Genomic DNA, 54,334 nt, shown 5'->3' on the forward strand with positions numbered 1-54,334 from the left:
CAGGGCGACGGCGAGCGGATCCTCAAGCGCGTCGAGCAGCGTGCCAAGGCCTCGGGCCTGGAGAGCATCTTCGTGTTGACCACCCGCACCATGCACTGGTTCCTCAAGCGCGGTTTCCAGCAGGTCAACCCCGACTGGCTGCCCGAGGCCCGCAAGCGCAAGTACAACTGGGATCGCAAGAGCCAGGTGCTGGTCAAAAGGCTTTGAGCTCACCCCGGTTGCGTCGTTTGCATGCCTTGTTGCCCGCGCTCCCTGATAATTCGGGCACATGAACCCCCTGCTCGCCAAACTGCAGCCTTATCCCTTCGAGCGGCTGCGACAACTGTTCGCCGGGATCACCCCGAACCCTGATTTCGCGCCGATCAGCCTCGGCATCGGCGAGCCCAAGCACCCGACGCCGTCCTTCATCAAGGACGCCCTCGCTGCCGGCATGGACGCACTGGCGGTCTATCCGGCCACCGCCGGCGATCTGACCCTGCGCCAGTCCTTCACGGGCTGGCTGCAGCGGCGCTACGGCCTGGCGCTCGACGCCGCCACCCAGGTGCTGCCGGTCAACGGCTCGCGCGAGGCCCTGTTCGCACTGGCCCAGACCGTGATCGACGCCAGCCGGACGCCGGCCCCGGTGGTGCTGTCGCCGAATCCGTTCTATCAAATCTACGAAGGCGCGGCCCTGCTGGCAGGCGCCGAGCCGTACTACGTGCCGAGCGTGCCCGAGCGCAACTTCGCGGTCGCCTGGGACAGCGTGCCCGAGGACGTCTGGAAACGTACCCAGCTCGTGTTCGTCTGCTCGCCGGGCAATCCGACCGGCGCCGTGATGCCGATCGGCGAATGGGAAAAGCTCTTCGCGCTGTCGGACAAGCACGGCTTCGTGATCGCCGCCGACGAGTGCTACAGCGAGATCTACTTCCGCGACGAACCGCCGCTCGGCGGGCTGGAGGCTGCGGCCAAGCTCGGCCGCAGCGATTTTCGCAACCTGATCGCCCTCACCTCGCTGTCCAAGCGAAGCAACGTGCCGGGCCTGCGCAGCGGCTTCGTGGCCGGCGACGCCGCGATCATCAAGTCCTTCCTGCTCTACCGCACCTACCATGGCAGCGCGATGAGCGGCACGGTGGCCGCGGCCAGCATCGCGGCCTGGGACGACGAACTCCACGTGGTCGACAACCGGGCCCGGTACCGCACCAAGTTCGCCGCCGTGACGCCGCTGCTCGAACCCGTGCTCGACGTCCGCCTGCCCGACGCCAGCTTCTACCTCTGGGCCGGCGTGCCGCCCTCGTGGCAGGGCGACGACCCCGGCTTCGCCCGGGCTCTCTACGCTCAATACAATGTGACGGTGCTGCCCGGCAGCTATCTCGCCCGCGACGTGGCCGGCGCCAATCCGGGCCGCGGGCGCATCCGCATGGCACTGGTCGCCGACACGGCCGAATGCACCGAGGCCGCGCACCGCATCGTGAACTTCATCCAGAACTGAGCTTTTCCATGACCCAACAACTCCAGCAGACCATCGACGCCGCGTGGGAAGACCGCGCCAATATCTCGGCCACCAGCGCGTCCAAGGAAGTCCGCGACGCCGTCGATCACGTGATCGCCGAGCTCAACAACGGCCGCCTTCGCGTCGCCACCCGCGAGAGCGTGGGCCAATGGACCGTGCACCAGTGGATCAAGAAGGCCGTGCTGCTGTCGTTCCGCCTCAAGGACAACGAGCAGATCCAGGCCGGCGCGCTGGGCTTCTACGACAAGGTGCCGACCAAGTTCTCGCACCTGTCGGCCGCCGAACTCAAGGAAGCCGGCGTGCGCATCGTGCCGCCGGCCGTGGCCCGCCGCGGCAGCTATATCGCCAAGGGCGCGATCCTGATGCCCTCCTACGTCAACATCGGCGCCTATGTCGGCGAAGGCACCATGGTCGACACCTGGGCCACCGTCGGCTCCTGCGCGCAGATCGGCGCCAACGTGCACCTGTCGGGCGGCGTCGGCATCGGCGGCGTGCTCGAACCGCTGCAGGCCGGCCCGACCATCATCGAGGACAACTGCTTCATCGGCGCCCGGTCCGAGGTGGTCGAGGGCGTGATCGTCGAAGAGAACTCGGTGCTGTCGATGGGGGTGTTCATCGGCCAGAGCACGCCGATCTACGACCGCGCCACCGACACCGTCAGCTTCGGCCGCGTGCCGGCCGGCTCGGTGGTCGTGGCGGGCACCTTGCCCAAGCCGGGCGGCAAGTACAACACCTACGCCGCGATCATCATGAAGAAGGTCGATGCCAAGACGCGCTCGACGACCTCCCTGAACGACCTGCTGCGCGATTGAGAGCCCCGGCCGCCTGAGGGGGCGGCCCTGGCAAGCCCGGAGTTCCAGAAACACAACGCTGAGGAGAAAGCCGAATGAACACGATGGAGCGAATTCTTCGTCTGATGGCCGAACGCAAGGCTTCGGACATCTATCTTTCGGCCAACTCTCCGGCGCTGATCCGGATCAACGGCAACTGCATGCCGATCAACGCCCAGGTGCTGCCGTCCGAGGCGCCGCTGAGCCTGCTCGGCGAAGTGGTGCACGAGAGCCGCATCGCCGAGCTCGAACGCACCGGCGAACTCAACATGGCGATCGCGCTCGAGGGCTCGGGCAACTTCCGCATCAGCGCCATGCGCCAGCGCGGCAGCTATGCGGTGGTGGTGCGGCACATCGCGTCCACCATCCCGTCCTTCGAGGAGCTCAACCTGCCCGAGATCCTCAAGACGCTGGTGATGGAGAAGCGCGGCCTGATCCTGATGGTCGGCTCCACCGGCGCCGGCAAGAGCACCACCCTGGCCTCGATGCTCGACTACCGCAACGAGAACGCCACCGGCCACATCCTCACGGTCGAGGAACCGATCGAGTTCACTTTCACCAACAAGAAGTCGATGGTGAACCAGCGCGACGTCGGCAGCGACACCCAGTCGCTGCAGGTCGCGCTCAAGAATGCCTTGCGCCAGGCGCCCGACGTGATCCAGATCGGCGAGATCCGCGACCGCGAGACCATGACCGCCGCGATCGCCTACGCGCAGTCCGGCCACCTCTGCGTCGCCACGCTGCACGCCAACAACAGCTACCGGGCGCTGAACCGCATCCTGAGCTTCTATCCGGTGGAAGTGCGCGCCACGCTGCTGGGCGACCTCAGCGGCGCCCTGCGCGCCATCGTGGCCCAGCGACTGCTGCGCACGCCCGGCGGCGCCCGCGTGCCGGCGCTCGAAGTGCTGCTGAACACCGCCCTGGTGGCCGAGCTGATCGGCAAGGGCGACTTCTCGGCCGTCAAGGAAGCCATGGAACAATCGATGGCCGAAGGTTCCCAGACCTTCGAGGAAGACATCGCGCGCCTGATCACCGAAAATCTGGTCACCCGCGAGGAAGGCCTGTCCCAGGCCGATTCGCCGACCAACCTGATGTGGCGCCTGCAGAACCGCAAGGCGCCGCCCATGCGCAGCGATGAACGCTCCCTCCTCGACCAGCTCGAGGAACCCACCTTCACGGACATCACGCTCGACGTGCGTCCCTGACCCACCTGCCCTGTCGATGTCCCGAACGCTCCAGCTTGCCGAACAACTGATCTCCCGCCCCTCGGTCACCCCCGACGACGGAGGTTGCCAGCAGATCCTCGGCGAGCGCCTGGCGCGGCTCGGCTTCCGGCTCGAAACCATCGAAAGCGGTCCGGCCGACTTTCGCGTCACGAACCTGTGGGCGGTGCGCGCCGGCGCCGCGGGCGGCCCGACGAAGACCATGGCCTTCGCAGGTCACACCGACGTCGTGCCGACCGGCCCGCTCGAGCAGTGGGCGAGCCATCCGTTCACGCCGTCGCACCGCGAAGGCCTGCTCTACGGCCGCGGCGCCTGCGACATGAAAACCTCGCTGGCGGCCTTCGTGGTCGCGATCGAGGAGTTTCTCGCCTCGACGCCGGATCCGCGCCTCACGCTGGCGCTGCTGCTCACCAGCGACGAGGAAGGCCCCGGCATCGACGGCACGGTGGTGGTCTGCAACACGCTGGCCGCGCGCGGCGAGGCGATCGACTACTGCATCGTCGGCGAGCCGACCTCGGTCGAACGCTGCGGCGACATGATCAAGAACGGCCGCCGCGGCACCATGAGCGGCAAGCTCACGGTCCGGGGCGTGCAGGGCCACATCGCCTACCCGCACCTGGCGAAGAACCCGGTGCACGCCTTCGCGCCGGCGCTGGCCGAACTGGTCGCGATCAACGCGGCGGGCGGCTGGGATGCCGGCAACGACCACTTCCAGCCGACCAGCTGGCAGATCAGCAACATCCACGCGGGCACCGGCGCCAGCAACGTGATCCCGGGCGCGGCGGTGATCGACTTCAATTTCCGCTTCTCGACCGAGTCCACGCCCGAGTCGCTGCAGCAGCGCGTGCAGGCGGTGCTCGACGCCCACGGCCTCGACCACACCCTCGCCTGGACCGTCGGCGGCCTGCCCTTCCTCACGGTGCCCGGCCAGCTGGTCGAGGCAGTGCAACTGGCGATCCGCGACGAGACCGGCATCGAGACCGAACTCTCGACCAGCGGCGGCACCAGCGACGCGCGCTTCATCGCCAAGATCTGCAAGCAGGTGGTCGAACTGGGCCCGGTCAACGCGAGCATCCACAAGATCGACGAACACATCGCGGTGGCCGACATCGAGCCGCTCAAGAACATCTATCGCCGCACGCTGAACAGGCTCGAAGCGCTGCTGTTGTCATGAGCACCGTGATGCAACTGATCGAGGCCGGCGCGAAGCAGCTGGCCGACGCGGGCGTGGCCTTCGGGCACGGCACCGACAACGCCTTCGACGAAGCGGTCTGGCTGGTGCTGTGGCGCCTGGGCCTGCCGCTCGACGAGCTCGACGCCGTGGCCGAGCACCCGGTGTCGCCGGCGGAGGCTGCCCGCGTGGGCGAGCTGTTTGCGCAACGCATCGCAACCCGCAAGCCGGCCGCTTACCTCACCAAGGAAGCCTGGCTGCAGGGCGTTCCCTTCTACATCGACGAACGCGCCATCGTGCCGCGCAGCTTCATCGCCGAGTTGCTGGCCGACGGCAGCATCGATCCCTGGCTCGGCGAGCACACGCGCCATGTGCTCGATCTTTGTACCGGCAACGGCAGCCTCGCGGTGCTGGCGGCGTTGACCTATCCGGACATCGACGTCGATGCCGCCGACCTCTCGGCCACTGCGCTCGAAGTGGCTGCGATCAACGTCACGCGGCACCAGCTCGACGATCGTGTCAGGCTCATCGAGTCGGACGGGCTCGCGGCCGTGCGCGGCCCCTACGACCTGATCCTCTGCAATCCGCCCTACGTCAACGCGACCAGCATGGGCGCGCTGCCGGCGGAGTACCGCGCCGAACCCGAACTGGCTCTGGCCGGCGGCGCGGATGGCATGGACTTCATTCGCCGACTGCTCGCCGATGCACCGGCCCGCATGAGCGACTCCGCTGTGCTGGTGCTTGAAATCGGCAACGAGCGCGCGCACTTCGAGGCTGCCTTCCCGCAGCTCGAGGTGGTGTGGCTCGCCACCAGCGCGGGCGAAGACCAGGTGCTCCTGGTCCCGCGCGAATCCCTTCTCTGACCTGCCCGCCGACCGGCGGGCACCGAAATGATCAATCTCAAGAATGTCATCCTGCGCCGCAGCGCCAAAGTGCTGCTCGACGGCGCCAGCGTCACCATCAACCCCGGCGAAAAGGTGGGCCTGGTCGGGCGCAACGGCGCCGGCAAGTCCACCCTGTTCGCGCTTTTCAACGGGACCCTGCATGAAGACGGCGGCGACTTCTCGCTACCCAAGCAATGGCGCATGGCCCAGGTCGCGCAGAACATGCCCGAGACCGACGAGCCGGCCACCGACTTCGTGGTCGGCGGCGACACCCGGCTGGTCGAATTGCGCGCGGTGCTGGCCCAGGCCGAGGCCGGCCACGAGGCCGACCCCGACGACCACGAGATGGGCATGGCGCTGGCCCATGCCTACACCGACCTGGCCGATGCCGGCGAGCACGACGCGGTGCCGCGCGCGCAGTCGCTCATCCTGGGCCTGGGCTTCAAGGCCCATGAGCTGGACCAGCCCGTCAACAGCTTCTCGGGCGGCTGGCGCATGCGGCTGCAGCTGGCCCGCGCACTGATGTGCCCGAGCGACCTGCTGCTGCTCGACGAACCCACCAATCACCTGGACCTCGATGCCCTGGTCTGGCTCGAAGCCTGGCTGCAGAAGTACGCCGGCACCATGATCGTCATCAGCCACGACCGGGAATTCCTGGACGCCGTGACCGACGTCACGCTGCACATCGAAAAGGCCAAGCTCACGCGTTATGGCGGCAACTACAGCGCCTTCGAGACCCTGCGTGCGCAGCAGATGGAGCTGCAGCAGTCGGCCTTCGCCAAGCAGCAGGACAAGATCGCCCATCTGCAGAAGTTCATCGACCGCTTCAAGGCCAAGGCCAGCAAGGCCAAGCAGGCGCAAAGCAGGGTCAAGGCGCTCGAGCGCATGGAAAAGGTCGCGCCGCTGCTGGCCGAGGCCGACTTCACCTTCGAATTCAAGGAGCCGGGCAACATCCCCAATCCGATGCTGTCGATCAGCGACGCGAGCTTCGGCTACCAGATCGAAGGCGAGGCACCGAAGACCATCCTGCGCGGCGTCAACCGCTCGGTGCTGGCCGGCCAGCGCATTGGCATCCTTGGCGCCAACGGCCAGGGCAAGTCGACGCTGGTCAAGACCATCGCACGCGAGATGGGCGCGCTCGCGGGCACCGTGACCGAGGGCAAGGGGCTCAACATCGGCTACTTTGCGCAACAGGAACTCGACGTGCTGCGGCCGCAGGACAACCCGCTCGAGCACATGGTGCGGATGGCGCGCGAACTCGGCTCGAACGTCAAGGAGCGCACCGGCGAGCAGGACCTGCGCGGTTTCCTCGGCAGCTTCAACTTCAGCGGCGACATGGTCAAGCAAGCCGTCGGCACCATGAGCGGCGGCGAGAAGGCGCGACTGGTGCTGGCCATGATGGTCTGGCAGCGGCCCAACCTGCTGCTGCTCGACGAGCCCACCAACCACCTGGACCTCGCCACCCGCGAGGCGCTGGCCGTGGCGCTCAACGAGTTCGAAGGCACGCTGATGCTGGTGAGCCACGACCGTGCGCTGCTGCGCTCGGTCTGCGACGAATTCTGGCTGGTCGGCCGCGGCGTCATCACCGACTTCGATGGCGACCTCGACGACTACCAGCGCTACCTCCTCGATGAAGCCAAACGCCTGCGCGAGGAAGCCAAGGTGGCCAATCGCGATGCGGCGGCACCGGCTGCACCCAAGGTCGAGGCGGTTGCACCGGCAGCGAAGGTCGAGAAGGCCGCCGCCGAGCTCGCATCCTCCGGCAAGAACCAGCGCAAGCAGGATGCGCAGGAGCGCCAGCAGCGCAGCGAGCAAGCCAAGCCGCTCAAGCGCGAACTGGCCCAGATCGACCAGCGTCTGGCCGCGGCGAGCAGCGAGAAGACGGCGCTGGAGCAGCGCCTCGCGCAACCCCTGCCGGCGCCGGAGATCGCCGAAGCCGGCAAGCGGCTGAAGACGCTCGGCGACGAGATCGCCCGGCTCGAAGAGCGCTGGCTGGCCCTGTCGGACCAGCTCGAGGCGCTCGCCGCCTGATAATGCAGGCGGCATGCCCTCCGCCATCGAACTTGCTCAAGGTGATCCACAGCTGATTGCGGCCATTCGGCGCAGTCGCCGCCTGCTCGGGCGCAAGGCCATGATGGCTGCCGTGGTGGGCGCCGTGCCGCTGCCCGGCATCGACTGGGCCGCCGACGCGGCCCTGCTGGCGCGCGTGGTGCCGCAGATCAGCGCCGAGTTCGGCCTGTCGGTGACCCAGGTCGAGCGCATGGCGCCGAACGAGCGCGAAACCATCCGGAAAGCGGCCGCGACGGTCGGCGCGCTGCTGGTGGGACGCCTGGTCACGCGTGACTTGCTGGTCGCGCTGGCGCGCCATGCGGGGGTCAAGCTGACCGCCAGCCAGGCCGCCAAATTCGTGCCCATCGCAGGCCAGGTGGTTTCCGCCACGCTGAGCTACGCGGCGCTGCGCTCCCTGGGCGAACTGCACATCAAGGATTGCGTGCAGGTGGCGCACAGCCTGCGACACCAACTGCCGCCACCCGGAAGTGCGCAGGCCGTGGCGCCACCGCCCGCACCCTCCCGACTGGCCAGTACCTGGAATCGCTTTCGGCTGCGCTAGGAAACTAGCACTAAAGAATTCAATACCTGCCCAACGCGTCAGGTTGTTGGCCGAGCACGATAATCGGCGCAGAGTATTCCGCCGAGCTGGAGACATAATGACCAAACTCAGGCAGTTGACTTCTGCAGGAGTTGTTCCGGAGGCAAGTCGGGTTCGGAGGAGCGGAAGATGAACGAAACAGACCTCGCAGCTTCAGTCGAACGGCTCATGGCCCGGGTCGACTACTACCTGCACTGCGAGTTGGACGAAGAGTACGACCACGACCGGCCGGACACGGCGCGCGGTCTGCTGGAAGCGGCCTTGCGACAGGAGTTGCTTCGGGCCAGCGCGGTGGGTGTCGTTTCAGCCATTGCCGGCGCTCGACTTCCAACGACGATGGACGGCGACACAGCCGGATAGTCAGCACAACAAAGGCCGTACCCAACGGCCTTTTTTCTGCTGGCAGCGCCCCGCATGGCGGCGGACCCACCTCTCCGAACAGCAGGACAAATGTCTCTCGCGCACGGGACCCCAGCCACGACCGTGAGATCGATATCAGTCCGGGCGCCCCTCCGTGAGTTGCCGGACGACCGCATCGCGACCGAAGCGCTCGGCCCCTGTCGCTGCGGGGTCGATCCAGTCCGGCACGTCCAGCAGCAGGTACGTGGCCAGACCTTCTAGTCGGGGCTCGTAGGTACGTCGCAACTGGCCGATGGCCGGCAGACTGGCCTCGTCGTCACGCCAGGTCGGCAGGATCCGACGAATCGTCGACGTGAGATGCCGCAGCGCCTCGGCGTCCATCCGGCGGACCGACACCTGCCGCGCCGGTGCCACGCGCAGCGACTCACTGGCTTCATCGAGGACGCGCCTCAAGGCCGAGAAGGTGGCGGTGGCCTGGTGACGCCGCGCGTCGTCAGCGCCCCCAATGAGCAACGTACAAACATCCAGAACCACCGCCAGCGAGCCCAGCCAGGAATGGCCCTCGTGTTGCGAGCGGTAGTACGCCAACATCGGATACACGGCCTGGCTCTCGATCAGATCGCTCGCCCAGATCTCCCAGTCCCTCAGCCAGCGTTCGAGCGCCTCTGGGCTGTCATGCACATGCCAACCCAGCAGGGCGGCAGCCGTCGGCGGCGAGCCGGCGCGCGCGGAGAATTCAATGAGTTGGAGATCGCGGCGAGTGAAGTGCTGATAGAGCACCGGCAAGTAGCCGATGGTCAGTGCGATGAAGCCGAAGCCGATACCGGCTTCGAGGATCACCAGCAGCCGCGCCAGCCAATGGTGCGGCACATTGTCGCCATACCCGAGTGTGAAGAAGGCGTCGCCGCTGATGATGATCAGGTCGACCAGCGCGTCGGAGCCGGCGTTGGGTACCAGGCGCTGCAGCGCCCAATGCACCAGTCCGAATCCCACGATCAGGCTCCCGCCCCACAGGGCGAAGAGCATGACCATCGACAGCGGTCCGTAGACGCCGATAAAGTCCTCGCGCCGGCTGCCGGTGGGCCAAAGGCCCGCGCATCGGGCCCAGACATGCCAGGTGCATTGAAAGAAATAGCGGTTCAGCCGTACCCGCCGGCGCACCGGGCGCGGCAGCAGCACCACTTCGAAGGCGTCGATCAGGGTCGCCAGAACCAGGAGGGCGCCGAGCAGTAAGGCGATCAAAGGCATCGAGCTCTGTCCGTGGATGAAAAAGCCCAGTATGTCTCGCCCGGTCTCAAGTTACCCCGCGCCCTTGCGGCGGGTTCGTGCATGAGGCCCTTGGCCGTCGTCATTCAGTCCCGCCAGCGGCCATGACGACGACGAAGGCCCAGCATCGCGCATCGACCAGTCCCACACCTTGATGCAGCGCAATGACGGACGATGTCGGCAACCGCCGCAGACCGCCGACGCCTGGCTTGCGCGCGATCAACCCTCGGCCGCGCCGTTCGCTTTAGCGTTCGCTCCATGAAGCATTTCATATCATTCCCGATGCGCAGGTTGTTGCTCGTCGCACTGATATCGTTCGCGTTTCAGGGCGGTACCGTGCTCTCCCGTCCGGCGCCCCAGCCCACGCTGGCGCCGGGCTCGTACGCCAGCGGCGGCATCGGCGAGCAAGGCCAGTCGGACATGCGGGTCACGCGCGATCTCTACAACTTGCGCCTGACGTTCGCCGAGGTCGGCACCGGCGCCTATGTCGCGGGGGTCAGCGTGATGATCGAGCCTGTGGGCCGGGGCATGCCATACGGCCCCTTTGCGGACTGCGGCCCCCTGTTCCATGTGGTCCTGAGTCCCGGCGTCTATCGCGTATATGCCACCTATGCGGGCGTCACCCAGGCCAAGACGTTTCGGGTCGGCAAGGGGGCGACGAACGGCACCTTCTACTGGCCCTTCCAACCCGAATGAGGCACAGATGAGAATCACCATTCATTCCGGCTCTGCTGCATCGGCCGAGCTTCAGGTGGGAACATCCCACCATCCTTACAACGGTCCGCTCCCCGAGATCGGCCAGACGATCTGGATCCCCGAGGACGCAAAGGTCGACGGTGCCGCCAAGGGAAAAGTCAAGGTGACGAACATCGTCTGGCACTACAACGCCGCAGCGAGCGCACTTTGGCCGGAGATCGTCTGCAGACGTTGATCGTCGATGCAGCCTCCAGGTGCCAGACTCCTTCGCCGCGCTCATGGTGGCGGACATCGCCGCCACAACGCGCGCCCACTCATTTCAAGACGCAACAAGCACAAGACAGTCGATGCCGCGTGCAACCGTTTCCCGTGACGATTGATGATTTTTCAGAGCCTGAGGACCTTGCGGCGCTACGGCCACGCATCGGGCGGGCCCACTTGCGGCACCGGTTGGCATGGCCGCGATCGTGACACGGGGCTTCTGCGGGTTGGCAGCAAGCCCCGCAAGATCGAACAAGGGCAACCGGTCGGCCGCCCCTCAATTCACGAAGTCGGTCGCGAAGGATGGCCATGGCATCTTTCCTGGGTCGTCGTCACGCCCTCGGGCCGGCAGATCGAAGCCTCCTCCCGATTCGATGACCGGGTCTTGCGCCAAATCAAGAAATCCGCATTGCGATCCGCGGTCTGAGTTGATCCCGCGCAAGCCGCGCCTGGCGCGGCTGCCTAAAGTGGGAAAACCCAGCGCTTCATTCGAATCAATGTAGTGCGTGGGTTGAAGGATGTGATTTCGTTCACCATGAAAGGAAGCACATGAAATCCGATGTTCAACTCAAAGAAGACGTCCTGGCCGAACTCAAGTGGGACCCGATCGTCAACGCCACGGATGTCGGCGTGATCGTCAAGGACGGCATCGTGACCCTGACCGGGCACCTCGCCAGCTTCGCCGAAAAATACGCTGCAGAACGAGCGGCCCAGCGCGTCACCGGCGTCAAGGCCCTGGCGGTCGAACTCACGGTGAAATTGCCTTCCGCCCACGAGAGAACCGACGCAGAAATCGCCTCGGCCGTGGAGAGTGCGATCGATTGGAATTCCCTGGTACCCAAGGGCAAAGTGCACCCCACCGTCGAAAAGGGATGGATCACGCTGAACGGCGAGGTCGAGTGGGACTACCAGCGGCGTGCCGCGGAAGGCTCCCTTCGCATTCTCCTCGGTGTGACCGGCGTCACGAATCTGGTGAAGATCAAGCCGAGGGTCAGCGCGACCGGCATCGAAGAAAAGATCCAGGACGCGCTGGTTCGCCAGGCCAACCGGGAAGCCAGGCGCATCGACGTCGTGGTCGACGGCGCGCAAGTGACGCTCGAGGGGACTGTCAACTCGTGGGCCGAGCGCAGGGCTGCGCAGGGCGCCGCATGGTCCGCCCCGGGCGTTTCGACCGTGATCAACCATCTCCGCATTGGCGCTTGAGTGCCCGCTCTTCGGGAGACCCCATGAAGAACCATTGGATCCTGGTGGCCAACGCATCGCTGGCCCGCATCTTCCGCCGTGACGCAGCCCGGACACCCCTGGTGCCGGTGGAAACCTTGAGTCATGAGCAAAGCCGCATGCACGGCAGCGAGTTGGCGACAGACCGCTCGGGTCAGGTAGCGGCAGACAACAGCCATGGAATCTTCGAGCCGCGGACCGACAAGCGTCGCAAGGAACACCTTCGATTCGCGCGGGAAATCGCCGATCGCCTCGACAAGGGCCTCGCGGCCCAGGAATTCGATTCGCTCACGGTGTTCGCATCGAGTCCTTTCCTCGGTGAACTCAAGGCGCAGCTGAGTGATGCCGTGGAAAAGAAGCTCAAAGTGGCGCTCAACAACGACTTCACCTCGCTCGGGTTGGCAAAGCTCGAAGAGCGCCTCCAGGCAATCCACCCAACCATCGGATAGCTCGCCAAGGAAAGGCGCCATGCCATCAAAAGATCTTTTCGTCGCATTGCTGGTCGCCGCGAGTGCGGCGGCATACGCCGCCGACTACACCGCACCCGGCCAGTTGAGCCCGGTATCGACGCCCACGCAGAAAGTGCGCGATGCCGCGAGCAAGGCGGCTCACGAGGCGCAGGTCGCCGCGCAGAAGGCAGCCGACGCGGCCAAGGCCGCCGCAGAGCAAAGCAAGGTGAACGCGGGAAAGATCTCCAAGGCGATCGCCGAAGGCATCCGTCGCGCGGCTCAGAAGGCGGCCGAGTCGGCGACTCGGTTCGAGGAGAAGGCAACGGAATCTGTCAACCGGGCGCTGGATGCCAGCAAGGAAGCTGCGATCAAGGCCGAGGAAGCAAGCCGGAAGGCATCTGCGGCCACCAAGGAAGCGCTCGCCAAGGCCGAAGAGGCAGTACAACGGGCGATTGCTTCAAGCAAGGAAGAAGCTGAGATGGCTGCAGGTGCCGCGCGTGAGGCCCTCCTGAAGGCCGAGGAGGCCACGCGGCAGGCGGCGAAGGCTGCGAAGGACGCCGCGGCGAAGACCGTCGAAGTCGCCAGGAGAACGAAGCCGGCGCCGGCACAACCGACCGTCAAGCCCTAGACCCGGCGCACGCACTTGTCGAAGAATTCGAGCGCGCGGCCACCCGGATCGTAGCGGGCCTTCAGTGCCGCGTACGAGGCACCGCCGTAGGCGTGGTCGAACTCGTCGCGCGCTCGAGGAATGATCAGGACACCCTGATGGCGAAACTCTTGCGCATGGCCATCGGTCCGAACGGGCTCGAGGGCGAACTGTGCCTGCAGGAGCCGCCGCGCGGCATCGTCGTCTTCGCGCACGGCAGCGGAAGCAGCCGCCGCAGCCGCCGAAACACCCAAGTGGCCCGCGCGTTGCAACGCAGGGGATTGAGCACCCTGCTGTTCGACCTGCTCACGTCGGACGAGGCCGACAACCGCGCCAACGTATTCGACATTCCCTTGCTTGCGCAACGGGTGATGGACGCCATCGACGCTCTGTCTTCCCACGCCGGCCGGCCTATCGGGCTGTTCGGTGCGAGCACGGGAGCGGGCGCCGCGTTGGTCGCTGCGGCCAAGCGCCCGGAGTCTGTGCAAGCCATCGTCTCGCGCGGCGGGCGCCCCGATCTCGCCGGCGACGCCCTGGCGGCCGTCCTGGCGCCGACCCTGCTCATCGTGGGCGGGGCGGACATCGAGGTTCTTGCGCTGAATCGTGCGGCCCTCGGCCGGCTGGGCTGCGAGAAGCGGCTGGAGATCGTGCCCCGGGCCACGCATCTTTTTGAGGAAGCCGGTGCCCTGGAGATCGTCGCTGGGCTCGCCGGCGCATGGTTTCTCGAATACCTTCATCCCGGCGCTTGAGGGAACGCCGATCATCACCTCAACGCCGCGACGGCAAAACGGACTTCGAAGCTTCGATCCTTCTTTCGCAGGATTGCTGCCAGGGCTTCGGATCGACCACTACGTGCGAACGCGCCTGCTGCCTGTCGACGCAAGCAACTCATTGGAAAGCTTCTCGCCGCGGCCGGTGCTTAGCAAAAAGGACAAAGGTCCGCAAGCATGTGTCGCGCACCGTGCCCACATGCAGATTTTCGACGGATTCAAGAGCGGCGCGAATATCGCGAAAGAGTTCGGAAAACCGTGCGCCCACCACGGGCAAATGCGTGGACGTTCATGCTCATGTGCGGTTGGATGGGCGCAATGCGCAACCATGCGCCGGCCGGTTGAATTCGTCAATGCCTCTTGAAATCTGTTGCGCCTTCTTTACCCGGGACCGAAAGAGTCACGACCTGGCGTACCCCACCGTTTGGGCAAGCGTGATGCGCTGGTTCGGTGGAAGATGAAGCGCCCGGGCCAGACGACGCCTGTCGATCATTGCACGGACCACGGTCGCCAGGCCTGCTGCCGCACAATAGAGATACACGTTCTGCGCGATGAACCCCGTGTCGGCACCCGCCAGGAATGGCCTGTCTTCGACCGAGGCCTCCACCATTCGGTCCAGATCAGCCACGTAAACGAGGTTGATCGGCGCGGTGGCCACGAAGTCCTGCGTGCCGGTGCACTCGCGCAGATCCTCGGCACTGATCAGAAGCAGGCGGTGGGTGTGTGGCTCATACCTATAAGCGCCCTCCGCCAGCACAGCATAGACATCGACTTCCTTCCAATCGCGTGCGGAAGGCGCTGTGCGGCCACCTTGCTGCTCGCGATTGACGCCGAAGGCTGCCCAGAGCAACGCGGAAAGCACTTCCATGGAGATGGAGTCGGGAACGAAGGAACGCGCGCTCCGGCGGCGCTTGAGCGCCTCATCCAGGGTGACTTTCTGCGGCAGCAGGGGCGCCGGCAACGGCACGGCGTCAGATTCGAGATTCAACGCAATGATCGGCATGGCACGGCTCCTTGAATGCTGTCGGCAAGGATCGCGCAGCGCGGGAGCCAGCACTTTGACCTGGCGCAATCGTTTCGATGCTTGCGCACGATCAAACCGCTTGCGGGTGGAGCGCCGTACCTTGTTCGGCATTCCCAACGCTCCACCGAGGCATTTCCATGACAGCCAAACAACTTCTCTTTCGCGAGGAAGCTCGCGGCAAGATCCGCGACGGCGTCAACACTCTGGCGGAAGCAGTCCGCGTGACGCTGGGCCCGCGGGGCCGCACCGTGATCATCGACAGCGACTACGGTCCGCCGCAGATCGTCAATTCCGGGGTCGTCGTCGCCCGATCGGTCGAGCTCGAAGATCGCTTCGAAAACATGGGTGCGCAGCTGCTTCGCGAGGTTGCATCGCGCACCAGTGAAATGGCGGGCGACGGCACGACCACCGCCACCGTCTTGGCGCACGCCATGATCCAGGAGGGCCTCAAGTACCTCGCCGCCGGCATGAACCCGATGGATCTCAAGCGCGGAATCGATCGCGCCGTGGAGGTAGTCGTCGCCGAACTGAAGGCCATCTCGCAGCCGTGTGCGTCATCGCAGGAGATCGCGCACGTCGCGGCGATCTCGGCCAACAATGACCGTTCCATCGGCGATCTCATCGGCGAGGCGATGGACAAGGTCGGCCGCGAAGGCGCGGTCTCGATCGAGGACGGTTCCGGCCTCGTGAGCGAACTGGAGGTCGTCGAGGGCATGCAGTTCGAACGTGGCTATCTGTCAGCGTACTTCGTGAACAACGCCGAGAAGCAGACAGTGGAGATGGAGAACGCACTGATCCTCCTGTGCGATCACAAGCTGTCGACCATCGCAGAACTGGTGCCTCTGCTCGAAGCGGCGGCAAAGTTGGGCGCGCCGCTGCTCGTGATCGCCGAGGATGTGGATGCCGATGCGCTGGCCACGCTCGTCGTCAACAGTGTGCGCGGGGTCGTGAAGACCTGCGCCGTGAAAGCACCCGGCTTCGGCGATCGTCGCAAGGCGATGCTGCGGGACATGGGCGTGTTGACCGGCGGCCAGGTGATTTCCAACGAGCTTGGACTGACGCTGGCCAAGGCCACGCCCGACCACCTCGGGCGCGCCCGCCGGATCGTGATCGACAAGGAGAGCACCACCCTCATTGGCGGCGCCGGAGACACGCAGGCCATTCGCGAACGCGCGGCGGCCATTCGCAAGGAGCGCGAGACGCTGACCAGCGAATACGACCGCAAGCAATTGGACGATCGCATCGCCAAGCTGTCCGGTGGCGTCGCGCTGGTCAAGGTCGGCGCCGCGACCGAGACCGAGTTGAAGGAACGCAAGCTCCGCGTGGAAGACGCCCTGCATGCGACCCGCGCAGCCGTCGAGGAAGGCATCGTGCCCGGAGGCGGCGTCGCCTTGCTGCGCGCGCGGCGTGCGCTGAAGGATTCCGACGCATCGAATCTCGACCAGCTCTCGGGCATCCGGATCGTGCAGCGCGCGCTCGAAGAACCCCTGCGCCAGATCGTGCTGAATGCCGCCGAAGAGCCCTCCATCGTGCTGCAGCGGGTCGACGAATCGACCCAGCGAAGTCATGGCTACAACGCCGCGACGCGCGCCTATGGCGACATGCTGGAGATGGGGGTCATCGATCCGGCCAAGGTGACCCGCCTTGCGCTGCAGAACGCGTCATCGATCGCGAGCCTGGTGCTTACGACCGACTGCATGGTTGCCAATGCACCGAAGAAGCCCGGCGGCGATGCGCGACCGGGAATGGATTCCGGCATGCCCGCCTTTTGATCCAGCGCAAGCCGCTGTGTCTGCCTGTGCATAGACTGGAATTGTCGATCGATGACTGCCCTTCACGACGACCGATCGATACCGTTCAACCCAACCTGGAGTACCTCAAATGAACGCACTGACCCGTTTCGATCGAATCGACAATCTGTTTCCCGAGCTCTTCCGCCGCCTCGCGCGTCCGATGCAGCTCCTCGACGAGAACACGCTGCCTGCCGACATCCGCGTCGACGTCAGCGAGAACGACAAGGAATACCTTGTGAGCGCAGAGATTCCCGGCGCCAAGAAGGAAGACATTCGCATCTCGATCGACGGCAACTACGTCTCGATCTCTGCCGAAGTCAAGAAGGAGCAGGAAGAGAAGCACGGCCGCTCGCTGGTCCGCGAGACCTACCGCGGCACCGTCTCGCGCGGCTTCACGCTCGCCAGCGACGTGGACGACAAGACCGCGGTTGCCAAGCTCGAGGACGGCGTGCTGCGCCTCACGTTGCCCAAGCGCGAAGGCTCCGGCAGCCGGACGCTGAAGATCCAGTAGATCCGGAACAGCGTTCGCGGCGCAGTCATCCGGCGTCCGCGAACTCTGCCTCGCCGATGACACAAGCCGCCACAACCGATCCGCCCGCGCAGCCGGGACTCGCGCTGAGTCCCGATGTGGTGGCGGTGATTCCGATGCGGAACCTCGTGATGTTTCCGCATCTTCTGACCGCCGTGACCCTGGGTCGCGAGAAGTCGGTTGCCGCGCTCAGGTATGCACTCGACGCCGGAACGGACGTGGGCATCGTGCTGCAGAAGGAAGCCGGCGATGAGAACCCGTCGTTCGACGCACTCTTCGCGATCGGGACGCTCGCCAAGGTCGTCCAGCATTTCGAGCCTGGGGAGGGCCAGCACCATGCGGTGTGCCAGGGCTTGCAGCGTTTCCGCATGATTGAACCCGTCGAGGGTTACCCATTCCATGCCGCGAGGATCGAGGTCATCGAAGAGGTCGCCGATGAATCGCCCCGAGGCCGAGGCGCTGGCGCTTCAACTTCGCGAGCGCGCCGTCGAGCTCATGTCCTTCCTGGCCAGTGTGCCGCCCGAACTGGTCCATGCGCTGCAGACGACACGCGGCCCGTCCGCCCTGGCCGACATCACGGCCAGCGTGATCGATGCCGATGTGCGTGAGAAGCAGGAGCTGCTCGAGACCATCGCGCCGGCGGAGCGGGTTGGCAAGCTGTTGAAGCTTCTGTCCCGCCGTCTCGAGGTCTTGCGACTTTCGAGGGAAATCGGCGAACGCACCAAGGAACAGCTGGATGAACACCAGCGCAAATTCCTGCTGCGAGAGCAGTTGAAGACCATCCAGCAGGCGCTCGGCGAGAACGGCGGAGCGGCCGAAGAGATTCACCGACTCGAAGAGGCGATCGCCAAGGCCGGCATGCCGCCCGAGACAGAGGCACACGTGCGCAAGGAGCTGAGCCGGCTGCGAAGCGTCTCGGATGCCTCGGGCGAGCATTCCGTGTTGCGAACCTACCTGGAATGGATGGTCGAGCTCCCATGGGCGATCCCGAACCCGGCCTCGATCGACCTCGCCGCCGCACGGCGGACGCTCGAGGCCGACCACTTCGGCCTCGAGCGGGTGAAGCAGCGCATCCTCGAGTTCCTCGCCGTGCGCAAGCTCAATCCCGAGGGCCGCGCGCCGATCCTGTGTTTCGTCGGGCCGCCGGGCGTTGGCAAGACCTCGCTCGGCCAGAGCATCGCGCGGGCGATCGAACGGCCTTTCGCGCGCGTCTCGCTCGGCGGTGTTCATGACGAAGCCGAAATTCGCGGCCATCGCCGCACCTACGTTGGCGCCCTGCCCGGCAACATCGTGCAGGGGTTGCGCCGGGCCCGTGCGCGCGACTGCGTGATGATGCTCGACGAGGTCGACAAGCTCAGCGCGAGCGCCCACGGCGATCCGTCCGCCGCGTTGCTGGAAGTCCTGGACCCGGAGCAGAACAACAGCTTCCGAGACAACTACCTCGGCGTGCCGTTCGACCTGAGTCGTGTCCTGTTCATCGCGACGGCGAACGTGATCGACAACGTGCCGGCGCCCGTGCGTGACCGCATGGAAGTGATCGACCTTCCCGGCTACACGCAGGAGGAGAAGTTGCAGATCGCGCAAACCTACCTTGTCCGCCGGCAGCGCGAAACCAACGGTCTGAAAGAGGGGCAGTGCGAACTCAGCGTCGCGGCCCTGGAGGCCATCATCGCAAACCACACACGGGAAGCCGGCGTTCGTCAGCTTGAGCGGGAGATCGGCCGCACCATGCGCCACGCCGCGATGAAGGTGGCCGACGGCTCAACCGAAAAGGTCAGCATCGACGCCGCCGACCTCGAGGCCATTCTGGGGCCTGCCAAGTACGAGCGCGAGGTCGCCTTGCGCAGCAACGTGACGGGTGTCGCCACCGGCCTCGCATGGACCCCCGTCGGCGGCGACATCCTCTTCATCGAAGCCACCCGAGTGCCTGGAAATGGCAAGCTCAACCTCACGAGGCAACTTGGCGATGTGATGAAAGAAAGTGCCCAGGCGGCGTTCACGCTGGTCAAGGCTCGCGCTGGCGATCTGCGCCTGCCTGCCGGCGCGTTCGAGGATGTCGACGTGCACTTGCACATTCCTGCGGGCGCAATTCCGAAAGACGGTCCCAGTGCAGGCGTCGCGATGTTCATCGCGCTGGCGTCACTGTTCACCGATTGTCCGGTGCGGCACGACGTCGCGATGACGGGCGAGATCAGTCTGCGGGGAATCGTTCTGCCGATCGGCGGCGTCAAGGAAAAGGTGCTCGCGGCGCAGCGCGCCGGCATTGCCGCCGTGCTGCTTCCGGCGCGAAATCTCAAGGATCTGCGCGACGTGCCCGACAGCGTGCGCGCGACGATGCAGTTCGTTGCGCTGGAAACAGTGGACGATGCAATGCGCGCGGCATTGGTCGAATCCGGTGCTAGAAGGACAGCGACCGAACTCAATCTGGCATGAGTTCAAAAACGGGCGCAGCACCTGAATGCGAGCTCGACAATGGCAGCCCTCGGCTCATCCCGCGGCCAGGGGTTCCCTACAGCCTTCGGCGATCCGCTCACGAGCCCGATCGCGCAGACGCACCGCATCCGACCAGGTGTTTGCCTCGACGGCGAGCGGCGCGTGCACCTGAACCGAGATCGGACTGCGGCGCGGCCACCAGGATCCATCGCGCAACACCGATCGCGTGCCACGCAGGCTGACCGGCACGACCTGTAGACCCGCTTGCGTCGCGGCGACGAATGCGCCCATGTGGAACGGCTGCACGCCTGGCGCTCGGGCGAGCCTGCCTTCAGGGAAGTACACCAGGCTTTCGCCCTCCCTGGCTGCCTGCACCAGGCGCTTGGCGTCCTCGACGCTGGCGTGCACGTCATCGCGCTCGACGAAACGCACACCCATGCGTTCGAGAATCCACTTCAAGGGAGCCGACTGCGCGAGCTCTCGTTTTGCCACGAAGCATGCTCGGGCCGGAAGTACTGCGGTGAGCAGCAGCCAGTCGAGGTAGCTCGCATGATTGGACACGATGATCCACGAGCCGCCTTCCAGAGTCGCGGAGCCCTCGACATGAATCGGTAATCCACACACTCGCAAGCCCAGGCGCGCGATCGCGCGCGCAGCCCGCTTGCGCACCGCCTGAGCGGGCAGCAGCGCAGCGGCGGCGGCGGCCAGGGTAGCCCCGACACCGAACACTGTCCACAGCCAAGCGGCAAAGAGCGCGGATGCGCTCCGTTGCACGGGTTCGCGCATGCGCCGCTGCAGGGCTTCCAGCCACAGGATCGTCAGCTGCCAAGCGACGCCGCGTCGCGACTGGCCAAGCTTGCCCTGCTCATACAGGCTGCGGCACGCCGCGCGCCGAATCTTGCCGCTGGAGGTCTTGAGAACCGCGTGCGGCGGGGCCAACACGATGTCGTCGGCGGGCAGGCCCAGCACCTCGATCGACAGTTGAGCGATCCGGTCGCGCAGGCCGGCCCGGGCCGCCGGCGCCTCCAGGCGGGTCTCCGCCAGCACGACCACCCGTTCGCTGCGGCTGTCTGGATCGGTGGCCCCAAACACCGCGACGCAGCCGCGCCGGATGCCCGGCAACGCGCCGACCACCTCCTCGAGGTCATAGGGATGGATGTTGTGGCCGCCCCGGATGATCAGGTCCTTCACCCGGCTGGTGAGGAAAACCTCGCCATCCACGACATAGCCGACATCGCCCGTGTCGAGCCAATCGCCGTCGAACAGCGCATTGTTCCCTTCGGGATTGCGAAAGTAGCCGGTCGTGGCCGAGGGCCCACGAAACTGGATCCGGCCCTCATGCCTGTCGGGCTGTTCCGCGCCGTGCTCGTCCACGATGCGCAACTCATGGCCGGGCAACGGCATGCCGCAGCCGACCACGCGCATCGCGTCTGGCCGCACGGTGTCGACAGGTTCAACGCGCCCGTCGTCATGCAGCGCCTGCCGATCGATGACGTCGATCTTCGGCCCACGGCACAGCGGCGGGAAGGCCAGGCCGACGCCACATTCGGCGAGGCCGTAGACGGGCATCATCGCGCGCCGGTCGAAGCCGAATCGTTCGAAGCGTTCGCAGAACAGTGCCAGCGTCGCAGCGTGCACCGGCTCGGCGCCGTTCATCGCGGCCCGCCAATGGCTCAGGTCCAAGCCCTGCAACTCGTCGTCCGGCACCTTGGTGGCGAGGATCTCGTAGGCGAAGTTCGGCGCCGCGGTCAGCGTGGCGCAGTGTTCGCTGATCGCACGCACCCAGCGCGATGGCCGGCCGAGGAAGGCCTGCGGCGGCATCAGCACCAGCGGCACGCCGTGGTAAAGGCTGCCCATCCAGGCGCCGATCAGGCCCATGTCGTGGTACAGCGGCAGCCAGCTCACAAAGACGTCGCCGGGTCCCACCTTCAGAGCTTGCCCGATGGCCCGGATGTTGGCCAGGAGGTTCGCATGCGTCAGCACAACGCCCTTGGGTTGGCCGGTGCTGCCCGACGTGTACTGGATCAGGGCCGTGTCCTGTGCGCCGCGGACCACCGGATGCCACGGTCCGGCCGGAGCGCGCAGTCTGTCCACGGTCACGACCGCGCGCAGGTCGGGAGCGCCCGCACGCAGAATCCGCGCCGCCGGCAGCGCCTGCTCATCGCTGATCAGCAGCACCGCCTGAGCGTTGGCCAGGATGTGTGTCTGGCGGCGCAGGTGATCCTCGATCTGCGAGGTGCGAAAGGGTGGGTAGAGCGGGATCGGGACGCCGCCCGCCAGCAAGATACCCATGAAGCACTCGAGGAACGCCAGGCTGGTGGGCAACATCAGCGCCACCGCCTCGCCAGGCGCAACGCCCAGGCACTGCAGCGCCACAGCCATCGCGCGAGCGTGCTCGAGCAATGTGGTGTGATCGAGTTCCTGCGGCTCCTGCTCGTCGCGCAGCAGGACGGCATGGCGCCGCGCGCCGGCTTTGTCGGCATGCCACTGCAGAACGTCCAAGAGCGTTTGCGCGTGGTGCGGAAAATCTGCCGCGGCAACTCCGAGCGGTGCTGAACCAGGCGCAATGGCGGTGGCCGGTCGGGCGCTGCTGCGTGGTAGCGCAGCAGCCAGTGCGCGCAAAAGGTCGCGCGGCGTCTGCGCGGCCTCCATTGCGGCTTCCGGCATGCGCACGTCGAACGCCTGCTCAAGCCGTAACATCAGTTCCATCCGCGCCAGGCTGTCGATGCCAAGCATGCGCTGCAAGTCATCGTCCAAGTTCGGCGGCACCCGCTCGCCGCTGCGCAGTTCATCCAGCAGCGTCTGGATCACCGACATCAAGCGCGCCGATGTCGCGTCTGGTCCGCCTGACGCGTCTGACGTGACGGCAGCGTGCGACACGGCGCCTTCGTGAGCAGCGGGCATGGGCAGTCCGCCGAACCCTACCGCCGACCGCCCTCGCGTCCTTGATCAGCCCACTCTCCACGAGCAGGCCTCATTGGGGGCGCGACGGCGTCCGCCTGCACTCGGTCGATCGCGAGGCGGGCCGCATGCATTGCCTCGCAGAGGGCGCCACCGTGGACATCATCAAAGGTCATGCCGATGCCCGATAGGACCGGCGGCCCCTCGACGGTGAAGCTCCACGAATAGCCACACTCTCGATGCTCGGCATGAACGAAGATTGTCCTGCCTCGATGGCTCTGAGAATGTTTCATGCTGCACCTGGGGCTGGTGGATTCTGAAGAAGGCCGACGGCTCAAAGGCATTCGCCTGATCCATCGAAGAACGCCTTCCTGATGTCTCAGCGCCGGGTTGCGAGGAAGCCAATGACGAGGGCCGCGGCCGCCGCAATGCCGATCGCGGTGTAGGGGTGATGGTGCACGACCTGGTCCGTGCTTCGCGCCGCATGGCGTGCCTTGTGCAGCGCGTTGCTCTGTAGGTCGTCGATCAGCGTACGAAGCTTGTGAAGGGTCTCGTTCGTCGTCGCTGAAGAGCAGGCTTTCTGCTCCTGCACCGCGGGGGTCTGCGTATTGTCGTTCATGGATCGGCCTTTCGAGAATAGGGTTGACGCACGACGTTTTCATCGTAGGCACGGCCACATCGGCGCCCTTGACCTGCATCAAGGGAGCGATGCAGAGGCGACGAATTGGCCCGGAGCGCGGTCGAGCTTTCTTGCGCGCCAGCCTCCCACGCTGGCACCCAGCTTGGGGTTCGGTCGCAGGCTGCACATTGCGGCATCAGCCGAGCGGCACCGGCTGGCGACGCCGAGCACGTTGAGGGGGGCGAGCCCGGTACCGGTCCTCCTGGTGCGTGCACCGCAGGTTTTGTGGAAGAGCCACCGCCGCCAGCGGCAAACGCCTGCGTCGCCTGCCCGGTGGCCAGCGTGCGCTGACGGTCGGCGTTTGGCTTGCGCTCGATCAAGCCTTGTTCGTGCCGCTGGATTTAGTGTTCGCACATTCCAATCACGACGTGAGGAAACCCATGAGCCAACTCATTGCTTCACTGATGCAGCGCACCATCTCCAGCGTGGCTATGGACGACACTGTGGCGCAGGTCGAAGCGTTGCTCGCCAGCAAGCGATTGACCTGGGTCCCGGTCCTCGAGCCCGCTCGAGGCGAGCCTGTGGGCGTCATCAGCGCCTGGGACATCGTCAGCTTCCATGCACAGAAGCAGAACCCCGCCACCACGCACGCATGGCAGATGTGTTCGTACAAGCCGATCGTCGTGGACGTCGAAACGCCGGCCGCCCTCGTGGCATCGCTCATGGTGGAACGAGGCATTCACCATGTGGTGGTGACCGATCGCAATGGACTCGCGGGCGTGGTGTCTTCGCTGGATTTTGTCCGGACCTTTGCCCCGGAAAGCAGCCATTCGAAGGGTCGCCCGTGAACACACCGCGACCCCGTAGGCCGCTCATCGCCGCGCTGATGCTGTTCGCGTTCCAGGGCGCATGGCATAGAGGTGACTTCGGCGTTTGACCGAGCGCAAGCACCACTGTTCACCCTCGACGAAGATTCGAAGCACTCGTCGCGACGGCCGGTGGCGAGCGCATCCGTGTAACGGCCGGCAAGGAAGAACCATGTATCAACACATCCTCGTTCCCATCGACGGCAGCGAGACTGCCGAACAAGGCCTCTACGAAGCGATTCGCCTGGCCGCGGACCAGAAAGCCCGGCTGCGCCTGTTGTATGTCATCGACGATTTTCCAATGCTCATGGAGATGTCCAGTGTCGCGAACTTCGACACATCGCTGCAGAGACTGCGTGACTATGGGCAGCAGCTTCTCTCGCAATCCCAGAAGCTGGCGAACGACTCCGGCGTGCAGGCCGATCCAGTCCTGCGCGAGGTCACGGAAGGCCGAGTCTCCAATACGGTGGTGGACGAGGCCAAGACTTCCGCGTGCGACCTGATCGTCATGGGTACGCACGGTCGGCGGGGCATCAGCCGCATGGCCCTTGGCAGCGACGCGGACCTCGTCGTGCGAACCAGTCCCGTACCTGTCCTGCTGGTCAGGCAGAACTCGCGTGACAGCAGGTCTGAGACCGCGGAGTAGATCTTGCAGCCGACCCACAGTTTCTTCAGGGCGGCTTCGAGTTGCTAGCCGTCCAACGGCACGCCGCCGCCAAAGCGGCACGCCCACTGATCCCAGAGCTCCTGGTTGACAGCCACCAACGCCTTCTCCCAGGCAGCGAGGACCTGATACTGGCTTCGCTGAGCCTGAACGCAGGCGTCGACGAGCGCCCTATGCCAGTGCAACGCCAAGGTCGCGTAGCCATCGCGAATCGGCGATGCCTCCGCGAGAGTAGAAGTCAGTGTCATATCGTTCATGGGTGGCCTTTCATGGGACGATGGATGCAACGGTTCATGTTAGACGCAGCGCTCTGCTCCAGACTTGCGCCACATCAAGATCTCCCGACTTGCGCCATCACCTGGCAAGCCCTTGGCAGGGGGACACCTATTACCGACGATTGACACAGTGTTTCTCACCGATGCGCAACGTTCGCGAAGGCGTAGCGAAGCGGGCCTAGATTGGAGTGATGGAATCGCCCCTTTCGTGTTCAGGAGACCATGATGACCACCTCGCATGCTTCCGACGCCTACGAACTTCGCTTCCACGCCCTCTTCGCAGACCGCCGCTCCTTCTCGTTTCCGTGCGATCCGACAGGGTACGTCGACATGGATTCGCTGAGCGAACGCGCCCTGAACAACTACCTTTACGCCCGAGCGGTGATGGGGATGGAAGTGTCATGGCCGGACGTGCGTCCGAGTGCAACGCACTGAACCCTACCACCGGCGAACGGCGAGTTCGGCGCAGAGTCGAACCCTCAAGATGTCCGCCTCCTTTCGCCGCATTGCCGCCTCGTTGATTGCGCTTGTCCTCGGTCTGGGCGGGGCCTGCGTCGGCCACGGCCAGCCGGGTCCCGCAGAGCTGCGCACCGCCTACCGCGACCAGGTCGACCGCCAGCTGGACGTCCCGGCCGACGAGAGCCAGCGATACGGCCTGCTTGCAGTCGCAGCGCTCGAACATGCCGGTGTCGATCCAGTGCCGGCGCAGTACGTGGCGTTGGTCGACCGCAGCCCGAACGTGCAGGCGATCTTCATCTATTGGCTGGCAGCCGGGACGTCTCTCGAATTGATCGGGGCTTCGCCCGTTTCGACCGGACGCGGCGGCGAATTCGATCACTTCCAGACCCCGTTGGGCGTCTACGAACACACGCCATCCAACCCTGATTTCCGCGCCGAAGGAACTCGCAACGAGAATGGCATCCGCGGCTACGGCCTCGCCGGCATGCGGGTGTTCGATTTCGGGTGGCAACAGGCCGAGCGGCTGTGGGGGCATGGCGGCATCAGCACGATGCGGCTGCAGATGCACGCCACCGATCCCGGCTATCTGGAGCCCCGCCTCGGCAGCGTGCAATCCAAGGGCTGCATCCGGATTCCGGCGAGCCTGAACCGCCTGCTCGACCACTTCGGTGTGCTGGACGCGGACTATCTCCGCGCCCGTGCCGAGGGTTCGCCGATCTGGGTGCTGCCGGCCACGCAAACGCCGGTCGACGACGGCGGCCGCTATCTGGTCATCGTCGACACGGAGCGAACGGTGCGACCTGCCTGGGCGCCCGCGCCCGGAGCCCCCGACCGGCGGAAACCCGTCCCGCCTGCGCCTTGATCCAGCGCAAGGCTGCCCCGGCAGTGCCTTCCTAAAGTGATGCTCCTTCGCCTCCTCACTCCACGAAAGGAATCCCATGAGATCCGACGCACAACTCCGAAGCGACGTCCAGGCGGAACTGGACTGGGACCCGGCGGTCAAGTCCTCCAGCGTGGGGGTGGTCGCCAATGACGGCGTGGTCACGCTGACCGGCCATGTCGGCAGCTACGCAATCAAGTACGCCGTCGAACGTGCGGCCCAGCGCGTCAAAGGCGTCAAGGCGCTCGCCATCGAGATCACGGTCAAGCTGCCCGCTTCCGATCAACGCACCGACGCCGACATCGCCGCGGCGGTCGAGCGCGGCCTCGAGTGGTCCGCGCTGGTGCCGGCGGGCAAGATCAAGCCCCTGGTCGAGGGCGGCTGGGTCACCCTCAACGGCGAGGTCGATTGGGAATACCAGCGAAAGGCCGCCGAAAAGGCAGTGCGCAATCTGATGGGCGTCACCGGCGTCTCCAACCTGCTCAATCTCACGCCAAAGGTCGTCCCGTCGGACGTCGAGAAGCGGCTGCACGATGCCCTCGCGCGGCAGGCCGATCGGGAAGCGGATCGGATCCAGATCACGGTGACCGGGTCGCAAGTCAACCTGCGGGGCCGGGTCCATTCGTGGGCCGAGTTCAATGCCGTGCAGGGCGCGGCCTGGTCCGCGCCGGGTGTCACCTCCGTCACGAACGACCTCGTCGTTCAAGACTGAGCCCGACCACGATCCAGAGGCCACACAACCGACTGGAGTCGCCGCTGGCCGCCTGAAGCATTCATCCGGGAGCAAGCACCATGTATGGGTTCACCGTCGCGCTGAGCCGCATCCCCTTCAACGACGTCGTCGCCATGGTCGTCGATGCCCTCAAGGGCGAAGGATTTGGCGTCCTCACCGACATCGACGTTCAACGCACGATCAAGGAAAAGCTCGGCGTCGAAATGGGCGCCTATCGGATCCTCGGCGCCTGCAATCCGCAATTGGCCCATCGGGCCTTGCAGGCCGAACCCAACATCGGGCTTCTGCTGCCCTGCAACGTGATCGTTCGCGCAGAGCCGCCCGATCGCGTGGTCGTCGGCTTCGTGAATCCGCAGAGCCTTGTCGGCCTTTCGGGCGCGCCCGAGATTTCGACGCTCGCCGACGAAGCTGAGCAGCGCCTGCGTCGTGCATGTGCACGCCTCAATGTCTAAGACTGGCATCACCCTTGCGCTCGGGCGCCGCCTTGCCGTGCTGGTTTGCGCGAGTCTTCTCGGCGCGTGTGCCCTCGGCCCGCAGGCATCGCCCGCCCCCTTCGTTGCGACCGAAACCAGCGGACCGGCCGATGCTCCTTTTTCATCGCTTGTCGCCGCCCGAAATGCCAGCGTGGTCGATATCAGCACCCTGCGGATCGGCCGCCACGAAACGGCGGAGGATCTCGAACTGGAGTTCGCGCCCGAGACCGATTTCGCCGACAGGCTGGCGTTGCCTTTTCCGGCGGGCGCGCGGGTCAGCGAGATCCGCGACCTGGCCTCCGGCATGGTTCTCACGAGCGACGGCCTGATCCTGACCAGCGCCCACGTGGTCGCCGACATCGACGAAGTCCAAGTCCGCCTGGGCGACGGCCGTCGGTTCCCGGCCAAGGTGCTGGGCCTCGACAGGCGCAGCGATATCGCACTGCTGAAGATCGACGCGACCGGGCTTCAGAGCGCCGTCATCGGCGATTCGTCGAAACTCGCGCCGGGCGACTGGGTCGCGGCCATTGGGGCGCCTTTCGGCTTTCACGGGACCGTCACCGCGGGCGTGGCGAGCGCCGTCGACCGCTACATCGGCGGTGCCGGGGGGATCCCCTTCATCCAGACCGATGTGGCCATCAATCCCGGCAGTTCGGGCAGCCCGCTGTTCAACCATCGCGGCGAGGTCGTCGCCATCAATTCGATGATCTACAGCGGCAGCGGCGGCTACATGGGCCTGTCGTTTGCGGTGCCGATCAACCTCGCGATGAAGGTCGCAGCGCAATTGAAGGCCTCAGGTCGGGTCCGGCGGGCCCGCATCGGCGCCGACTTCCAGGAGATGACGCCCGCGCTGGCCCAAGCCTTCGGCTCGAAGGAGATGGCGGGCGGCGCGCTGGTCGTTCTCGTGGACGCCGGCAGTCCGGCGCAGGCTGCGGGGCTGACCGGGGGCGACATCGTCATCGCGCTCGACGGCGCGCCGATCGCGCACTTCACCGAGCTGCTGCGGCAGATTGCCGAACGCCCGCCCGGCAGCCACGCCCGCCTGGAAGTCTGGCGGCAAGGCAAGAGGCAGACGATTGGGGTGACGCTCATGGAGGAAGCGTCGCCCAGGAGCACCCTGCGACCCGACCTCTCCTTCGAGTGGAACGACGGCCTCGGTCTGCGTCTCGGCGAGCTGACACCATCGCAACACCTCCAGTTGGGCAGCATTAGTGGCCTGATAGTCCGCGAAGCCGCCGGCGTCGCCCGCAGCGAAGGCGTTCGGGAGGGGGACCTGATCGTCGCGGTGAACGAATTGCGGCTGAACCGCGTCGAGGATTTTCGGCGCCGCCTGAAGAGCGTGCCGCCAGGGCGGACCGTGGCGCTGCTGATCATGCGGGACCACAGGATGGCCTACGTGCCGGTCCGGGTGCCGAAGACGCGGACCGCCCCGCCGGATTGAAGCTGGAGAACCGCCGTGGAAACACCCATCAAGTCATTGCTCGTCCACCTGGACGGCACGGCCGCCGTCGGAACCCGGTTGAACCTGGCACACCAATTCGCCGCCACTTGCCACGCGCGGGTGAGCGCGCTGTTTGCCGTGGCACCGCGCTATCTTTCTGTTCTTCCTTCGGTGCCCGGCATGCCCTCAATGCCCTTGGGCGCCCCGGTCGATCCGGATCATCGGCTGCTGGCCATGAACGCTTTCGAGAAGGCACGGCAGGCCAGCACGCAGCCGTGCGAATGGCTGGAGCTCAACGGCGAGCCCGTCGTCGAGTGCTTTTCCCGTCGAGCCCTCACCGCGGATCTGCTGTTTCTCGGTCAGCGCGATCCCGATGATGTGTCCGGCTATGACGTGCCGGCTGACTTCGTGGAGTCAGTGGTCATCGAAAGCGGCCGGCCGGCGTTCATCGTTCCCTACGCCAGCGCGGCGAGCGTCGCGCCCAAGGTCGTGCTCGTCGCATGGAAGCCCACGCGCGAATGCGCGCGCGCCGTGACTTCCGCCCTGCCCTTCCTGCAGGGTGCGAGCCGGGTTTGTCTGATCGAAGAGGGTTGCGACCCGACGCAGGCAGCGCCGGTCGAGGTCCGGGAGTATCTGCGTCTGCACGGCGTCTCGAAGGTGCATGAACAGGCCAGGCTTTCGGAGCACCACGCAGGAGAGGAACTGCTCTGCGTCGCTGCGGATTGCGGCGCCGAGATGATCGTGATGGGTTGCTACGGACACAGCCGCGCCCGCGAATTGGTGCTCGGCGGCGCCACCCGGACCGTGCTGGCGTCCACCAGGGTCCCCGTCCTGATGGCGCACTGAACCGCTCAGTGAAAGGCGGCGGCCAGACAAAAATGCCGACGTCGGACACAGCCGGTGGATACTCTGAGTCCGGTGGGCAGCGAGGATCTGCGGTTGTCGAACGAATGTTGGCAATGCCAGGGCAAGTCACGAGATGGTTTCGACACGGACGACCGGCCACTGGGACCGCACGAAGCTCAAGGCGTATTGCAGCGCGCCCTGGCTTCCCGCATGAAGCGTGAAGAGAGGTTGGCCGAGTTCGACGCGGTCTTGCAGCTTCACGTGCATCAGGGCACCGGCCGCCGGATCGCGCGGCGCACCAGCCAGCTTGGCCGCCCGCGCCACGAGACGTGTGTCGATGGCCGACACCTTGCCGCTCGCCGGTGCTGTCGCGCTGTGCCTGTGGGCCGCCCGGGGTGGAATGCGCAAGCCGCCCTGCGCTTCGCAGATCGCGATGAACTTGGCCAACGCGCGCCCATCGTCGAGCACCTGACGCGCCATGGCCTGGCCGGCGCCTGACCCGGCCTTGCCCGCCATCTCCAGGATCAGCCCGGCCAGCATCAGCGAGCGCTCTCTCAGATCGAGCGGTGCGTCGGCGGCACGCTCCAGGACTGCCATCACGTCCATGGCCTCCAGCGCAGGGCCGATCCCGCGCCCCACGGGTTGGTTGCCGTCAGTGAGCACCGTGCGTACCTGCAAACCCAGGGCAGCGCCGACCGCCGTCAGGCTTTGCGAAAGAAGATCCGCGGCCTCCACGCTCCGAACCTTGGTCTGCGGGCCCATCGGCAAGTCGATCAGCACTCGCTGGGAACCCACCGCGGATTTCTTGGAGAGGATGGATGCGACCAGCAGGCCCTCGCTGTCGATGCTGAGTGGCCGCTCCACACGGATCAGTAAATCGTCGGCCGGGCTGATCCGCGTGTTGCCGCCCCACACGATGCACCCGCCTTCGCGCTCCACGACGTGACGCATCCCCGGAACATCCAGCGCGACAGGCGCCAGCGTTTCCATGGCGTCGGCGGTACCGGCGGCCGAGGTGATGGCGCGCGAGGAGGTCTTGGGCATCATCACGCCGCAGGCGGTGACGATGGGAACGACCAGCAGCGTCGTCCGGTTGCCGGGCAGACCTCCAATGCAGTGCTTGTCCATGACAGGCGCGCCGCCCCAATCGATGCGCTCGCCCACGTCGACCATCGCTCGCGTCAGCGCTACGGTCTCGTCGAAATCGAGCCCCTTGCGGGCGCAAAGCGTGACGAACGATGCAAGGTGGATGTCCGCGAGCCGGCCGTGGCTCACATCCTCCATCAACGCGCGCAGCGCGCCATAGTCAAACCTGCCGCCGTGCACCTTGGCGCGCAGGTGCGCGAGCGAATCCAGCAGCGGTGGATGGCGTACTTCGACCATTTCGCCTTCAACCGCTCCCAGCATGGCCCAGGCGGCATCCGACAGCGCGATCTCCTCGCGCTGAAGCCAGTCGGCGCTGACGTGATTCAGGATGGCAAGCAGATGCCGTCCGTTGGCGATCACCTCGACCTGAGTCTGAGCCTCGAAGCCCTCGGCGCGGCAGACATGACAGTCGCCGCGCATGTAGACCACGGGCTGCTGGTAGGTGTCGATGCCGGCTCGGCGGGCGGGGATGCGATCGAAGGCCATTGGCGGATCCTTTCTTTCAGCGGTTCCTTCATCGAAGATTGGCATCCGGCGATCCGAACCGCTTGACCTTCATCAAACCGGCGACGTCTCGCGGCCCGCAAGATGGGTCCCCACAGAAAGCTCTCTCATGACCATTCGCCACTTGGACCGCCTGCTCTCGCCGACTTCGGTCGCCGTCTTCGGCGCCTCCCACCGGGCCGGCAGCGTCGGCTCGACCGTCTGGCGCAACCTGCGCGCGGGCAGCTTTGCCGGTCCCGCCTATGCCGTGAATCCCAAGCACACCTCCCTGGACGGAGTGCCCGTGTTCGCCAAGGCGGCGCACCTGCCGGCGGCGCCGGACCTGGCCCTTCTGTGTACGCCTGCGGACACGATCACGCAACTGGTGGCTGAACTCGGGGCGATCGGCACCCGCGCGGTCATCGTCATGACGGCGGGACTCAGCGCGGCGCAGAAGCAATCGGCCCTCGACGCAGGGCGCCCCTATCTGATGCGCATCCTGGGACCCAATTGCATCGGCCTGCTGAGCCCACACATCGGACTCAACGCCAGCTTTGCCCACACCGACGCGATACCCGGCGAAATCGCCTTCGTGTCGCAATCCGGCGCATTGGTCACTGCCATGCTCGACTGGGCCAAGAGCCGAGGGATCGGCCTCTCTCATCTCGTGTCGCTCGGCGATCATTGCGATGTCGACTTCGGCGACTTGCTCGACCACCTGGCCAACGATGCCCGCACCCGGTCGATCCTGCTCTACATCGAATCGGTGGAATCTCCGCGCAAATTCATGTCCGCCGCGCGCGCGGCGGCCCGCAACAAGCCGGTGATCGTGGTCAAGGCCGGGCGCGCGGGCCATGGCCTACGAGCCGCCGCCAGCCACACGGGCGCGCTGGCCGGCTCCGACGTCGTCTATGACGCCGCCATCCGGCGCGCGGGCATGTTGCGGGTCGACACGCTGCAGGATCTGTTCATCGCCGCCCAGACGCTGGCGCGCTTTCGCGGCAATCGCAGCGAAACGCTCACCATCATGACCAACGGCGGCGGTGCCGGCGTCATGGCGGCCGACGCAGCAGCGCGTGCCGGCGTGGCGCTCGCCGAGCCCGGCGAGGCGCTGATGGAACGGCTGAACGCCATGCTGCCGGACCATTGGTCACATGCGAATCCGGTCGACATCATTGGCGACGCGCCCGTCGAGCGCTACACCGCCACGCTCTCCTCCCTGCTGGCCGACGAATCGACCGGCGCCGTGCTCTTCGTGCACGCACCGACCGCCATCGTGCGCAGCGACGACATCGCCCGCGCTTGCCTTCCATTGCTGCGACGGACCGTTCCGCGCGTCATGAGCACCTGGCTCGGGGACGCCGCGGTCGCACAGGCGCGCCAGATCTTCGAAGAGGCCGGCGTACCCGACTATCCGACGCCGGAAGAAGCGGTCCGCGCGTTCGCGATGTTGCAGACCTACCGGCGCAACCAGGACACCCTGATGGAAGCGCCCAGCGCCAGCGAGAGGCCGACGCCCGATGTCGCCGGGGCGCAGCTGCAACTCGACACGGCGCTGGCGGAAAACCGCGAATGGCTGGGCGAGCAGGAAGCCAAGACCGTGCTCAAGGCCTACGGCATCCCTGTCGTTCCGACGCTGAAAGTCGCAGCCTCGGCCGAGGCCATTTTTTCCGGAGCGCGCGAGTTGGGCTATCCGTTGGTGATCAAGATCGACTCGCGGGACATCACGCACAAGTCCGATGTCGGCGGCGTCACGCTCGGCCTTCGCGATCAGGCATCGCTGGACCGCGCGGTCAGCGACATGCTGCGGGCTGTGCATGCCGCCCGACCCGAGGCGCGCATCGATGGCTTCACGCTGCAGCCCATGGTGCACCGCAAGCACGCGCAGGAGGTGATCGTCGGCGCCCGCATCGACCGTGTTTTCGGTCCCGTCATCCTGTGCGGCCAGGGCGGGACTGCGGTGGAAGTCATGGCCGACAGCGCCATTGGCCTGCCTCCGCTCAACCGGAGCCTGGCGCGCGAGCTCGTGTCGCGCACACGCGTGTCGCGGCTGCTGGCCGGCTATCGCGACCACCCGCCCGCGCAGATGGATGCGCTGTACGACGTGCTGATCGCGGTGTCCCAGCTGCTCGCTGACTTGCCGCAACTGGCCGAACTCGACATCAATCCGCTGTGGGTCGACGAAAACGGTGCGCTGGCGCTCGACGCCCGCATACGGGTCGCGGCGGCGCCTGGCGCCGGCGCGGACCGCTTCTCGATCCTTCCCTACCCCACGCAGTGGATTCGCACCTGCGTCTGGAACGATCGCTCGATCACCGTGCGCCCCATCCGTCCGGAAGACGAGGCCCAGCACCGGCGCTTCCTGGAAAAACTCGACCCGGAGGATGTCCGCCTGCGTATTTTCCAGATGCGACGCGAGCTTCCGCGCAGCGAACTGGCGCGGCTGACCCAGATCGACTATGACCGGGAAATGGCTTTCATCGCCGAGGCCGCCGATGCGCAGGGCGTGCCCGAGACGCTGGGCGTGGCGCGCACGGTCAGCGATCCTGACCGCGTGGAGGCCGAGTTCGCCATCATCGTGCGCTCCGACCTCAAAGGAGGCGGGTTGGGAAAGCTGATGTTCGAACAACTGATCGACCATGCCAGGAGCCAAGGCATCGGCCGACTCGTCGGCCTCGTGCTGCGCGAGAACACGCGCATGCTGAACCTGTCCCGCACAATGGGCTTCAAGGCGGATCCGATCGAACCGGACTCCTCCGGCCTGCGGCGGATGGTCAAGGTGCTGAACGACAGCAACGAACCTTGATCTATCACAACATTCACGATGCCAGGACGGCGCACGATGAAGGCATTCGTACAGGCAAGGAGTCGACGCCATGATTCGCAACGTTGGAACCCTCGATCGCCTGCTGCGCGTGGGCGCGGGTGTGGTGCTGCTCACACTGTCGATCATGGGAATGATCGGGCCATGGGGCTTTGTCGGCATCGTTCCCTTGGTCACGGGCCTGGTGGGCAATTGCCCTGCCTATGCATTGTTCGGTCTCAGGACCTGCGCAAACACCGATTCGCCGGCCCCGAAGGGTTCGCCATGAAAATCACCGTCCCGCACCAAGGCCGGGGCGCAGGCATCGCGTGGAAGACGGCCGTTGCCTTGGCACTTCTGGGGGCAGGCGTGCTCTGGCTCGCCTCGGCCCTGGTGGTGGCCTGGGTGACGCAGGACTGATCACCGCCCTGGTTCAACGTCCGCTGTCGCAGGCGATTCAAACGCCCGGTGGCTGCACGCGCGGTTTACGCCTCAATGTGTCCAGCGCCAGTCGAGTGCGGCTCGTAGCGCCCGCGACACGGTTCGCCCTTGCGCGGCGTCAAACCGCGTTGCGACGATCGTGCCTCGTCTGGCGCACCGTGATCGCCTTGCCTCCCGCAACCTGGTGGCTCGATGCCGCGCCCTGGCGTAGAACCTTGTGGCGTTGTGTGCATGATCCGGATACGCCAGCGTTGCAGGCAGATGTCCATCCGAATTGATTTGGATCAAGGCCGGGCGCTGTGACGTTGCCAGACTCCAGTGCGCGTCGGCATCGCATGGTTGCCGGCATGGCCCGATCAAGGACAACAAACAATATGGACGACCCGAAGGATTCGCTGGACCGCACCCTGCATGCGGACATGGCCCAGCTGACCCGGGGCTTGTCGCCCGCCTCCCTGATGTTGGCGTGGTCGGACTGGGCGATTCACTTTGCGGCGCAGCCATCGCGCAGCTCGCAGGTGCTGCTGGTGCGTCCGTGGATGCAGGCGATGGAGACGGCCATTGCAGATTTCCGGTCCTTGCCGGACGTCGGAACGCCGACACCCTCCGCCAGCGAAAGCGATCGCCGTCTCGCGGATCCGTCGTGGGGCGCTTGGCCGTTCAATCTGCTGAGGCAGGCCTATGGCGCGCAAGAGCAATGGCTTCATGAGTTGACCGAAGGTGTGCCCGGCGTCGACCGCCATCACGAACAGATCGTCGCCTTCGCAGCGCGGCAACTGCACGCCATGTTCTCGCCGGCGAACTGCCTCGCGGGCAATCCAGAGGCCCTGCGGCAGACCGCAGCGACGGGCGGCATGAACCTGCTCCATGGCGCCCAGCACTGGGCGGAGGACTTGCAGCGCACCCTCCGGCACCTGCCGCCAAAAGGCGCCGAGGCTTTCGAGCCGGGGCGCCACGTGGCGGTGACACCGGGCAAGGTCATCCTGCGCAACCACCTGATGGAACTCATCCAGTACGCACCCAGCACACCCACGGTCCATCCCGAGCCGGTGCTGATCATGAGCGCCTGGATCATGAAGTACTACATCCTGGACCTGTCCCCGCGCAACTCCCTGATCCGCTACCTGGTCGACAAGGGCCACACGGTGTTTGCGATCTCGTGGCGGAATCCGGACGCCGACGATCGCGACCTCGGAATCGAAGACTACCTGTCGCAGGGCCTGATGGCGAGCGTCGACGCCATCCGGGCGATCGTGCCCGATACGCGCATCCACGCCCTGGGCTACTGCCTCGGCGGCACGCTGCTCGCGATCGGGGCGGCCGCCATGGCGCGCGACGGCGACGACCGGCTGGCCACGATGACCTTGCTGGCCGCGCAGACCGACTTCACCGAGCCCGGAGAGCTCAGCCTTTTCATTGACGAGAGCCAGCTCACCTTCCTGGAGGACCTCATGGCGCGCCAGGGCTACCTCGACGGCAAGCAGATGGCCGGTGCCTTTGCGCTGCTGCGTTCGATCGACCTCATCTGGTCGCCGATGGTGCAGACCTACCTCCTCGGCAAGCGCGCGCCGATGACCGACTTGCTTGCCTGGAACGCCGATGCGACACGCATGCCGTACCGGATGCATGCGGATTACCTGCGCAGCCTGTTCCTCGAAAACGCCTTGGCGCAGGGGCGCTTCGAGGTGAAAGGCAAGCCCTTGTCGCTGGGGGACATCAAGGTGCCCATCTTCGCCGTCGGTACGCGTACTGATCACGTCGCGCCCTGGCGCTCTGTCTACAAGCTGAATCTGCAGTGCGATACCGAGATCCGATTCGTTCTCACCGACGGCGGGCACAACGCCGGCATCGTGAGCGAACCCGGACACCCGCATCGCCGTTACCAGATGCTGCATCGCGCCGAGAATGCACCCTACGTGCCGCCGGAGGCATTTGTGGACAGCGCCGAGCATGTCGAAGGCTCGTGGTGGCCCGCGTATCAGGCCTGGCTGGCTGATCGTTCCGGCCGGCCGCGCAAGCCGCCGCGCATGGGCAATGCGCGCCTCGGCCTTGCGCCGGTCTGTGACGCGCCGGGCACCTATGTGCTGATGCGATGAGTCGGGCACGCCGCTGCGCTGGGGCCTTGCGCCGAAAGCCGCAATTTGATCCAGCGCAAGCCATGCGGGTCTCGCCCCTCCTACAGTGGGCGCCATGAGCGGCGTTGTCCACTCGCTCGAAAGGGCCCCATGAAATCCGATGCAATGCTGAGAAGAGACATCGTCGCCGAACTGATCTTCGGTCCCGCAATCACCGCCACCGACGTCGGCGTCATCGCATGGTCGATCCCCGGTGTTGCGAACGTGATCGACAACCTTCTCCTCGAGGCTTGAACATGCGTGTCGCACTGGTTACCGGCGGGACCGCCGGCATCGGGGCCGCCACGGCGGAGGCCCTGCTCGGCGCCGGCTACCGCGTCGCCGTCAACTATGGCTCGCGCACCGACCTCGCACAGGCGTTTGCCGCCAGAACCGGCATACCGGCGTTCGCCTGGAATGTGGCCGATCCAGTCGCGTGCCGGGAAGGCGTGGCGCGCGTGGAATCCGAAGTCGGCCCGATCGAGGTGCTGGTCAACAACGCCGGCATCACGCGCGACGCGATGCTGCACAAGATGAGCTTCGAGCAATGGCGCGAAGTCATCGACGTGAACCTCGGCGGCTGTTTCAACATGTGCCGCTGCGTGATCGAAGGCATGAGAGAACGCCGCTTCGGCCGCATCGTCAACATGGGTTCGGTCAACGGACTTTCGGGACAGGCCGGGCAGTGCAACTACGCGGCCACCAAGGCCGGGTTGATCGGGTTCACGAAGTCGCTTGCGCTCGAAGGCGCGTCGCGGAACATCACGGCCAATGTGGTCGCGCCCGGCTACACGGACACGTCGATGGTCGGCGCCGTGCCGCCGGAAGTGTTGTCGCAGATCTTGAAGGCGGTTCCCGCGGGTCGACTCGCGACCCCGGCCGAGATCGCGCGCGCCGTCGTCTTCCTCGCGTCGGATGAATCCGCATTCATCACCGGCATCACGCTGTCGATCAATGGTGGCAAGTACATGTCCTGAGCGTCCAATGACGCAAGGCCCACTTGCTGCACCCGAACCACAACAAGCTCAAGCTCGAAACGCCCAGCGCGCCCGCCAGCAGCAGCGCCGGAGGCTGTACGAATGAGAACAGCCGGCTGAAGGCCGGGACGGCCAGCACGACACCCAGGAGCACGATCGTAGCCGCGGCGATCCAGCCGAATTGCTTGTTCGATTCGCGGTTGTCGCGCCACGACCCGCGGCCCCATGACCGGTTGGCATGGATGAGCGCCAGGTTGGACAGCACGAGAACCACGAAGGTCAATGTTCGTGCCATGTCGTCGCGGTCGATATCCGGTGGGGCCAACAGCCGACCACCTGCGTAGACCGCGACCAGCAGCACGAGCAAGCCGCTGCCTTGCCAAAGGCCGCGGATCAGCACGACCTTGTCGAAGAGGTGCTGGTCGGCACGGCGTGGAGGCGTTTTCATGGCATCGCTCTCCAGAGGCAGGGACTCGAACACCACCGAGCAGGCCGGATCGATGATCAGTTGCAAAAACAGGATGTGCACCGGCATCAGCAGCATCGGCCATCCCAGCAGAACCGGCACTACGGACAGGCCGACGATCGGCACATGCGCGGCCACCACGAAGACGATGGCCTTGCGAAGGTTCGCGAACACGCGGCGGCCGTAGCGCACCGCGGTCACGAGCGAGGCGAAGTCATCGTTCATCAGGACCAGTGCGGCCGCCTCGCGCGCCACCTCGGTGCCGCGCGCTCCCATCGCCACCCCGATGTCGGCCGCCTTCAGCGCGGGCGCGTCGTTGACCCCATCGCCGGTCATGGCCACCACATCGCCCCGCGCGCCAAAGGCGCGGACGAGGCGCAGCTTCTGATCGGGCTGCACGCGTGAAAAGATGTGCGCCTCGGCGAGCCGCGCCTGGAGTTCTTCATCGGACAGTGCGGCCAGCTCGACCCCGGTGATGGCTGGCGCGTCGGCATTCAGACCGGCCTGCCGCGCCACGGAGACGGCGGTCGCGGAATGGTCGCCCGTCATCATCACGACGCGGATGCCGGCCTCCCGGCATTCGGCGATGGCCTGGGGCACATCGGGGCGGACGGGGTCTTCCAGGCCGACGAGCCCAAGAAACCGGAACTCGAAGTCGTGCTGCAACTCGGGGAGCGAGCCCACGCCGAAGGTGGCCTGAGCCACGCCCAGCACGCGCAGGCCATCGCGCGCCATCGAACGCACTTGCGCCGCCACGAGCGCGGCCTGATGGGCATCCATGTGGCAGAGGTCGACGATGGCCTCGGGCGCGCCCTTGGCCGCGATGAGCCGGTCGCGCTGGTCCGGCGACTGCCAGACGCGCGACATGGCCAGCATCTCGGGCGACAGGGGATAGTCGTCGATCAGCGTCCATTCGGCATGCAGGTGCTCTGTGCCGGCAAGCAGTTGCTGCCCGGTGGCGGCGATGGCGGACTCCATCGGATCGAAGGCCCGGCGATGGCTGGCAAGCACGGCGTATTCGAGAACGCCGTGCAACTCTTCCTGCAGCGCTTGACCCGCCGTTGACAGCCGGTCATAGACCGCCTCCCCGGACCACAGTCGCCGCACGGTCATCCGGTTGGCAGTCAGCGTGCCGGTCTTGTCCACGCACAGCACGGTGGTGGCGCCGAGCCGCTCGATGGCGGGAATGCTGCGGGCCAGGACCTTTTCGCGCGCCAGCCTCCACGCCCCCAGGCCCAGAAAGAGCGTGAGGACCACCGGGAGTTCTTCCGGCAGGATGGCCATCGCGAAAGTGAGCCCCGCCAGAACGCCGTGCAGCCAGTCGCCTCGCGTGATCCCATAGGCGACTGCGAGCGCGCCGGCCAGCGCCAGGCCGACGGCAGCCACCTGCTGGACCACGCGGCGCGTCTCTTGCTGGATCGGCGTGGACTCGACCGCGATGCCCGCGAGCGACTGGCCGATTCGCCCCAACGCGCTGCGCTCGCCGGTGGCGATCACGCGGCCGCGTCCGACACCGCGCGTCACCAGGGTGCCGGAGAAAGCTCTGGCGGTGTCATTCACCTGCCGCGACAACGGCGCCTCCTTCGCCACCGGCATCGACTCGCCGGTCAGCAGCGATTCGTCGATGGCGAGGTTGGCCGCTTCGACAAGGTCCATGTCGGCAGGCACGCGCTCGCCTTCCGCCAGCAGCACCATATCGCCCACCACCAGCTCGCGCGCGGCGATTCGGCGCGCCCTCGATTCGCGAAGAACCAGGGCCTGGGGACTGGACAGGTCGCGCAAGGCATCGAGTGCCCGCTCGCTGCGCCGCTGCTGGAAGAAGCTGATGCCCATGACCACGAAGACGAAGCCAAGCAGCATCAGTGCCTCCTGGGAATCGCCGAGCACCATGTAGATGGCGCCGCATGCCACGAGCAGGAGGAACATCGGCTCGGACGCCACCTCGCGCGCCAGCCTCCATACGCCGCGCGGGCGCGAGACCGGCAGTTCGTTCGGACCGTCTCGTTGCAGTTGCCGCGCCGCCTCGTTCTCGCTCAGGCCGCTGGACATGGGCGGAAACCGCGTCGGCAGGTCACTTCACCAGCACAACCGGCTGCTTCGCGGTCGCGAGCACGCGTTGCGCCACGGAGCCCATCAACAGATCGGCCACTGCACTGCGGCCCTTCGAGCCCAGCACGATCATGTCGAACTTGCCATTGTTGGCGCAATCGACGATTTCCTGCGCTACGTGGCCCGTGCGGATCTCCATGTCGTAGCCGATGCCGTCGGCCTGCAGCAGCTTGCGGGCCGGCTTGAGCTCCTTTTCGCTGAGTTCGCGCAGATAGTCCGCGACCTCCGCCTTGCCGACGAAGGCCTTGGCATGGCGCAGGCCGGTATCGTCGTGGACGCTGATCAGCGTGATCTTGTTCGACGCAGTGCGCAGCAGATGCGCGAGCCGGGCCGCGTACTTGACCGCGCGCAGGGCATTCTTGGACCCATCGGTCGCAACAAGGATCTTCATGGCACGAACCTCCAGTAGTTGTTGATCTGCAAAGTGTAGGGCAGCGGCTCAGCCCTGCTGCACCAGGGGCACGCTGCGCGTCTTTACCCGGGCGCCATCGCGCAGCGTCGCGGGCGGATAGACGATCACTTCCGCGCCGACCGGGATGCCGCCGAGCACCCAGGCTTCGGCACCGTTGCGCCCGCCGATGTCCACGGGCACGAGCCGTGCCCGCCCTTGCATGACGACGAACACGGCCATGCCTTCGCCGGGCAGGGGGAACACTGCGCTCACCGGCACGCGCAGCACCGAGGGCTGTGCCACCGTCACGATCCGAACCCCCACGCGATAGCCATCGCCCAGCGCTTGCCACGATGACGGCGGGCTGATGATTTCGATCAGCACATTGACGCGCTGTTCCTCGATGCCGAGGGCCGAGATCTTGGTGAATGCTGCCGGCTCGATGCGCCGCACGCGGCCTTCGAGCGTGCCGGGCGAGCCCCAACGCTCGATGCGCACCAGCGCGCCCGCCCGTGTTTGCACGGCGTCGGCGGTCAGCAGCTCGGTGACGATCTCCAGCCGCGAGATGTCGCCGACCTCGAGCACGGGTGCGCCCAGCGTCACGGTGGTCTCGCTCGGCTGCACCACCTTGAGCACGCGCCCCGCCACCGGGGAGCGCAGTGGAAAGCTGGCGAGCTGGCCCGATGGGCCTCGCGAGACCAGCAGCGCCGCGCGCGCAGTCTCCAACTCGTGCTCCGCGGCGTGGCGACCTTGAAGCGTCGCATCGAGGTCTTTCTGCGCGGCCTGCGCCGAAAGCCGGTCGGTCTCCACCTTGGCCGGTGCGATGAAGTTCTCGCGCGCCAACTGCTCGGAGCGACGCAGCTCCGCGCGTGCCAACTCCAATCCGACGCGCGCACGCTGCACATTGGCATCCGCACGCTGGACGATGGCCTCGGCGACCTCCACGCGGGTGTCCTGCTCACGCCGGGTGCGCTCGTCCAGCATCGGAGAAAGAATGGGCGTCAGCATCGCTACCGTGTCGCCGGCGGCCACCACGTCGCCCTCCCGCAGACTGATGCGCGCTAGCCGTCCTGCCAGCGGCGCAGTGATGACGTATCGATCGCGCAGGCGCGTGCGGGCGTCTTCCACGATGGACTGCTCGTACGGCCCGACGGCGGCCGTCGCCACTTCGACGGCGACGGGACGCGGCGCAAACGCCCAGGCCAGCAGGCCTGCCAGCACTGCGCCCGCACCCACCATGATGACCAGCGTACTGCGCTTCATGTCACGCTCACTCCCGCGTCTTCAAGGCAGCAACCATGTCGAGCCGGTCGATGCGCCGCCTCACGACCAGCGCGCTCGCGACGGCTGCAGCCAGGACCGCCAGCGCCGCCAGCGCGTAGGTGCGCGGGAGGATCACGACCGGAAAGAAGAACTGGTCGGACTTCAGCAGGCCCGTGATGACGTGGACCAGCCCGTAGCCGCCGAGCATACCGAGCGGCAGTGCCACGGCAATGCCGAGCGCAAGCTCGCCCAGAAGCAGCGCCGACACCTCGGCCCTCGTGAAGCCGAGCACACGCAGGCTCGCCAGTTCCCAGGCGCGCTCCGCGAGCGCGATGCGCACGTTGTTGTAGACCACCCCGACGGCGATGACGACGGCGAACAGGGTCAGCACCGTGCTCATGATCAGGATGTTGCGCGCCGTCACCTCCCGCATGTTGCGCAACATCGTCGCCTTGCTGAATGCGCCCGCGGCGCGGGGCAGGCCCTGCGTGGCCTGGAGGAAGCGCGCCTCGCTGCCGCGTTCGAGCGCCAGCACGAAGCCCGTTGCGACGTCACCCTCGCCCAGGGCACGGTTCAGCGCGGCACGGTTCATGTAGGCGTTCAGGCCCATCATCTCGCGCACGGTCGCCTCCACCGGCAGCATAAGTTCGCTGCGGCGACCTTCTTGCACTTCGACCCGCACCGCGTCGCCCACCCGCAGGCCAAGCTTGTCGGCCAAGCGATCGGTCAGGACGATGCCGCCGCCATGCGGCAGGGTCTGCCGGCCGTCGACATCGATGATCCGCAGCAGTTCGCTGTGCACCGGGCCGCCTCGGATCATCACGCGCTGTCGCCGCGGCCCGTTGACAAGCGTGGCCTGCACGTCGCGCAGCGACTCCTGGGCCAGCACGCCGGGCAACCGCGCGAGTTGCAGCGCGATCGCACCGTCGCCCGGCTCGGTCATCCAGACCGACACGTCGCTGCGCATCGACAGCGAGAAGGTGCTGTCGACGATCATCTCGATGGCGTCGCGAAAGAAGTTGCCCATCACGACGATGGCCAGTGCCGCCGCGATACCGCCGATCGACAGGCCGGTACGCAGCGGCTTGCGCTCCATGTTGCGCAGGATCATCCGCAGCGCGGGGCTCAGGCCGGTGAAGCCGAGCCGCTCGGCGAGCGTGCGGCGGAAGCGGCCGGGCGCTGGCGGCCGCATGGCCTCGGCCGGCGTCAGTCGGACGGTGGCGAGGATCGCCGAGAGGGTGCCGAGCACGGCAGCGCCCAACGTGAGGCCGCCGGCCAGCAGGACCAGTGCCGGGTCCATGCGATGCTCGAAGTGCGCGAAATGGAACACTTCCGCATACAGACCGACGAAGCCGCCCCCCAGCCAGTCGCCCACCCCGATGCCGAGCGCCATGCCCAGCGCGACGATCAGCAGCACCAGCTTGAGGTAGTGCGCCGCGATGGCCCTGTTCGCATAACCCAGTGCTTTCAGTGCGGCGATCTGCTCGCGCTGCGTGGCGACGAGCCGCGAGATCACCACGTTCAGCAGAAAGGCGGCCACGCCGAGGAAGATCGACGGCAGCACCGTGCCGAGCACACGCTGCTCCTTGATCTCGTTGTCCAGCATGGCGTGCGAGGTCTGGTCGATGCGGCCGCGCGGCGTGGCGCCGCCGTAGCGCGCCAGCGGCTGCGCGAGCGCGTCGATCACCTCGGCCTCCGTGATGCGGCGCGCGCCTTCGGGCGCGAGGCGGACGGCGAGCGTGTTGAAGGCGCCGTCCATGTCGTATGCGGCGGCCAGTGCCTCCTGATCGACCCAGAAGATCCCGAAGCCGCGCTGGTCCGGCATACCCCAGAGCCCGGCGAAGACGAACTCCGGCGACACGGCGAGGCCGACGATGCGCAGGCGGCGCTTGCGGCCGTTGACCAAGGCGCCCACCGTGTCGCCCGGGCGCAGGCCGCGCGCCTGCGCGAAGCCCTGCGACACCAGCGCGTCGATGGTGTCGCGCACGGGCTCGTCGGCGGCGGCCTGGTCGAACAGGCGACGGCCCTGGACGATGGCGACTTGGTTCAGGCGCGGCGGCTGACGACGATCGACACCGATCAACTGGCCCAGCACGGGATCGCTGGTGCCGGCGATGTCGATGCGCACCACCTCTTCGATCGTCGGCTGCACGTCGGCCACGCCCGGCACGCCACGAAGCTGTTCGGCCAACGCCAGCGGCGCACGCTTGACCGTGGCAAACACGTCCGCGAAGCGCCCCTCGGCGTAGAAAGTGTCGCGCGCCACGGCCAGCGAATCGACGGCCGACAGACTCGTGAGAAAGCCGCCCACGCCGCTGGCCACCACCAGAGCGATGGTCAGCGCCTGGCTCCACATCGCGCGCAGGTCGCGCAGCAGCTTTCGGTCGAGAGCCTTCATGGCCGGCTCACCATGCGAGCTCCGCGGACGTCATGCGCTTCGCGTTGTTCTCGATGCGCTGGATCCTGCCGTCCGCGAGGTACACGACGCGATTGGCCATGCCGGCGATCGCCGCGTTGTGCGTGATCACCAGCGCGGTGGTGCCCAGCTCGAGGTTGATGCGCGAGATGACGTCGAGCACGAGCTTGCCGGTCGCGTAGTCCAGCGCGCCGGTGGGTTCGTCGCACAGCAGCACCTGCGGCCGCTTGACGATCGCACGCGCGATGGCCACGCGCTGTTGCTCGCCGCCAGACAGCTGCGACGGAAAGTGATCACGCCGGGCCGACAGCGCCACCCGCTCCAGCGCCTCGTCGATGGGCATGGGGTTGGCGGCGATGTCGGTGACCAGCGCCACGTTCTCATAGGCCGTGAGGCTGGGAATGAGGTTGTAGAACTGGAACACGAAGCCGACGTGGTCGCGCCGGTAGCGCGTGAGCGCGTCGTCGCTGGCGGCGGTCAGGTCGTGGTCCAGGTAGCTGAGGCTGCCCGTGGTGGCCACTTCCAGGCCGCCGAGGATGTTCAGCAGGGTCGACTTGCCGCTGCCCGAAGGCCCGAGCAGCACGACGAATTCGCCGGCTGCGATGTCCAGGTCGACGTCGCGCAGGGCAACGACTTCCACATCGCCGGCGTGGTAAGTCTTGCCCAGGCTCCGGGCACGAAAGACGGGTGGAGGCGGCGACGACGGTGGAGCGAGCATGGCCGATGTTCCGGCGCCAGGCGATGGCGACCCTTGACTTGGGTCAAGCGGCGACGACCGAGCGCGCATCCGCGTCGAAAACGGCCCGATTGCAGGCGCCGCGTTAAGGAAACGCTAATCCTGCGGCGACACGATCGCTCCATCCAAGGAGTTGAAATGAGCTTGTTGAAATTGCACCGGCCCGCCTATCGTCGGTCGGCCGCCGCGGCCTGGATGGCCGCCATCGTCGCCGCGCCCGCGGCCGGCGCTGCCACCCCCGACGCGCTGCTCGCCGGCTACGTCGGGGAAGCAGGAGCCGCCCCGAACCCCGAACGAGGGCAGGTGCTGTTCAACAGCCGCCACGGCCGCGATTGGAGCTGCGCTTCGTGCCACGGCGCGGTGCCGACGGTGCCGGGCCGGCACGCCGCCACCGGCAAGCCGATCACCGCGCTCGCCCCGGCCTTCAACCCCGAGCGGTTCACCGATGCAGCCAAGGCAGACAAGTGGTTCCGCCGCAACTGCAATGACGTCGTGGGCCGCGAATGCACCGCTGCGGAGAAGGCCGATGTGTTGAGTTGGTTGATCCATCTCAAGCCCTGAGGCAGTGGCGATGTCGACACTTCAATCTGGAATCCGCACCATGGCCGACCGACGCTCCCCCCGACAGGCAGGCGCGTGGGCCTGCGCACTGGCCGCGCTCGTCGGCACGCAGGCTTGGGCCGATGGGGACGACCCCGCGGCACGCACGCCCCTGCTGCCGAAGTACCGCGCGGAATGTGCGGCCTGCCACATCGCCTACCCGCCCGGCCTGCTGCCGGTGGCCTCCTGGCAGCGCGTGATGGCGACCCTTCCCCGCCACTACGGCACCGACGCCTCGCTGGACCCTGGCACGGTGACCGCGCTGGCGAACTGGCTGGCCGCGAATGCAGCCACCAGCGGGCGCCGCAGCGAGCCACCGCCGGAAGACCGCATCACGCGCTCGGCTTGGTTCGTGCGGAAACACCGAGAGGTGTCGCCCGCCACCTGGAAACTGCCCAATGTCAGGAACGCTGCCAATTGCGCGGCCTGCCACACCCAAGCCGATCAAGGAGATTTCAATGAACGCAACGTCCGCATCCCCCGCTGAACGCGACACGGCCGGGCCGGGGTCCCGCAAGATCCTCGTCTGGGATGTGCCAGTGCGCGTCTTCCACTGGCTCATCGTGCTGTGCTTTGCCGGCGCGTACCTCACCGCGGAGCACGAATCGTGGCGCCTGGTGCACGTGACGCTCGGGTACACGATGGCTGGGCTTGTCGTCTTTCGCCTCCTGTGGGGCATCGTTGGCACGCCCTATGCGCGCTTTTCGAACTTCGTGCGCGGGCCGCGCGCGGTCGCGGCCTACATCCGCGGCATGCTTGGCGGATCCGCGCCACACCATACGGGACACAACCCCGCAGGCGCGATCGCCATCGTCGCGCTGCTCGGGCTGGCGCTCGCGGTGACGGCGTCGGGCTGGGCCACCTACGAGGACATGGGAGGCAAGTGGCTGGAAGAGTTCCATGAAGCCGCAGCCAACATCATGCTCGGCCTGGTCGGCATTCACATCGCCGGTGTGCTGCTCGGGAGCTGGCTTCACCGCGACAACCTGATCGGCGCCATGGTGACAGGCCGCAAGACAGGCCGACCCGGGGACGGCGTGCGCAGCGCCTGGCGCAGCGTCGGCATCCTCATGATGGTGGCGGTGCTCGGCTTCTGGTGGACGCAGTGGCAGAGCGCACCGAAGGGCGTTGCCAACGGCCCGGCCGCCGTGTCCGAAAAAGGCGTGACGCAGGATCGGGACGACGACTGACAACGCGGCCCCATTGCCCCCACAATTCCCCATGCGCATCCTGCTGGCCGAAGACGATCCTCTGCTGGGCGACGGTCTTCGCGCGGGCCTGCGCCAGTTCGATTTCCAGGTCGACTGGGTGCGGGACGGCGAAGCCGCCGAACGCGAACTGCGCGCCGAGCCGTATGCGGCGGCTGTGCTCGACCTGGGCCTGCCGCTGAAGGACGGACTGCCTGTGCTCGCCGCCGTGCGCAAGGCGGGCATCACGATCCCCATCCTGGTACTGACCGCCCGCGACGGCGTGCCCGATCGCATTCGAGGGCTCAATCTCGGTGCCGACGACTACGTCATCAAGCCCGTCGACCTGCATGAACTCGCGGCGCGCCTGCGTGCCCTCATCCGCCGCGCTCATGGCCAGCCCCAGGAACGGCTTTGCGCCCAGGATGTCGAACTCGATCCCGCCGCGCACACGGTGCTTCTTGCGGGCGAGCCGGTCGCGCTGCCGGCTCGTGAATTTGCGCTGCTGCACACGCTGATGCTCAATGCCGGTCGCGTACTCTCGCGCGAACAGATCGAGCAGCATCTGTACGGCTGGAGGCAAGAAGTGGACAGCAATGCGATCGAGGTGCATGTGCATCACTTGCGCCGCAAGCTCGGCGCCTCGCTGATCCAGACCGTGCGCGGCGTGGGCTACGTGCTCGTGCGTGAGAAGCCGGGCCGTCGATGACGATGCCCCGCTCGCTCCAGGGCCGCCTTCTGTTGCTCGTACTCGGCTCGGTGGCGTGCGTGTGGCTGGCAACCGCAGTCATGACCTGGCTCGACGTGCGCCACGAACTGGACGAACTGCTCGACGGCCATCTGTCGCAAGGCGCCGCGCTGCTGGTTGCACAACAGATGCAAGCGCCGTCCGAGGAGGACCAGGACGTCGAGGCCCCGGTGCTGCATCGCTACGCACCCAAGGTGGCCTTCCAGGTCTTCCATGAAGGCCGGCTGACGCTGCGGTCCGCCAACGCCCCTCCCCTGCCGATGATCGATCCCGGACGGCACTTCAAGTCGGGCTTCAGCACGACCCGGATCGACGGGGCGACATGGCGCGTCTTCGCAGCCCACGGCAGCGAGCGCGATGTGCAGGTGTATGTGGGCGAGCGAGTGGATTCGAGATCCTCGATTCTCTGGGCCGTGCTGCGAAGCACGCTCTGGCCGGTATTCGTCGCGTTGCCCCTGCTGGCGCTCTCGGTGTGGTGGGCGGTCCGTCGCGGCACACTGCCGCTCAGAAGGCTCGGGCAGACGCTCGCGGGGCGCGAGCCGCAGGCCTTGAGCCCGGTCATTCTCGACGGCGCGCCGTCAGAGATGACTCCGATGCTCGATGCACTCAACGGTTTGTTCCGACGCATCGGCGAACTCCTGGAGTCGGAGCGCCGCTTTACGGCCGACGCTGCCCACGAGTTGCGCACGCCGATCGCCGCCATCCGCGTGCAAGCGCAGGTCGCGCTCGCCGAGGCCGACGAAGCCCGGCGGCGCCATGCGCTGGAAGCGACGCTCACCGGGTGCGACCGAGCCACGCACCTGGTCGAACAGTTGCTGACGCTGTCGCGCCTCGAGGCGGGCGCCGACCTTGAAAGCAAGCCGGTGGAACTGGGCGCCCTCGTGCGTGGCGTGGTGGCCGAAGCCGCCCCGGCAGCCATCCGCAAGCAGCAGAGCATTGAAGTCGACGCGACGGACGAATGCCTGGTTCGCGGCGATCCGACGCTATTTGTGGTGCTGACTCGCAATCTGGTCGACAACGCGATCCGCTACAGTCCGGCGCGGGCAGCGATCCACATCGACGTCGAGCGCTGGCAGGGCCATGTGAGGCTCAGGGTCGAGGACAGCGGCCCCGGCATGAAGGAGGAGGACATCGCGCGGTGCGGAGAGCGCTTCTTCCGCGTGCTCGGCAGCGGCGAGAGCGGCAGCGGCCTGGGCTGGTCCATCGTGCGGCGCGTCGCCTCCGCACAGCAGGCAGTGGTGCGCATCGGGCGGTCGATCCGCCTGGGCGGCCTCGCGGTGAGCGTCGAGTGGGTCGCCGTCTGAGTACCGTTCGGGGATTGCACGCATGATCTCCGCGTCGCTGCTCTTCGCCGCCATCTTCGTCGACGGCCATCGTCGGACCTCTTTGCTTCAAAGCTCTCGGGATTCGAGATAGTCGGGCACGGTTACCGACCAGCCGTGGCGCTCCTCGATCGCGAGGCGCAGTGCATCGGCCGCGACCGGCTCGCCGTGCGTGACAAAGATGCGCCGCGGCGCCGGCAGGGCGCCGAGCCATGCCAGCAATTGCTCGCGGTCCGCGTGAGCGGATAGCGTGTCGAGGTTTGCCACCTCCGCACGGACTGGTATGTAGGCACCGTGAATCTTCACCTCCTTGGCCCCGGCCACCAGCGCCGCGCCGCGCGTGCCGGCCGCCTGAAAGCCGACGAACAGAATGGCGTTTTTCGCGTCGGGCGCATAGGACTTGAGGTGATGCAGCACCCGGCCACCGGTCGCCATGCCGCTGGCAGAAACGATGATCGAGGGATAGGTCAGCATATTGAGCCGCTTCGACTCCTCCACCGTATTGACGATGGTCGCTTCCTTGCTCATTGCGGCGCACTGCTCGTGGCTCAGCCGATGCTCGTCCAGGTGGCTGCGGAAGATGCGCGTCACGTCGGCCGCCATCGGGCTGTTGAGATAGACCGGCATGTCCGGAATGCGGCGCTCCTTCTTGAGCAAATGAATGCAGTGCAGCATCGTCTGCGCACGCCCCACGGCAAAGGACGGAATGATCAGAATGCCGCCGCGCGCGGCCGTGCGGTTGATCACCACGGCCAGCGCCGACAAGGTGTCCAGGTCGCGATGCCGGCGGTCACCATAGGTGGACTCCACAACGACATAGTCCGCCGGCTCCGACGGCGCGGGCGGCCGCATCACCAAGTCGTCGCTGCGGCCGAGATCACCGGAGAAGAGGATGCTTCCGTTCCCCCAGGCAATCCGAACGCTGGCCGCGCCCAGGATGTGCCCGGCGCGGCACAGGCGCCACGACCACCCCGGCCATGGGGACTGCGCCTCGTCGAAGGGCAGGACCTCGAACCGCTTGAGGGCCTCGCGGGCGTCGTCCTCGGTGTAGAGCGGCAGCGCGGGCTTGTGCTTCGAGTGGCCGTGCCGGTTCGCGAAATCCGCCTCTTCTTCCTGCAGTCGCCCTGAGTCCGCCAGCAGCAGCTCGCAAAGGTCACGCGTGGCCTGGGTGCAGTAGACCGGCCCCTTGAAGCCGAGCTTGATCAGACGCGGCACGAAGCCGCTGTGGTCCAGGTGAGCGTGCGTGAGCAGCACGGCGTCGACTTCCGACGCCTTGACCGGCAGGCGCTCCCAGTTGCGCAGTCGAAGTTGCTTCAGCCCCTGAAACAGGCCGCAGTCCAGCAGCAGTCGTCGGCCCTCGTGCTCGAGAAGGTATTTCGATCCGGTGACGGTGCCCGTGCCGCCAAGAAATTCGATGCGCATCGTCTCTCCTTCGATTCGCCGCAGCTTGGCATGCAACGATCCGAACCCTTTGACCTTCGTCAAGCGAGCGAGGTGTCACGCCCTGCATGATGGCCTTTCCAGCGGAGGCTCCCGTGGCCATTCGCCATCTGGACCGCCTGCTCTCGCCGACTTCGGCTGCTGTCTTCGGTGCGTCCGACCGGCCGGGTAGCCGGGCACCTTCGGGATGCAGATTGCCGCACTGTCCCCGGCACGCCCTTTGAAGCGGCGGCCGCGGCCGATGACTATTGCGGCTGCCGTTTGCAAAAGCAATAGACAAACTGCTGTGGCGCCCCCCAGGGCGTCTTGTGCACTTCGATGCTGCTGTCGACCAACTGAAAAGGCTCCCCGAATCTGGCGTGCAGTGCGGTCGGCTCGTAGCGTGCCACCGGCAAGCCACTGCATTTCTCGGGACCTTCGGGTCCGAAGGTCCCGACGATGGCGTAGCCGCCAGGCTTGAGCGCCTTGAGCACCTGTTCGACGTAGCGTTGGCGCTGCTCGTCGCTCGTGAGAAAGTGGAACACCGCCCGGTCGTGCCAGACGTCGTATGCGGCAATGGGAAGGTCGACATCAAGCACATCGCCGGCCAACCATGTCACCTTGCTCGACAGGGCCCCCAGGCGATGCCTGGTGACATCGAGCGCGGTCGTGGAGATGTCGAGGACGGTGATGTTGCTGCGGCCATCGGCCAGGAGGTCATCCACGAGCGTCGACTCACCGCCGCCGACGTCGATGATGCGGGCGTCCTTTGCGGGGGCCGCCTTCCGCACGTATCGAAGCGAAAGCAGCAGATGCGCAGCGTACCAGCTGACCGCTTCCGGAGCCTGCGTCCCGTAGACGGATTCCCAGTGTGATTTCGTGTTCATGATGCCCCTTTTGAATTGCCAGGCCCCAGGCCGGGCTCAAGCTTCCTGATTGCCCTCGAGGTGCGGGTGCACAGGAAGGGCATTCAGCGGGATGCGAAGGTAGGCGACCCCGTTGTCGTCCGGGGGCGGAAGCTGCCCGCCCCGCACATTCACCTGAATCGACGGGAGAATGAGCGTCGGAACATCAAGGGTGGCGTCGCGCGCCGTGCGCATTGCGACGAAGGCATCCTCGCCGATACCGTCGCGCACATGGATGTTGTGGACTCGCTGCTCGGCGACGGTGGTCTGCCATCGGGCCTGGCGCGATGCAGGCGGGTAGTCGTGACAGACGTACATCGTGGTTTCAGGCGGCAGGTCCAGCAGTCTGCGCATCGAGGCGTAGAGCTGGCGTGCGTCGCCACCAGGAAAGTCCGCGCGCGCGCTGCCGACGTCGGGCATGAAGAGCGTGTCGCCGACGAAGACGCAGCCGTCCACCAGATAGGCCATGTCTGCCGGGGTGTGACCCGGCACCAGCAATGCGGTGGCCTCGACCGCGCCAATCTTGAAGACCTCGCCGTCCCTGAAGAGGTGGTCGAACTGGCTCCCGTCCGGCAGAAAGCCGCGCTCCAGGTTGTAGAGCTTCTTGAAGGTCGCCTGCACGGTACGGATGTTCTCGCCGATGGCGATGAGTCCACCGACCTGCGCCTGGACGTAGCGCGCGCCGGACAGGTGGTCGGCGTGCGCGTGGGTTTCCAGAATCCAATCGACCTGCAGGCCCTTTTCCCGGACATAGTTCAGCAGCCGGTCGGCCGAGGCCGTGCTGGTGTGCCCCGACTTGAAGTCGTAGTCCAGCACCGGGTCGATGACCGCGGCCCGCTCCGTCGCATGGTCCCAGACGACGTAGGAGACCGTCCACGTATGGGGGTCGAAGAAGCCTTGGGTCGTCGTGCGGGTCGTCATGGGAGTCCTCCGTGAGTGCGGCGTTCATTCAATTGACAGATATTATATTTCTCTACATAATATGTCAATCGATATTGAAATGCAGCCCCCCATGAAGCACCGTTCCCCCGTCATCGACCCCGAAGCCCTGCGCAGCGCCGCCGGCCAGGCGGTCGGCGCCCTCAAGGTGCTCGCCAATGAAGACCGTTTGCTCCTGCTGTGCCAGCTCTCGCAAGGCGAGATGTGTGTGAGCGACCTCGAGCAGACGCTGGGCATCCACCAGCCGACCCTTTCGCAGCAACTCGGCGTTCTTCGCAACGAAGGGGTGGTCCAAACGCGCCGCGAGGGCAAGAGCATCTTCTACAGCGTGGCCGACCCGTCGATGCTTGAAATCCTCGCACTTCTCTACCGTCTCTACTGTCCGAAGGAAGAATGATGTCCATTGACTGGAACCACTTCACGCCGCTCGCCGCGCTGGCCGGTGGCGTGCTCATCGGCATCGCTGCGGCAATGTTCGCGTTGCTCAACGGGCGCATCGCGGGCATCAGCGGGGTGCTCGGAGGTCTGCTCAGGCCTTCCTCGGGCGACACGGCCTGGCGCGTCGCCTTTGTCCTGGGACTGGTCGGCGCGCCGCTGGTCTACCTGCTGTTCGCGGCGCTGCCCAAGCCACAGATCGACGCCGGGTATGGCGAGTTGATTCTGGCTGGGCTGCTCGTGGGGGCGGGTACGCGTTACGGCTCTGGTTGCACCAGCGGCCACGGTGTCTGCGGCCTCTCTCGCCTTTCGCCCCGCTCGCTCGTCGCCACGGCCGCCTTCATGGGCGCAGGCTTCGTCACGGTGTTCGTGACGCGTCATCTGCTCGGTATCTGAGGAGTCCTTCATGATTGCATTCGCTTCGCTTCTCGCAGGCCTGGTCTTCGGCCTCGGCCTCATCGTGTCCGGCATGGCCAACCCGGCCAAGGTGCTCGGCTTCCTGGACCTCGCCGGCAGCTGGGATCCCTCTCTGGCCTTCGTGATGGCAGGAGCCATCGCAGTGGGCGCCGTCGCCTTCGCGGTGGCCAACCGTCGCGCGGTGTCCTTCCTCGGCGCCGAGATGCGACTGCCTTCAGCGCGCCACATCGACCGCCGCCTGGTCCTCGGCGGCGTGCTCTTCGGCATTGGCTGGGGCGTCGCAGGGTTCTGCCCCGGCCCGGCCCTCGTTTCCCTCGGAATGGGCGAAATCAAGGCGCTCGTCTTCGTGGCCGCGATGCTGGTGGGCATGGGCGCATTCGAGTTCTTCGAGCGCCGCAAGCGCGTGCCGGTGCCGCACGCTGCTTGAGTTCGGCAGATGACGACCATGGCGACCTGGCTCGCGGCGCTGACCACGGTGGCCATCCTCATGTCCTACGAGGTTGCCCTTGCTTTCGGGCATCGCCGAAGGCCCGAACGCCTCGCGCGCACCGCGCACGCGGTGCTGCGCGAGGAATGGTTCGCGGCCGTCTCGGCACAGAAGGGCTCGGAAATCCTGGCGGTACAGACGCTTCGCAACTCGCTGATGTCGGCCACGATGACCGCATCGACGGCTGCGCTGGCGTTGATGGGCACCGCGACCCTGGCCGCTCCCTCGCTGCATTCGGCCTTCGGTGACGCACCTGGGCTGCCGATGTTCACGGTGCGACTCGCGCTCGAGTTCGTTCTCATGTCGCTGCTATTCGCCTCGCTCCTGTCGTCGGTCATGGCGGTGCGCTACTACAACCACGCCGGATTCATCAGCGCGATGCCGGTAGGCTCCGAGGCACGCAATCGCTGGAGCGATGCGGGCAAGGCCTACGTGCGGCGAGCCGGCATCCTCTACAGCTGGGGACTCAGGCACCTGGTTCTGGTTGCACCCATCCTGGCTTCCATCGTTCATCCGGCCGCAGGCCCTGTTGCAGCCCTCGGTGTCGTCGCGGTGCTGGTCAGCTTCGACCGCTTCGGGAGCACGGACGAACCCACTCGTGCCGTGGGCCGGCCGGCGATTCCTTGACCGTCGTCAGGGCCCCACGCGAGTCGATGCATGCCATCCTCTCGCCATTGT

The 54,334-nt window shown here is 66.4% G+C and carries 56 protein-coding genes and 1 pseudogene (1 of these 57 running past the window's edge); 43 read left to right on the forward strand and 14 right to left on the reverse strand.

Features of this window, described 5'->3' with window-relative positions:
* From argA to AC1DYK_RS05645, 9 genes are all read left to right on the forward strand, one after another.
* Positions 1–207, forward strand: partial view of an amino-acid N-acetyltransferase gene (gene argA, locus AC1DYK_RS05605; protein WP_478155924.1) — the 3' end only. The gene continues 1,140 nt to the left of window position 1, outside the view; only the last 207 of its 1,347 coding nucleotides appear in the window; the start codon falls outside the window, past its left edge; its stop codon occupies positions 205–207.
* 61 nt (positions 208–268) lie between these two features.
* Complete coding sequence (gene dapC, locus AC1DYK_RS05610; RefSeq protein WP_478165358.1) at positions 269–1,468, forward strand: succinyldiaminopimelate transaminase; 1,200 nt, start codon at positions 269–271, stop codon at positions 1,466–1,468.
* 8 nt (positions 1,469–1,476) lie between these two features.
* Positions 1,477–2,301, forward strand: a complete 825-nt coding sequence (gene dapD, locus AC1DYK_RS05615; protein ID WP_478165359.1) for a 2,3,4,5-tetrahydropyridine-2,6-dicarboxylate N-succinyltransferase — start codon at positions 1,477–1,479, stop codon at positions 2,299–2,301.
* A 74-nt stretch (positions 2,302–2,375) separates the two neighbouring features.
* On the forward strand, positions 2,376–3,524 hold the full coding sequence (locus AC1DYK_RS05620; RefSeq protein WP_478165360.1) for a PilT/PilU family type 4a pilus ATPase: 1,149 nt from the start codon (positions 2,376–2,378) through the stop codon (positions 3,522–3,524).
* A 16-nt stretch (positions 3,525–3,540) separates the two neighbouring features.
* A complete protein-coding gene (gene dapE / locus AC1DYK_RS05625; protein ID WP_478165361.1) occupies positions 3,541–4,716 on the forward strand; it encodes a succinyl-diaminopimelate desuccinylase in 1,176 nt (391 codons plus the stop codon).
* Positions 4,713–5,576 (forward strand): 50S ribosomal protein L3 N(5)-glutamine methyltransferase, encoded by an 864-nt coding sequence (gene prmB / locus AC1DYK_RS05630; protein WP_478165362.1) that lies wholly within the window; start codon positions 4,713–4,715, stop codon positions 5,574–5,576. Before dapE ends, prmB begins: the two co-directional genes overlap by 4 nt.
* Positions 5,577–5,603: 27 nt before the next feature.
* A complete protein-coding gene (locus AC1DYK_RS05635; RefSeq protein WP_478165363.1) occupies positions 5,604–7,628 on the forward strand; it encodes an ABC-F family ATP-binding cassette domain-containing protein in 2,025 nt (674 codons plus the stop codon).
* A gap of 13 nt (positions 7,629–7,641) precedes the next feature.
* Positions 7,642–8,208, forward strand: a complete 567-nt coding sequence (locus tag AC1DYK_RS05640; protein ID WP_478165364.1) for a hypothetical protein — start codon at positions 7,642–7,644, stop codon at positions 8,206–8,208.
* 168 nt (positions 8,209–8,376) lie between these two features.
* Positions 8,377–8,607, forward strand: a complete 231-nt coding sequence (locus tag AC1DYK_RS05645) for a hypothetical protein (protein WP_478165365.1) — start codon at positions 8,377–8,379, stop codon at positions 8,605–8,607.
* Between the two features lie 135 nt (positions 8,608–8,742).
* Here the strand turns inward: AC1DYK_RS05645 and AC1DYK_RS05650 are convergent, their stop codons facing one another.
* Positions 8,743–9,855, reverse strand: a complete 1,113-nt coding sequence (locus tag AC1DYK_RS05650) for a potassium channel family protein (RefSeq protein ID WP_478165366.1) — start codon at positions 9,853–9,855, stop codon at positions 8,743–8,745.
* A gap of 300 nt (positions 9,856–10,155) precedes the next feature.
* Here AC1DYK_RS05650 and AC1DYK_RS05655 point away from each other — a divergent pair, with 300 nt between their 5' ends.
* The 7 genes from AC1DYK_RS05655 to AC1DYK_RS05685 all read left to right on the forward strand — a co-directional run bounded on the left by AC1DYK_RS05655 (position 10,156) and on the right by AC1DYK_RS05685 (position 13,895).
* Positions 10,156–10,569: a hypothetical protein gene (locus AC1DYK_RS05655; protein ID WP_478165367.1), complete on the forward strand. Its 414-nt coding sequence runs from the start codon at positions 10,156–10,158 to the stop codon at positions 10,567–10,569.
* 7 nt (positions 10,570–10,576) lie between these two features.
* Positions 10,577–10,804, forward strand: a complete 228-nt coding sequence (locus tag AC1DYK_RS05660; RefSeq protein ID WP_478165368.1) for a hypothetical protein — start codon at positions 10,577–10,579, stop codon at positions 10,802–10,804.
* A 144-nt stretch (positions 10,805–10,948) separates the two neighbouring features.
* Positions 10,949–11,257 carry a hypothetical protein gene (locus AC1DYK_RS05665; RefSeq protein WP_478165369.1) on the forward strand — a complete coding sequence of 103 codons (309 nt, stop codon included), beginning with the start codon at positions 10,949–10,951 and terminating at the stop codon, positions 11,255–11,257.
* Between the two features lie 122 nt (positions 11,258–11,379).
* Positions 11,380–12,033: a BON domain-containing protein gene (locus tag AC1DYK_RS05670; protein WP_478165370.1), complete on the forward strand. Its 654-nt coding sequence runs from the start codon at positions 11,380–11,382 to the stop codon at positions 12,031–12,033.
* Positions 12,034–12,056: 23 nt separating this feature from the next.
* The gene (locus AC1DYK_RS05675; RefSeq protein WP_478165371.1) at positions 12,057–12,500 is read left to right on the forward strand and encodes a host attachment protein; all 444 of its coding nucleotides are present in this window, start codon (positions 12,057–12,059) and stop codon (positions 12,498–12,500) included.
* 46 nt (positions 12,501–12,546) lie between these two features.
* Positions 12,547–13,128: a hypothetical protein gene (locus AC1DYK_RS05680; protein WP_478165372.1), complete on the forward strand. Its 582-nt coding sequence runs from the start codon at positions 12,547–12,549 to the stop codon at positions 13,126–13,128.
* Between the two features lie 137 nt (positions 13,129–13,265).
* Entirely contained in the window at positions 13,266–13,895 is a 630-nt protein-coding gene (locus tag AC1DYK_RS05685) for a dienelactone hydrolase family protein (protein ID WP_478165373.1), read from the forward strand.
* Positions 13,896–14,316: 421 nt separating this feature from the next.
* On the opposite strand, the gene AC1DYK_RS05690 is transcribed toward AC1DYK_RS05685, so the two are convergent.
* Positions 14,317–14,919 (reverse strand): nitroreductase family protein, encoded by a 603-nt coding sequence (locus AC1DYK_RS05690; protein ID WP_478165374.1) that lies wholly within the window; start codon positions 14,917–14,919, stop codon positions 14,317–14,319.
* Between the two features lie 158 nt (positions 14,920–15,077).
* Here AC1DYK_RS05690 and groL point away from each other — a divergent pair, with 158 nt between their 5' ends.
* The 4 genes and pseudogenes from groL (at position 15,078) to lon (ending at position 19,695) form a co-directional block, all read left to right on the forward strand.
* The gene (gene groL, locus AC1DYK_RS05695; protein WP_478165455.1) at positions 15,078–16,712 is read left to right on the forward strand and encodes a chaperonin GroEL; all 1,635 of its coding nucleotides are present in this window, start codon (positions 15,078–15,080) and stop codon (positions 16,710–16,712) included.
* 109 nt (positions 16,713–16,821) lie between these two features.
* Positions 16,822–17,244, forward strand: coding sequence for an Hsp20/alpha crystallin family protein (locus AC1DYK_RS05700; protein WP_478165375.1), 423 nt, complete (start codon positions 16,822–16,824; stop codon positions 17,242–17,244).
* Positions 17,245–17,393: 149 nt separating this feature from the next.
* Positions 17,394–17,633: pseudogene (locus AC1DYK_RS05705) on the forward strand (LON peptidase substrate-binding domain-containing protein); the annotation flags it as partial.
* Between the two features lie 64 nt (positions 17,634–17,697).
* Positions 17,698–19,695: an endopeptidase La gene (gene lon / locus AC1DYK_RS05710; protein WP_478165376.1), complete on the forward strand. Its 1,998-nt coding sequence runs from the start codon at positions 17,698–17,700 to the stop codon at positions 19,693–19,695.
* A gap of 54 nt (positions 19,696–19,749) precedes the next feature.
* On the opposite strand, the gene AC1DYK_RS05715 is transcribed toward lon, so the two are convergent.
* Together AC1DYK_RS05715 and AC1DYK_RS05720 are read right to left on the reverse strand one after the other, a co-directional pair.
* A complete protein-coding gene (locus tag AC1DYK_RS05715) occupies positions 19,750–22,512 on the reverse strand; it encodes an AMP-binding protein (RefSeq protein WP_478165377.1) in 2,763 nt (920 codons plus the stop codon).
* Positions 22,513–22,975: 463 nt separating this feature from the next.
* Positions 22,976–23,215, reverse strand: coding sequence for a glycine zipper domain-containing protein (locus AC1DYK_RS05720; RefSeq protein ID WP_478165378.1), 240 nt, complete (start codon positions 23,213–23,215; stop codon positions 22,976–22,978).
* Between the two features lie 440 nt (positions 23,216–23,655).
* Between AC1DYK_RS05720 and AC1DYK_RS05725 the strand changes: the two genes are divergently transcribed.
* On the forward strand, positions 23,656–24,063 hold the full coding sequence (locus AC1DYK_RS05725) for a CBS domain-containing protein (protein ID WP_478165379.1): 408 nt from the start codon (positions 23,656–23,658) through the stop codon (positions 24,061–24,063).
* Positions 24,064–24,253: 190 nt separating this feature from the next.
* Positions 24,254–24,727 carry a universal stress protein gene (locus tag AC1DYK_RS05730; protein ID WP_478165380.1) on the forward strand — a complete coding sequence of 158 codons (474 nt, stop codon included), beginning with the start codon at positions 24,254–24,256 and terminating at the stop codon, positions 24,725–24,727.
* A gap of 44 nt (positions 24,728–24,771) precedes the next feature.
* On the opposite strand, the gene AC1DYK_RS05735 is transcribed toward AC1DYK_RS05730, so the two are convergent.
* The gene (locus AC1DYK_RS05735; RefSeq protein ID WP_478165381.1) at positions 24,772–25,002 is read right to left on the reverse strand and encodes a hypothetical protein; all 231 of its coding nucleotides are present in this window, start codon (positions 25,000–25,002) and stop codon (positions 24,772–24,774) included.
* A 243-nt stretch (positions 25,003–25,245) separates the two neighbouring features.
* Between AC1DYK_RS05735 and AC1DYK_RS05740 the strand changes: the two genes are divergently transcribed.
* The 6 genes from AC1DYK_RS05740 to AC1DYK_RS05765 all read left to right on the forward strand — a co-directional run bounded on the left by AC1DYK_RS05740 (position 25,246) and on the right by AC1DYK_RS05765 (position 29,852).
* Entirely contained in the window at positions 25,246–25,455 is a 210-nt protein-coding gene (locus AC1DYK_RS05740; RefSeq protein WP_478165382.1) for a hypothetical protein, read from the forward strand.
* Positions 25,456–25,504: 49 nt separating this feature from the next.
* On the forward strand, positions 25,505–26,341 hold the full coding sequence (locus tag AC1DYK_RS05745) for a L,D-transpeptidase (protein WP_478165383.1): 837 nt from the start codon (positions 25,505–25,507) through the stop codon (positions 26,339–26,341).
* Positions 26,342–26,417: 76 nt separating this feature from the next.
* A complete protein-coding gene (locus AC1DYK_RS05750; RefSeq protein WP_478165384.1) occupies positions 26,418–27,071 on the forward strand; it encodes a BON domain-containing protein in 654 nt (217 codons plus the stop codon).
* 134 nt (positions 27,072–27,205) lie between these two features.
* Positions 27,206–27,544, forward strand: a complete 339-nt coding sequence (locus AC1DYK_RS05755; RefSeq protein ID WP_478165385.1) for a DUF302 domain-containing protein — start codon at positions 27,206–27,208, stop codon at positions 27,542–27,544.
* Positions 27,519–29,006 carry a trypsin-like peptidase domain-containing protein gene (locus tag AC1DYK_RS05760; protein ID WP_478165386.1) on the forward strand — a complete coding sequence of 496 codons (1,488 nt, stop codon included), beginning with the start codon at positions 27,519–27,521 and terminating at the stop codon, positions 29,004–29,006. Before AC1DYK_RS05755 ends, AC1DYK_RS05760 begins: the two co-directional genes overlap by 26 nt.
* A 15-nt stretch (positions 29,007–29,021) precedes the next feature.
* Positions 29,022–29,852, forward strand: coding sequence for a universal stress protein (locus AC1DYK_RS05765; RefSeq protein WP_478165387.1), 831 nt, complete (start codon positions 29,022–29,024; stop codon positions 29,850–29,852).
* 126 nt (positions 29,853–29,978) lie between these two features.
* On the opposite strand, the gene AC1DYK_RS05770 is transcribed toward AC1DYK_RS05765, so the two are convergent.
* The gene (locus tag AC1DYK_RS05770) at positions 29,979–31,484 is read right to left on the reverse strand and encodes a thymidine phosphorylase family protein (protein ID WP_478165388.1); all 1,506 of its coding nucleotides are present in this window, start codon (positions 31,482–31,484) and stop codon (positions 29,979–29,981) included.
* 127 nt (positions 31,485–31,611) lie between these two features.
* On the opposite strand from AC1DYK_RS05770, the gene AC1DYK_RS05775 reads away from it, so the two are divergent.
* The 6 genes from AC1DYK_RS05775 to AC1DYK_RS05800 all read left to right on the forward strand — a co-directional run bounded on the left by AC1DYK_RS05775 (position 31,612) and on the right by AC1DYK_RS05800 (position 37,816).
* Positions 31,612–34,287 carry a bifunctional acetate--CoA ligase family protein/GNAT family N-acetyltransferase gene (locus tag AC1DYK_RS05775; RefSeq protein WP_478165389.1) on the forward strand — a complete coding sequence of 892 codons (2,676 nt, stop codon included), beginning with the start codon at positions 31,612–31,614 and terminating at the stop codon, positions 34,285–34,287.
* Positions 34,288–34,357: 70 nt separating this feature from the next.
* Positions 34,358–34,573 (forward strand): YgaP family membrane protein, encoded by a 216-nt coding sequence (locus tag AC1DYK_RS05780; RefSeq protein ID WP_478165390.1) that lies wholly within the window; start codon positions 34,358–34,360, stop codon positions 34,571–34,573.
* Positions 34,570–34,704, forward strand: coding sequence for a hypothetical protein (locus tag AC1DYK_RS05785; protein WP_478165391.1), 135 nt, complete (start codon positions 34,570–34,572; stop codon positions 34,702–34,704). Before AC1DYK_RS05780 ends, AC1DYK_RS05785 begins: the two co-directional genes overlap by 4 nt.
* A gap of 395 nt (positions 34,705–35,099) precedes the next feature.
* Positions 35,100–36,821 (forward strand): PHA/PHB synthase family protein, encoded by a 1,722-nt coding sequence (locus tag AC1DYK_RS05790; RefSeq protein WP_478165392.1) that lies wholly within the window; start codon positions 35,100–35,102, stop codon positions 36,819–36,821.
* 129 nt (positions 36,822–36,950) lie between these two features.
* A complete protein-coding gene (locus AC1DYK_RS05795) occupies positions 36,951–37,094 on the forward strand; it encodes a hypothetical protein (RefSeq protein ID WP_478165393.1) in 144 nt (47 codons plus the stop codon).
* Positions 37,095–37,096: 2 nt separating this feature from the next.
* Positions 37,097–37,816: a beta-ketoacyl-ACP reductase gene (locus AC1DYK_RS05800; protein ID WP_478165394.1), complete on the forward strand. Its 720-nt coding sequence runs from the start codon at positions 37,097–37,099 to the stop codon at positions 37,814–37,816.
* Here AC1DYK_RS05800 and AC1DYK_RS05805 read toward each other — a convergent pair.
* Genes AC1DYK_RS05805 through AC1DYK_RS05825 form a run of 5 tightly spaced genes read right to left on the reverse strand, consistent with a single transcriptional unit; the run spans position 37,791 to position 45,179 of the window.
* Complete coding sequence (locus tag AC1DYK_RS05805) at positions 37,791–40,331, reverse strand: cation-translocating P-type ATPase (protein WP_478165395.1); 2,541 nt, start codon at positions 40,329–40,331, stop codon at positions 37,791–37,793. The genes AC1DYK_RS05800 and AC1DYK_RS05805 overlap by 26 nt on opposite strands.
* A 22-nt stretch (positions 40,332–40,353) precedes the next feature.
* Complete coding sequence (locus tag AC1DYK_RS05810; RefSeq protein ID WP_478165396.1) at positions 40,354–40,782, reverse strand: universal stress protein; 429 nt, start codon at positions 40,780–40,782, stop codon at positions 40,354–40,356.
* Positions 40,783–40,830: 48 nt separating this feature from the next.
* On the reverse strand, positions 40,831–42,045 hold the full coding sequence (locus AC1DYK_RS05815) for an efflux RND transporter periplasmic adaptor subunit (protein ID WP_478165397.1): 1,215 nt from the start codon (positions 42,043–42,045) through the stop codon (positions 40,831–40,833).
* 7 nt (positions 42,046–42,052) lie between these two features.
* Positions 42,053–44,443, reverse strand: coding sequence for an ABC transporter permease (locus tag AC1DYK_RS05820; protein ID WP_478165398.1), 2,391 nt, complete (start codon positions 44,441–44,443; stop codon positions 42,053–42,055).
* A 7-nt stretch (positions 44,444–44,450) separates the two neighbouring features.
* Positions 44,451–45,179, reverse strand: coding sequence for an ABC transporter ATP-binding protein (locus AC1DYK_RS05825; RefSeq protein ID WP_478165399.1), 729 nt, complete (start codon positions 45,177–45,179; stop codon positions 44,451–44,453).
* A gap of 156 nt (positions 45,180–45,335) precedes the next feature.
* Between AC1DYK_RS05825 and AC1DYK_RS05830 the strand changes: the two genes are divergently transcribed.
* Genes AC1DYK_RS05830 through AC1DYK_RS05850 form a run of 5 tightly spaced genes read left to right on the forward strand, consistent with a single transcriptional unit; the run spans position 45,336 to position 49,036 of the window.
* Complete coding sequence (locus AC1DYK_RS05830) at positions 45,336–45,758, forward strand: DUF1924 domain-containing protein (RefSeq protein ID WP_478165400.1); 423 nt, start codon at positions 45,336–45,338, stop codon at positions 45,756–45,758.
* 40 nt (positions 45,759–45,798) lie between these two features.
* Positions 45,799–46,284, forward strand: coding sequence for a diheme cytochrome c (locus AC1DYK_RS05835; RefSeq protein ID WP_478165401.1), 486 nt, complete (start codon positions 45,799–45,801; stop codon positions 46,282–46,284).
* Complete coding sequence (locus AC1DYK_RS05840; protein WP_478165402.1) at positions 46,256–46,987, forward strand: cytochrome b/b6 domain-containing protein; 732 nt, start codon at positions 46,256–46,258, stop codon at positions 46,985–46,987. The genes AC1DYK_RS05835 and AC1DYK_RS05840 overlap by 29 nt, the downstream gene beginning before the upstream one ends.
* A 31-nt stretch (positions 46,988–47,018) precedes the next feature.
* The gene (locus tag AC1DYK_RS05845; protein WP_478165403.1) at positions 47,019–47,693 is read left to right on the forward strand and encodes a winged helix-turn-helix domain-containing protein; all 675 of its coding nucleotides are present in this window, start codon (positions 47,019–47,021) and stop codon (positions 47,691–47,693) included.
* Positions 47,690–49,036, forward strand: coding sequence for an ATP-binding protein (locus AC1DYK_RS05850; RefSeq protein WP_478165404.1), 1,347 nt, complete (start codon positions 47,690–47,692; stop codon positions 49,034–49,036). The genes AC1DYK_RS05845 and AC1DYK_RS05850 overlap by 4 nt, the downstream gene beginning before the upstream one ends.
* Before the next feature lie 87 nt (positions 49,037–49,123).
* Here AC1DYK_RS05850 and AC1DYK_RS05855 read toward each other — a convergent pair whose 3' ends face one another.
* The 3 genes from AC1DYK_RS05855 to AC1DYK_RS05865 all read right to left on the reverse strand — a co-directional run bounded on the left by AC1DYK_RS05855 (position 49,124) and on the right by AC1DYK_RS05865 (position 52,299).
* A complete protein-coding gene (locus tag AC1DYK_RS05855; RefSeq protein ID WP_478165405.1) occupies positions 49,124–50,476 on the reverse strand; it encodes an MBL fold metallo-hydrolase RNA specificity domain-containing protein in 1,353 nt (450 codons plus the stop codon).
* Between the two features lie 263 nt (positions 50,477–50,739).
* Positions 50,740–51,360, reverse strand: coding sequence for a class I SAM-dependent methyltransferase (locus tag AC1DYK_RS05860; protein WP_478165406.1), 621 nt, complete (start codon positions 51,358–51,360; stop codon positions 50,740–50,742).
* Between the two features lie 36 nt (positions 51,361–51,396).
* Positions 51,397–52,299: an MBL fold metallo-hydrolase gene (locus AC1DYK_RS05865; protein WP_478165407.1), complete on the reverse strand. Its 903-nt coding sequence runs from the start codon at positions 52,297–52,299 to the stop codon at positions 51,397–51,399.
* Positions 52,300–52,390: 91 nt separating this feature from the next.
* Here AC1DYK_RS05865 and AC1DYK_RS05870 point away from each other — a divergent pair, with 91 nt between their 5' ends.
* The 4 genes from AC1DYK_RS05870 to AC1DYK_RS05885 are packed head-to-tail and all read left to right on the forward strand — an operon-like array spanning position 52,391 to position 54,283.
* A complete protein-coding gene (locus AC1DYK_RS05870) occupies positions 52,391–52,714 on the forward strand; it encodes a metalloregulator ArsR/SmtB family transcription factor (RefSeq protein ID WP_478165408.1) in 324 nt (107 codons plus the stop codon).
* Positions 52,714–53,148 carry a YeeE/YedE family protein gene (locus tag AC1DYK_RS05875; RefSeq protein ID WP_478087469.1) on the forward strand — a complete coding sequence of 145 codons (435 nt, stop codon included), beginning with the start codon at positions 52,714–52,716 and terminating at the stop codon, positions 53,146–53,148. Before AC1DYK_RS05870 ends, AC1DYK_RS05875 begins: the two co-directional genes overlap by 1 nt.
* A gap of 10 nt (positions 53,149–53,158) precedes the next feature.
* Entirely contained in the window at positions 53,159–53,596 is a 438-nt protein-coding gene (locus AC1DYK_RS05880) for a DUF6691 family protein (protein WP_478165409.1), read from the forward strand.
* An 18-nt stretch (positions 53,597–53,614) separates the two neighbouring features.
* Complete coding sequence (locus AC1DYK_RS05885; RefSeq protein WP_478165410.1) at positions 53,615–54,283, forward strand: DUF599 domain-containing protein; 669 nt, start codon at positions 53,615–53,617, stop codon at positions 54,281–54,283.
* Positions 54,284–54,334 lie beyond the last annotated feature (51 nt).

Source organism: Variovorax sp. P2_H12, from assembly GCF_056403395.1.

What these genes read in the sequence shown, in the direction of transcription:
- dapC (WP_478165358.1), top strand. Translation starts at nt 269, where the DNA reads ATGAACCCCCTGCTCGCCAAACTGCAGCCTTATCCCTTCGAGCGGCTG.
- dapD (WP_478165359.1), top strand. Translation starts at nt 1,477, where the DNA reads ATGACCCAACAACTCCAGCAGACCATCGACGCCGCGTGGGAAGACCGC.
- AC1DYK_RS05620 (WP_478165360.1), top strand. Translation starts at nt 2,376, where the DNA reads ATGAACACGATGGAGCGAATTCTTCGTCTGATGGCCGAACGCAAGGCT.
- dapE (WP_478165361.1), top strand. Translation starts at nt 3,541, where the DNA reads ATGTCCCGAACGCTCCAGCTTGCCGAACAACTGATCTCCCGCCCCTCG.
- prmB (WP_478165362.1), top strand. Translation starts at nt 4,713, where the DNA reads ATGAGCACCGTGATGCAACTGATCGAGGCCGGCGCGAAGCAGCTGGCC.
- AC1DYK_RS05635 (WP_478165363.1), top strand. Translation starts at nt 5,604, where the DNA reads ATGATCAATCTCAAGAATGTCATCCTGCGCCGCAGCGCCAAAGTGCTG.
- AC1DYK_RS05640 (WP_478165364.1), top strand. Translation starts at nt 7,642, where the DNA reads ATGCCCTCCGCCATCGAACTTGCTCAAGGTGATCCACAGCTGATTGCG.
- AC1DYK_RS05645 (WP_478165365.1), top strand. Translation starts at nt 8,377, where the DNA reads ATGAACGAAACAGACCTCGCAGCTTCAGTCGAACGGCTCATGGCCCGG.
- AC1DYK_RS05650 (WP_478165366.1), bottom strand. Translation starts at nt 9,855, where the DNA reads ATGCCTTTGATCGCCTTACTGCTCGGCGCCCTCCTGGTTCTGGCGACC.
- AC1DYK_RS05655 (WP_478165367.1), top strand. Translation starts at nt 10,156, where the DNA reads ATGCGCAGGTTGTTGCTCGTCGCACTGATATCGTTCGCGTTTCAGGGC.
- AC1DYK_RS05660 (WP_478165368.1), top strand. Translation starts at nt 10,577, where the DNA reads ATGAGAATCACCATTCATTCCGGCTCTGCTGCATCGGCCGAGCTTCAG.
- AC1DYK_RS05665 (WP_478165369.1), top strand. Translation starts at nt 10,949, where the DNA reads ATGATTTTTCAGAGCCTGAGGACCTTGCGGCGCTACGGCCACGCATCG.
- AC1DYK_RS05670 (WP_478165370.1), top strand. Translation starts at nt 11,380, where the DNA reads ATGAAATCCGATGTTCAACTCAAAGAAGACGTCCTGGCCGAACTCAAG.
- AC1DYK_RS05675 (WP_478165371.1), top strand. Translation starts at nt 12,057, where the DNA reads ATGAAGAACCATTGGATCCTGGTGGCCAACGCATCGCTGGCCCGCATC.
- AC1DYK_RS05685 (WP_478165373.1), top strand. Translation starts at nt 13,266, where the DNA reads ATGGCGAAACTCTTGCGCATGGCCATCGGTCCGAACGGGCTCGAGGGC.
- AC1DYK_RS05690 (WP_478165374.1), bottom strand. Translation starts at nt 14,919, where the DNA reads ATGCCGATCATTGCGTTGAATCTCGAATCTGACGCCGTGCCGTTGCCG.
- groL (WP_478165455.1), top strand. Translation starts at nt 15,078, where the DNA reads ATGACAGCCAAACAACTTCTCTTTCGCGAGGAAGCTCGCGGCAAGATC.
- AC1DYK_RS05700 (WP_478165375.1), top strand. Translation starts at nt 16,822, where the DNA reads ATGAACGCACTGACCCGTTTCGATCGAATCGACAATCTGTTTCCCGAG.
- lon (WP_478165376.1), top strand. Translation starts at nt 17,698, where the DNA reads ATGAATCGCCCCGAGGCCGAGGCGCTGGCGCTTCAACTTCGCGAGCGC.
- AC1DYK_RS05715 (WP_478165377.1), bottom strand. Translation starts at nt 22,512, where the DNA reads ATGTCGGTGATCCAGACGCTGCTGGATGAACTGCGCAGCGGCGAGCGG.
- AC1DYK_RS05720 (WP_478165378.1), bottom strand. Translation starts at nt 23,215, where the DNA reads ATGAACGACAATACGCAGACCCCCGCGGTGCAGGAGCAGAAAGCCTGC.
- AC1DYK_RS05725 (WP_478165379.1), top strand. Translation starts at nt 23,656, where the DNA reads ATGAGCCAACTCATTGCTTCACTGATGCAGCGCACCATCTCCAGCGTG.
- AC1DYK_RS05730 (WP_478165380.1), top strand. Translation starts at nt 24,254, where the DNA reads ATGTATCAACACATCCTCGTTCCCATCGACGGCAGCGAGACTGCCGAA.
- AC1DYK_RS05735 (WP_478165381.1), bottom strand. Translation starts at nt 25,002, where the DNA reads ATGAACGATATGACACTGACTTCTACTCTCGCGGAGGCATCGCCGATT.
- AC1DYK_RS05740 (WP_478165382.1), top strand. Translation starts at nt 25,246, where the DNA reads ATGACCACCTCGCATGCTTCCGACGCCTACGAACTTCGCTTCCACGCC.
- AC1DYK_RS05745 (WP_478165383.1), top strand. Translation starts at nt 25,505, where the DNA reads ATGTCCGCCTCCTTTCGCCGCATTGCCGCCTCGTTGATTGCGCTTGTC.
- AC1DYK_RS05750 (WP_478165384.1), top strand. Translation starts at nt 26,418, where the DNA reads ATGAGATCCGACGCACAACTCCGAAGCGACGTCCAGGCGGAACTGGAC.
- AC1DYK_RS05755 (WP_478165385.1), top strand. Translation starts at nt 27,206, where the DNA reads ATGGTCGTCGATGCCCTCAAGGGCGAAGGATTTGGCGTCCTCACCGAC.
- AC1DYK_RS05770 (WP_478165388.1), bottom strand. Translation starts at nt 31,484, where the DNA reads ATGGCCTTCGATCGCATCCCCGCCCGCCGAGCCGGCATCGACACCTAC.
- AC1DYK_RS05775 (WP_478165389.1), top strand. Translation starts at nt 31,612, where the DNA reads ATGACCATTCGCCACTTGGACCGCCTGCTCTCGCCGACTTCGGTCGCC.
- AC1DYK_RS05780 (WP_478165390.1), top strand. Translation starts at nt 34,358, where the DNA reads ATGATTCGCAACGTTGGAACCCTCGATCGCCTGCTGCGCGTGGGCGCG.
- AC1DYK_RS05785 (WP_478165391.1), top strand. Translation starts at nt 34,570, where the DNA reads ATGAAAATCACCGTCCCGCACCAAGGCCGGGGCGCAGGCATCGCGTGG.
- AC1DYK_RS05790 (WP_478165392.1), top strand. Translation starts at nt 35,100, where the DNA reads ATGGACGACCCGAAGGATTCGCTGGACCGCACCCTGCATGCGGACATG.
- AC1DYK_RS05795 (WP_478165393.1), top strand. Translation starts at nt 36,951, where the DNA reads ATGAAATCCGATGCAATGCTGAGAAGAGACATCGTCGCCGAACTGATC.
- AC1DYK_RS05800 (WP_478165394.1), top strand. Translation starts at nt 37,097, where the DNA reads ATGCGTGTCGCACTGGTTACCGGCGGGACCGCCGGCATCGGGGCCGCC.
- AC1DYK_RS05805 (WP_478165395.1), bottom strand. Translation starts at nt 40,331, where the DNA reads ATGTCCAGCGGCCTGAGCGAGAACGAGGCGGCGCGGCAACTGCAACGA.
- AC1DYK_RS05810 (WP_478165396.1), bottom strand. Translation starts at nt 40,782, where the DNA reads ATGAAGATCCTTGTTGCGACCGATGGGTCCAAGAATGCCCTGCGCGCG.
- AC1DYK_RS05815 (WP_478165397.1), bottom strand. Translation starts at nt 42,045, where the DNA reads ATGAAGCGCAGTACGCTGGTCATCATGGTGGGTGCGGGCGCAGTGCTG.
- AC1DYK_RS05820 (WP_478165398.1), bottom strand. Translation starts at nt 44,443, where the DNA reads ATGAAGGCTCTCGACCGAAAGCTGCTGCGCGACCTGCGCGCGATGTGG.
- AC1DYK_RS05825 (WP_478165399.1), bottom strand. Translation starts at nt 45,179, where the DNA reads ATGCTCGCTCCACCGTCGTCGCCGCCTCCACCCGTCTTTCGTGCCCGG.
- AC1DYK_RS05830 (WP_478165400.1), top strand. Translation starts at nt 45,336, where the DNA reads ATGAGCTTGTTGAAATTGCACCGGCCCGCCTATCGTCGGTCGGCCGCC.
- AC1DYK_RS05835 (WP_478165401.1), top strand. Translation starts at nt 45,799, where the DNA reads ATGGCCGACCGACGCTCCCCCCGACAGGCAGGCGCGTGGGCCTGCGCA.
- AC1DYK_RS05840 (WP_478165402.1), top strand. Translation starts at nt 46,256, where the DNA reads ATGAACGCAACGTCCGCATCCCCCGCTGAACGCGACACGGCCGGGCCG.
- AC1DYK_RS05845 (WP_478165403.1), top strand. Translation starts at nt 47,019, where the DNA reads ATGCGCATCCTGCTGGCCGAAGACGATCCTCTGCTGGGCGACGGTCTT.
- AC1DYK_RS05850 (WP_478165404.1), top strand. Translation starts at nt 47,690, where the DNA reads ATGACGATGCCCCGCTCGCTCCAGGGCCGCCTTCTGTTGCTCGTACTC.
- AC1DYK_RS05855 (WP_478165405.1), bottom strand. Translation starts at nt 50,476, where the DNA reads ATGCGCATCGAATTTCTTGGCGGCACGGGCACCGTCACCGGATCGAAA.
- AC1DYK_RS05860 (WP_478165406.1), bottom strand. Translation starts at nt 51,360, where the DNA reads ATGAACACGAAATCACACTGGGAATCCGTCTACGGGACGCAGGCTCCG.
- AC1DYK_RS05865 (WP_478165407.1), bottom strand. Translation starts at nt 52,299, where the DNA reads ATGACGACCCGCACGACGACCCAAGGCTTCTTCGACCCCCATACGTGG.
- AC1DYK_RS05870 (WP_478165408.1), top strand. Translation starts at nt 52,391, where the DNA reads ATGAAGCACCGTTCCCCCGTCATCGACCCCGAAGCCCTGCGCAGCGCC.
- AC1DYK_RS05875 (WP_478087469.1), top strand. Translation starts at nt 52,714, where the DNA reads ATGTCCATTGACTGGAACCACTTCACGCCGCTCGCCGCGCTGGCCGGT.
- AC1DYK_RS05880 (WP_478165409.1), top strand. Translation starts at nt 53,159, where the DNA reads ATGATTGCATTCGCTTCGCTTCTCGCAGGCCTGGTCTTCGGCCTCGGC.
- AC1DYK_RS05885 (WP_478165410.1), top strand. Translation starts at nt 53,615, where the DNA reads ATGGCGACCTGGCTCGCGGCGCTGACCACGGTGGCCATCCTCATGTCC.